Annotated in this window: 46 protein-coding genes (2 of these 46 cut by a window edge); 19 read left to right on the forward strand and 27 right to left on the reverse strand. The window is 72.1% G+C overall.

Going from position 1 to position 57,221, the window contains the following annotated elements; genetic code table 11:
* Together KKR01S_RS01030 and KKR01S_RS01035 are read right to left on the reverse strand one after the other, a co-directional pair.
* On the reverse strand, positions 1-3,430 hold the 5' portion of the coding sequence (locus KKR01S_RS01030) for an ATP-dependent helicase (RefSeq protein ID WP_061225049.1). 212 nt of this gene lie to the left of the window's left edge; only the first 3,430 of its 3,642 coding nucleotides appear in the window; the start codon lies at positions 3,428-3,430; its stop codon lies off the left edge, out of view.
* On the reverse strand, positions 3,427-6,897 hold the full coding sequence (locus KKR01S_RS01035; protein ID WP_061225050.1) for an ATP-dependent helicase: 3,471 nt from the start codon (positions 6,895-6,897) through the stop codon (positions 3,427-3,429). The genes KKR01S_RS01030 and KKR01S_RS01035 overlap by 4 nt, the downstream gene beginning before the upstream one ends.
* Positions 6,898-7,039: 142 nt before the next feature.
* On the opposite strand from KKR01S_RS01035, the gene KKR01S_RS01040 reads away from it, so the two are divergent.
* A complete protein-coding gene (locus KKR01S_RS01040) occupies positions 7,040-7,762 on the forward strand; it encodes a 3'-5' exonuclease (protein WP_061225051.1) in 723 nt (240 codons plus the stop codon).
* Positions 7,763-7,872: 110 nt separating this feature from the next.
* Here KKR01S_RS01040 and hemL read toward each other — a convergent pair whose 3' ends face one another.
* From hemL to hemE, 8 genes are all read right to left on the reverse strand, one after another.
* The gene (gene hemL / locus KKR01S_RS01045; RefSeq protein ID WP_061225052.1) at positions 7,873-9,213 is read right to left on the reverse strand and encodes a glutamate-1-semialdehyde 2,1-aminomutase; all 1,341 of its coding nucleotides are present in this window, start codon (positions 9,211-9,213) and stop codon (positions 7,873-7,875) included.
* A 73-nt stretch (positions 9,214-9,286) separates the two neighbouring features.
* A complete protein-coding gene (gene hemB, locus KKR01S_RS01050; RefSeq protein ID WP_174520360.1) occupies positions 9,287-10,327 on the reverse strand; it encodes a porphobilinogen synthase in 1,041 nt (346 codons plus the stop codon).
* A gap of 70 nt (positions 10,328-10,397) precedes the next feature.
* On the reverse strand, positions 10,398-11,282 hold the full coding sequence (locus KKR01S_RS01055) for a uroporphyrinogen-III synthase (protein WP_061225053.1): 885 nt from the start codon (positions 11,280-11,282) through the stop codon (positions 10,398-10,400).
* Positions 11,279-12,436: a hydroxymethylbilane synthase gene (gene hemC, locus KKR01S_RS01060; RefSeq protein WP_061225054.1), complete on the reverse strand. Its 1,158-nt coding sequence runs from the start codon at positions 12,434-12,436 to the stop codon at positions 11,279-11,281. The genes KKR01S_RS01055 and hemC overlap by 4 nt, the downstream gene beginning before the upstream one ends.
* Positions 12,433-13,764, reverse strand: a complete 1,332-nt coding sequence (locus KKR01S_RS01065; protein ID WP_061225055.1) for a ferrochelatase — start codon at positions 13,762-13,764, stop codon at positions 12,433-12,435. The genes hemC and KKR01S_RS01065 overlap by 4 nt, the downstream gene beginning before the upstream one ends.
* Positions 13,761-14,534, reverse strand: coding sequence for a hydrogen peroxide-dependent heme synthase (hemQ, locus tag KKR01S_RS01070; protein ID WP_061225056.1), 774 nt, complete (start codon positions 14,532-14,534; stop codon positions 13,761-13,763). Before hemQ ends, KKR01S_RS01065 begins: the two co-directional genes overlap by 4 nt.
* A gap of 96 nt (positions 14,535-14,630) precedes the next feature.
* On the reverse strand, positions 14,631-16,082 hold the full coding sequence (locus tag KKR01S_RS01075) for a protoporphyrinogen/coproporphyrinogen oxidase (RefSeq protein WP_061225057.1): 1,452 nt from the start codon (positions 16,080-16,082) through the stop codon (positions 14,631-14,633).
* Complete coding sequence (gene hemE, locus KKR01S_RS01080; protein WP_244884069.1) at positions 16,069-17,241, reverse strand: uroporphyrinogen decarboxylase; 1,173 nt, start codon at positions 17,239-17,241, stop codon at positions 16,069-16,071. The genes KKR01S_RS01075 and hemE overlap by 14 nt, the downstream gene beginning before the upstream one ends.
* A 151-nt stretch (positions 17,242-17,392) precedes the next feature.
* On the opposite strand from hemE, the gene KKR01S_RS01085 reads away from it, so the two are divergent.
* The 4 genes from KKR01S_RS01085 (at position 17,393) to KKR01S_RS01100 (ending at position 21,804) form a co-directional block, all read left to right on the forward strand.
* Entirely contained in the window at positions 17,393-18,700 is a 1,308-nt protein-coding gene (locus KKR01S_RS01085) for a glutamyl-tRNA reductase (protein ID WP_061225059.1), read from the forward strand.
* A 171-nt stretch (positions 18,701-18,871) separates the two neighbouring features.
* Positions 18,872-19,105 carry a DUF3107 domain-containing protein gene (locus KKR01S_RS01090; RefSeq protein WP_055684453.1) on the forward strand — a complete coding sequence of 78 codons (234 nt, stop codon included), beginning with the start codon at positions 18,872-18,874 and terminating at the stop codon, positions 19,103-19,105.
* A gap of 177 nt (positions 19,106-19,282) precedes the next feature.
* Positions 19,283-20,914 carry a DEAD/DEAH box helicase gene (locus tag KKR01S_RS01095; protein WP_061225060.1) on the forward strand — a complete coding sequence of 544 codons (1,632 nt, stop codon included), beginning with the start codon at positions 19,283-19,285 and terminating at the stop codon, positions 20,912-20,914.
* Positions 20,915-20,973: 59 nt separating this feature from the next.
* Positions 20,974-21,804 carry a DNA-methyltransferase gene (locus tag KKR01S_RS01100; RefSeq protein ID WP_055684639.1) on the forward strand — a complete coding sequence of 277 codons (831 nt, stop codon included), beginning with the start codon at positions 20,974-20,976 and terminating at the stop codon, positions 21,802-21,804.
* Between the two features lie 7 nt (positions 21,805-21,811).
* On the opposite strand, the gene KKR01S_RS01105 is transcribed toward KKR01S_RS01100, so the two are convergent.
* On the reverse strand, positions 21,812-22,666 hold the full coding sequence (locus KKR01S_RS01105) for a PHP domain-containing protein (protein WP_061225061.1): 855 nt from the start codon (positions 22,664-22,666) through the stop codon (positions 21,812-21,814).
* Positions 22,667-22,728: 62 nt separating this feature from the next.
* Here KKR01S_RS01105 and KKR01S_RS01110 point away from each other — a divergent pair, with 62 nt between their 5' ends.
* Positions 22,729-24,291 (forward strand): aminopeptidase P family protein, encoded by a 1,563-nt coding sequence (locus KKR01S_RS01110; protein ID WP_081101437.1) that lies wholly within the window; start codon positions 22,729-22,731, stop codon positions 24,289-24,291.
* Between the two features lie 76 nt (positions 24,292-24,367).
* Here the strand turns inward: KKR01S_RS01110 and KKR01S_RS01115 are convergent, their stop codons facing one another.
* Positions 24,368-25,255: a YflT domain-containing protein gene (locus KKR01S_RS01115; RefSeq protein WP_131800564.1), complete on the reverse strand. Its 888-nt coding sequence runs from the start codon at positions 25,253-25,255 to the stop codon at positions 24,368-24,370.
* Between the two features lie 125 nt (positions 25,256-25,380).
* Here KKR01S_RS01115 and KKR01S_RS01120 point away from each other — a divergent pair, with 125 nt between their 5' ends.
* Genes KKR01S_RS01120 through KKR01S_RS01130 form a run of 3 tightly spaced genes read left to right on the forward strand, consistent with a single transcriptional unit; the run spans position 25,381 to position 28,503 of the window.
* Positions 25,381-26,673: a magnesium transporter MgtE N-terminal domain-containing protein gene (locus tag KKR01S_RS01120; RefSeq protein ID WP_055684457.1), complete on the forward strand. Its 1,293-nt coding sequence runs from the start codon at positions 25,381-25,383 to the stop codon at positions 26,671-26,673.
* On the forward strand, positions 26,666-27,349 hold the full coding sequence (locus KKR01S_RS01125; RefSeq protein ID WP_224799738.1) for a DUF1003 domain-containing protein: 684 nt from the start codon (positions 26,666-26,668) through the stop codon (positions 27,347-27,349). Before KKR01S_RS01120 ends, KKR01S_RS01125 begins: the two co-directional genes overlap by 8 nt.
* The gene (locus KKR01S_RS01130; protein WP_061225063.1) at positions 27,346-28,503 is read left to right on the forward strand and encodes an Mrp/NBP35 family ATP-binding protein; all 1,158 of its coding nucleotides are present in this window, start codon (positions 27,346-27,348) and stop codon (positions 28,501-28,503) included. Before KKR01S_RS01125 ends, KKR01S_RS01130 begins: the two co-directional genes overlap by 4 nt.
* 46 nt (positions 28,504-28,549) lie before the next feature.
* Here the strand turns inward: KKR01S_RS01130 and KKR01S_RS01135 are convergent, their stop codons facing one another.
* From KKR01S_RS01135 to KKR01S_RS10865, 4 genes are all read right to left on the reverse strand, one after another.
* The gene (locus KKR01S_RS01135; protein WP_055684459.1) at positions 28,550-28,909 is read right to left on the reverse strand and encodes a twin-arginine translocase TatA/TatE family subunit; all 360 of its coding nucleotides are present in this window, start codon (positions 28,907-28,909) and stop codon (positions 28,550-28,552) included.
* Positions 28,910-29,005: 96 nt separating this feature from the next.
* Positions 29,006-29,173 (reverse strand): DUF3117 domain-containing protein, encoded by a 168-nt coding sequence (locus tag KKR01S_RS10445; RefSeq protein ID WP_064724935.1) that lies wholly within the window; start codon positions 29,171-29,173, stop codon positions 29,006-29,008.
* 119 nt (positions 29,174-29,292) lie between these two features.
* Positions 29,293-30,651, reverse strand: a complete 1,359-nt coding sequence (locus KKR01S_RS01140; RefSeq protein WP_061225064.1) for a putative hexosyltransferase — start codon at positions 30,649-30,651, stop codon at positions 29,293-29,295.
* Entirely contained in the window at positions 30,648-30,803 is a 156-nt protein-coding gene (locus KKR01S_RS10865; protein ID WP_165596151.1) for a hypothetical protein, read from the reverse strand. Before KKR01S_RS10865 ends, KKR01S_RS01140 begins: the two co-directional genes overlap by 4 nt.
* Positions 30,804-30,916: 113 nt before the next feature.
* Here KKR01S_RS10865 and KKR01S_RS01145 point away from each other — a divergent pair, with 113 nt between their 5' ends.
* Genes KKR01S_RS01145 through KKR01S_RS01160 form a run of 4 tightly spaced genes read left to right on the forward strand, consistent with a single transcriptional unit; the run spans position 30,917 to position 34,115 of the window.
* Positions 30,917-31,699: an amino acid ABC transporter ATP-binding protein gene (locus tag KKR01S_RS01145; RefSeq protein ID WP_061225065.1), complete on the forward strand. Its 783-nt coding sequence runs from the start codon at positions 30,917-30,919 to the stop codon at positions 31,697-31,699.
* Between the two features lie 34 nt (positions 31,700-31,733).
* Positions 31,734-32,570 (forward strand): glutamate ABC transporter substrate-binding protein, encoded by an 837-nt coding sequence (locus tag KKR01S_RS01150; RefSeq protein WP_061225066.1) that lies wholly within the window; start codon positions 31,734-31,736, stop codon positions 32,568-32,570.
* A 13-nt stretch (positions 32,571-32,583) separates the two neighbouring features.
* Positions 32,584-33,258, forward strand: coding sequence for an amino acid ABC transporter permease (locus KKR01S_RS01155; protein ID WP_055684463.1), 675 nt, complete (start codon positions 32,584-32,586; stop codon positions 33,256-33,258).
* Positions 33,255-34,115, forward strand: coding sequence for an amino acid ABC transporter permease (locus KKR01S_RS01160; protein WP_055684464.1), 861 nt, complete (start codon positions 33,255-33,257; stop codon positions 34,113-34,115). Before KKR01S_RS01155 ends, KKR01S_RS01160 begins: the two co-directional genes overlap by 4 nt.
* 69 nt (positions 34,116-34,184) lie before the next feature.
* Here KKR01S_RS01160 and dapE read toward each other — a convergent pair whose 3' ends face one another.
* A complete protein-coding gene (gene dapE, locus KKR01S_RS01165; protein WP_061225067.1) occupies positions 34,185-35,300 on the reverse strand; it encodes a succinyl-diaminopimelate desuccinylase in 1,116 nt (371 codons plus the stop codon).
* A gap of 79 nt (positions 35,301-35,379) precedes the next feature.
* Between dapE and dapD the strand changes: the two genes are divergently transcribed.
* Together dapD and galE are read left to right on the forward strand one after the other, a co-directional pair.
* On the forward strand, positions 35,380-36,351 hold the full coding sequence (gene dapD, locus KKR01S_RS01170) for a 2,3,4,5-tetrahydropyridine-2,6-dicarboxylate N-succinyltransferase (RefSeq protein WP_061225068.1): 972 nt from the start codon (positions 35,380-35,382) through the stop codon (positions 36,349-36,351).
* A 45-nt stretch (positions 36,352-36,396) separates the two neighbouring features.
* Positions 36,397-37,416 carry a UDP-glucose 4-epimerase GalE gene (galE, locus tag KKR01S_RS01175; protein WP_061225069.1) on the forward strand — a complete coding sequence of 340 codons (1,020 nt, stop codon included), beginning with the start codon at positions 36,397-36,399 and terminating at the stop codon, positions 37,414-37,416.
* A 151-nt stretch (positions 37,417-37,567) separates the two neighbouring features.
* Here galE and KKR01S_RS01180 read toward each other — a convergent pair whose 3' ends face one another.
* The 5 genes from KKR01S_RS01180 to typA form a co-directional block, all read right to left on the reverse strand.
* Positions 37,568-38,848 carry a citrate synthase gene (locus tag KKR01S_RS01180; RefSeq protein ID WP_058731120.1) on the reverse strand — a complete coding sequence of 427 codons (1,281 nt, stop codon included), beginning with the start codon at positions 38,846-38,848 and terminating at the stop codon, positions 37,568-37,570.
* Positions 38,849-39,137: 289 nt separating this feature from the next.
* Complete coding sequence (dapC, locus tag KKR01S_RS01185) at positions 39,138-40,265, reverse strand: succinyldiaminopimelate transaminase (RefSeq protein WP_055684469.1); 1,128 nt, start codon at positions 40,263-40,265, stop codon at positions 39,138-39,140.
* 8 nt (positions 40,266-40,273) lie between these two features.
* On the reverse strand, positions 40,274-40,597 hold the full coding sequence (fdxA, locus tag KKR01S_RS01190) for a ferredoxin (RefSeq protein ID WP_055684470.1): 324 nt from the start codon (positions 40,595-40,597) through the stop codon (positions 40,274-40,276).
* A 208-nt stretch (positions 40,598-40,805) separates the two neighbouring features.
* Positions 40,806-42,158: a PIG-L family deacetylase gene (locus KKR01S_RS10665; protein WP_061225070.1), complete on the reverse strand. Its 1,353-nt coding sequence runs from the start codon at positions 42,156-42,158 to the stop codon at positions 40,806-40,808.
* Between the two features lie 21 nt (positions 42,159-42,179).
* Positions 42,180-44,096 (reverse strand): translational GTPase TypA, encoded by a 1,917-nt coding sequence (gene typA / locus KKR01S_RS01200; protein ID WP_055684472.1) that lies wholly within the window; start codon positions 44,094-44,096, stop codon positions 42,180-42,182.
* A gap of 288 nt (positions 44,097-44,384) precedes the next feature.
* Between typA and KKR01S_RS01205 the strand changes: the two genes are divergently transcribed.
* On the forward strand, positions 44,385-45,404 hold the full coding sequence (locus tag KKR01S_RS01205; RefSeq protein ID WP_131800565.1) for a hypothetical protein: 1,020 nt from the start codon (positions 44,385-44,387) through the stop codon (positions 45,402-45,404).
* Positions 45,405-45,437: 33 nt separating this feature from the next.
* Here KKR01S_RS01205 and KKR01S_RS01210 read toward each other — a convergent pair whose 3' ends face one another.
* Entirely contained in the window at positions 45,438-47,345 is a 1,908-nt protein-coding gene (locus KKR01S_RS01210; protein WP_081101438.1) for an ABC transporter ATP-binding protein, read from the reverse strand.
* Positions 47,346-47,420: 75 nt separating this feature from the next.
* On the opposite strand from KKR01S_RS01210, the gene KKR01S_RS01215 reads away from it, so the two are divergent.
* A complete protein-coding gene (locus KKR01S_RS01215) occupies positions 47,421-48,044 on the forward strand; it encodes a PH domain-containing protein (RefSeq protein WP_129357409.1) in 624 nt (207 codons plus the stop codon).
* Between the two features lie 22 nt (positions 48,045-48,066).
* On the opposite strand, the gene KKR01S_RS01220 is transcribed toward KKR01S_RS01215, so the two are convergent.
* From KKR01S_RS01220 to KKR01S_RS01235, 4 genes are all read right to left on the reverse strand, one after another.
* Positions 48,067-49,197 carry an ABC transporter permease gene (locus KKR01S_RS01220; protein ID WP_408015181.1) on the reverse strand — a complete coding sequence of 377 codons (1,131 nt, stop codon included), beginning with the start codon at positions 49,195-49,197 and terminating at the stop codon, positions 48,067-48,069.
* Entirely contained in the window at positions 49,194-50,747 is a 1,554-nt protein-coding gene (locus KKR01S_RS01225; protein ID WP_061225073.1) for an ABC transporter permease, read from the reverse strand. The genes KKR01S_RS01220 and KKR01S_RS01225 overlap by 4 nt, the downstream gene beginning before the upstream one ends.
* Positions 50,748-50,910: 163 nt before the next feature.
* Positions 50,911-52,644 carry an ABC transporter family substrate-binding protein gene (locus KKR01S_RS01230; protein ID WP_061225074.1) on the reverse strand — a complete coding sequence of 578 codons (1,734 nt, stop codon included), beginning with the start codon at positions 52,642-52,644 and terminating at the stop codon, positions 50,911-50,913.
* 291 nt (positions 52,645-52,935) lie between these two features.
* Positions 52,936-54,762 carry a BCCT family transporter gene (locus KKR01S_RS01235; protein ID WP_061225075.1) on the reverse strand — a complete coding sequence of 609 codons (1,827 nt, stop codon included), beginning with the start codon at positions 54,760-54,762 and terminating at the stop codon, positions 52,936-52,938.
* 302 nt (positions 54,763-55,064) lie between these two features.
* Here KKR01S_RS01235 and pgi point away from each other — a divergent pair, with 302 nt between their 5' ends.
* Positions 55,065-56,741, forward strand: coding sequence for a glucose-6-phosphate isomerase (pgi, locus tag KKR01S_RS01240; protein ID WP_061225076.1), 1,677 nt, complete (start codon positions 55,065-55,067; stop codon positions 56,739-56,741).
* Positions 56,742-56,860: 119 nt separating this feature from the next.
* A protein-coding gene (locus KKR01S_RS01245; RefSeq protein WP_058743725.1) for a DUF805 domain-containing protein crosses the window boundary here: on the forward strand, positions 56,861-57,221 show its 5' portion. It continues 254 nt past the right edge of the window; the window shows 361 of its 615 coding nt (coding positions 1-361); it begins with the start codon at positions 56,861-56,863; the stop codon falls past the right edge of the window.

Genomic DNA, 57,221 nt, shown 5'->3' on the forward strand with positions numbered 1-57,221 from the left:
CGGTCTTCCAGTCCACCAGCTCCCATTCCGGTTCCCCCGGGGCCGGGTCCGGGGTGCGGAACACGGCGTCGATCCGCCCGCGCACCGTGATCCCGCCGAGGCTGGTCTCCAGGGGCAGCTCCACGGCCCACGGCTGACGATCCGCCCACCGGGAGGCCAGGAACTTCTCCTGCAGGGTGCTCAGCTCCTGCGGGGTCTCCTCCTCCGGGTCCGCCAGCCGCTCGCCCAGATCCAGCATGGCCGGGGCCCCGTAGCGGTGCTCGAGCCACTCGTGGAAGCGGGTCCCGGCCCGCGCCTGGGCCGAGGGCCGCCGCGGCATGGGGCGACGGACGGCGCGCAGCACCGCCTCCGGGTCCTCGGCCAGGCCCACCACCAGGGAGGCGCTGACGTGGCGGGGGATCTCGGTGCGCTGGGCGGCGCGGGCCCGGGTCCGACGCAGGGCCAGCAGCAGCTCGGTCTCCTCCTCCCAGGCCAGGGTCTCGGGAGTGCTCTCCCCCGGCGCCTCACCCGCTCGGGCTGCGGCGTCGGCGGCAGGCCCGCCGGTGCGCTGAGCGATCCGCTGGCGCACCAGGGCGGCCGCCCGCTCCACCTCGGCCCGGCGGCTGCGCACCGGACCGGGGTCCAGCGCGGCGTCGGCCTGCGCGGTCCCGGTGAGCCCGTCCAGGGTCTCGAGATCCTCCCATCGGGTCTCCGCCGGCTGGGTCAGGGGATCAAAGGGCCACAGGGCCACCAGGACGCTGCTGCGCTGGGGGTTCTGTTCCCCGGCCTCCAGCGGCGCGGCCTCGTGCACGATCCGCACCGACTCCTCGGGCAGGTCCGCCAGGAACCGGGAGGGCACCCGGGGCTTGGCGCGGGTGCCGGTCCAACGGCTGGATCCGATGCCCACCAGCTCCCGGGCGCGGGTGATGGCCACGTAAGCCAGGCGCCGCTCCTCGGCGACCACCCGCTCGTCGTTGTCCTCCAGGAAGGCCGTCCAGCTCTCCTGCAGCCCCGTGGTGCCGGTCTGGTCCGTGTCCCACTGGGGCAGGTGCCCGCGGTCCCCGCGCAACGGCCAGGGCAGGGCGCCGAGGCTGTTGAGCCAGTGCTCGCGCTGATCCGTGGGGAAGACCCCCTCGGCCATGCCGAACAGGTGCACCTCATCCCATTCCAGCCCCTTGGACCCGTGCACGGTCAGCAGCTGCACGGCCCCCGGGACGGCGGGTCCGGCGGGCAGCGGCAGGCCGCTCTCCTCCCGGGCGGCGGTCTCCAGCCAGGCGAGGAAGGCGGTGACCCCGGCGGCGGAGGACGTCACGGTGTAGCGGTGCTCCTGCGGGGTGGCCTGTTCCGCCGCGTCCGAGTCGGCGCCCGCCGGGGCGAACAGCTCCGAGTGGGTCCCGGCCTCCAGGGTCGCCGCCATGCGCGGGGCGGTGGCGCAGTACTGGGCGGCGGCCTGGTGGAAGGCGTCCAGGTGCATCCGCGCCTCGTGCGCGGAGCGCCCCGGGTGGGAGGCCAGCTCGATGTCCAGCAGGCTCAGCCGCTCGATGTGGTGCAGCAGCGTGGTGAGGTCCTCGCCGAGGTAGCCGCGCAGCTCCTCCAGCTCCCGCGCGCACCGTTCCAGCCGCTGCCGGGCCTCCGGACTCAGGGCGCGCCCGGTCGCGGAGGTCCAGGCCGGTCCGGGCAGGGTCTCGATGCCCTCGATGAGGCTGGCCCCGTCCGTCTCGTCCCCGCCGCCGGTGCGCAGCAGCTCCTGCACGGCTTCCCGGGCCTGGGCCTCGGCCTGCTCCGGATCCGGGGCCTCGCCCCGCCCGGCGCGCAGCCCCTCCTCTCCGGGAACGTGACCTTCGGGGGTGGTGAGGTCCTCGGCGATCCCGCGCTCCACCGCCCGGCGGCGGCGTCGGGCGAGGAAGCGAGCCCAGTCGTTCAGGGCCATCAGGTCTCGGGCGCCGAGCCGCCAGCGGGCCCCGGCCAGCAGCCGCATCAGGGCATCGGCGCGGGACGGGTCGGAGAGCACGCGCAGGGTCGCGACCATGTCCACGACCTCCGGGGTCTGCAGCAGCCCGCCCAGACCCAGGACCTCGGCGGGCACCCCCTGCCGCTCGCATTCGGCCCGCACGGTCTCCAGCTGGGCCCGGGCCCGGCACAGCACCGCGGCAGTGGCCGGCTCCCGGCCCTCGGCCCGCGCCTGCTCGGCCCGCTCCCGGATGCCGCGCACCAGGTCTGCGGCTTCCTCCTCCTCACTGATCCAGGTGCCGGTGAGCACCTGGCCCGGGGTGGGCTCGGGACGGGGCACGAGGTCCGGGACGGGGAAGCGCCGCTCCCCCGGCGCCCAGGGTGCCGGCCGTCCCAGGGGGGCGGCGACGGCGTTGGCGGCGTCGAGGATGCGGGTGCCGTTGCGCCAGGCCGCGGTCAGGTAGGACGGTGCGGCGTCCTCGGCCGGGAAGTAGGCGGGGAAGTCGAACAGCTGACCCTCGGAGGCGCCGCGGAAGCCGTAGATGGACTGCTTGGGATCCCCCACCGCCATGACGCTGTGGCCGTCCCCGAACAGCGTGGAGAACAGCACCATCTGGGCGTGGGAGGTGTCTTGGAACTCGTCCAGCAGCACCACCTTGTACAGCTCCCGCTGCTCCCGGGCGACGGCGGGCACCTCGCGGGCCAGGCGGGCGGCGTCGAGCAGGAGGTCCCCGAAGTCCATGACCTGCATGGTCTGCTTCAGCCGCTGGTAGCGCACCGCCAGGCGGGCGACCAGCAGCTTCTGCTCCAGCTTGGTCACGGCGGCGTTGCGGGCGGCTTCGGCCTTCTTCAGCTGTTTGGGGTGGTCGTTGGGCAGGACCCGCAGGCGCGCCAGCTCGGTCTCGCAGGTCGCCGCGACATCGGCGGGGTCCACGAGGTGCTCGGCGCACTCCCCGCTGAGCTGCAGCACGGCGGTGACCAGGGTGGAGGCGGCCGGCACCTGCTCGGGCAGGGGCCCCTCCCAGTGGGCGACGAGCTGGGCGGCCAGCTGGTGGCTCTGGGCGGCACCCAGCTGGGCGGCGTCGCGCTCGACGCCGATGCGCAGCCCGTACTCGCTGACCAGGGCCTTGGCGTAGGAGTGGTAGGTGGACACGGTCGGGTCCAGCTCCGGGGCCTGCGGATCCTCTCCCGGGGGGCGCAGGCCGTGTTCGGCCAGGGTCGCCAGCCGGGAGACCATGCGCTGGCGCAGCTCCGCGGCGGCCTTGGTGGTGAAGGTGACGCCGAGGATCTCCTCGGGCCGGGCGAAGCCGTTGACGACGAGCCACACGACCCGGTCCACCATGGTCGCGGTCTTCCCGGATCCGGCCCCGGCCACGACCAGGCGCGGGGCGAGGTCGGCGCTGATGATGCGCGACTGCTCCGCGGTGGGGGCGGGGTGCCCGAGGATGCGGGCGATCTCCTCGGGGGTGTGGCGGGCCTGGGCGGCGAGGGGGGTGCTCATGGCTGGGTGACCTGCCTTCCGGTGGCGCACAGGGGACAGATCTCGGGCAGGGCGCAGCCGAGTCCGTGGGCGCCGGTGTTCTGCTCGGTGTGCCGGGCTTGGAAGCGCTCGTGGGCGATCAGCTCGGCGCAGCGCTGCACGAGGTCCACCGCCCACTGATCCTCCGGGCCCAGGGCCTCCTGGTGCTGGTTCCCGTAGGAGGCGGTGCCGGTGCCCAGCTGCACGAGGGCCGCACCGCCGGAGAGCTCGGTCAGGCGGGCTCCGCGCAGCTCGAGGACCTCGGGCTCGCCGTCTCGCCGCCCGGAGGCCTGCTGCGAGGCGGCGGCATCGGGCGAGTCCCCCGGGTCGGCGGCGTCCGGCGGTCCGGCATCCGCCCCGTCTCGGGCTTCCGCCCCGTCCCGCGCAGCCTGGGCGGCCATCGCCTGGCCGGCCCCGGCGGCCAAGGCCACCTGGTACCCGGCCAGCTGGGGGTGGTGGGCCATCTGCGCTTTGGTGGGCGCGTGGCGCCCGGTCTTCAGGTCGATCACCACGTACCGGCCGAGCTGGTCCACCTCGAGGCGATCCACGCGCCCGGTGAGCAGGGCGTCGCGGGCGGGCCCGGGCACGAGCACCTGGAAGGAGCCTTCGATGCCGGCCAGCCGGCGGCCCTCCTTCAAACGGGAGTCCACGGCGTACTGGGCGAATTTGCGGATCATGGTCTCGGCGCGCTGCCAGGTCTGCTCGGTCTCCCAGGTTTCAGGCAGGCGCAGGGCCTCGAAGCGGCGGCGCAGCTCGGCGACGAGCTCGTGCCCGGGGGCTTCGGGCAGGTCCTGGGCCACCTCGTGGATGAGGGTGCCGAGGGAGCGGGACAGGTCCGTGCCGGCCTGCCCGCCGGAGACGGCGACGAACCAGTCCAGCGGGGAGCGCACGATCCCCTCCATCCGCGAGGGGGTCACCGGCACGGGCTTCTCGGCCGGCAGGGCGGGCTCGGTGCTGGACAGCGGGGCCAGACCCCACCAGTCCTGCGGGTGCGCCCCGGGCACCGGCGGCAGCGGGGCCCGCGGCGCACCATCCTCCGCGGCGGCCCGCGCGGCGTCGTCGGCCGGACCGCCCTCACCCGGGGCGTCAGCATCCGGGGCGCCGTCATCCAGGGCGAGGCGGGCCAGGCAGTCCGCGGCGCGCAGGGCCCGATCCGGGTCCTGAGGGTCCTGGGCGGCCCTGCGCAGCTCGGCGACCAGCCCGCGTAGGGTCATCGGCCGGCGCACCGGGGTCAGGGCGGGCTGCTGCATCTGGTCCGGGGCGAGCATGGCCAGCAGCTCGCTGGGCTCGGTCTCGGCGTCGGCGACGGCGGTGACCACCAGGCGCCGCGAGGCCCGGGAGATGGCCGCGGCGAACATGCGCAGCTCATCCACCCGGGTCTCGCGCACCCGCATCCCGTGGGTGACGCGGGCGGCCTGCTCGGGACCGAGGAACACGGCGTCGGCCAGCTGCGGGGCGGCCAGCAGTCCGCCGCGCACGGTGAGGTTGGGCCAGACCCCGTCCTGCACGCCGGAAACGATCACCACGGGCCATTCGCGCCCGGCCGCGGAGGCCGGGGTCAGCAGGCTCACGGCCGCACTGGGGCCGCCGACCGGCGCGAGGGTGTCCATGGGCAGGTCCTGGCTGTCCAGGTAGTCCAGGAACTGCTCGACGCCGGCGCCGGTCTGCTGCTCGGCGAAGCGCTCGGCGGATTTGAACAGCTCGACCATCGCGTCCAGGTCCCGGTGGGCCCGCTGGGCGGCCGGGCCGCTGCCCCGGGAGGTCTCCTCCCAGGTCTTCGCCAGGCCGCTGGCCTCCCACAGGGCCCACAGCAGGTTCTCCGCCGAAACGTCCGGCTCGGCCATCGCGGCCCGGCCCGCGGCCAGCACCGCGCCGACCCGACGCAGCCCGGCGGTGCCGGGGCCGCTGCCGGCCAGATCGGGGCCCTGCTCCCCCTCGACGGAGGCCTCGGTCCCGTCGATCTGGCGCAGGGCGGCCAGCAGCAGCTCGTCCCCGGAGCGCCGTCCCCCGGCCCGCAGCTCGCGGGCGCGCAGGGTCTGGCGCAGCCGACGCAGCCCGGAGGGGCTGGTGCCGCCCAGCCGGGAGGTGAGCAGGTCCAGGGCGCGCGCCCCGGCCTCCTCCTCCCGGTCGGTGAGGATCCACAGGGCGTCCAGAAAGGGCCGCACGGCCGGCTCCTCGCGCAGCGGGGTCTCCGCCACCGGCACGGTCGCGGCGATGCCGTCGGCGTCCAGGTGCCGCTGGATCCGCGCCAGGGAGGAGCCGTTGCGCACGATCACGGCCATCTCCTCCAGCCCCCGGCCGCCCAGCACGTGCTCCTCCAGGATCAGCTGGGACAGCAGCCGCAGCTCCTCCTGCTCGGAGCCCACGAGCAGCACCTCGGGGGCGCCGTCGCCCTGTCCCTCCACTCGCCTCCGCTGGTGCACGGCTCTTTCCGGAGCCACGTCATCGGGCTGCCCCTCGGTGGATTCGGCAGGCTGGGCGGGGGTGCGCTGGGTCAGGGCCCCGGCGACTACGGGGATCCGGTGGGCGATCCGCTCGAAGGCCGGGACCAGGCCCGCGGGCATCCGGTGGCTGGTGGAAAGGCTGACGCTGCGCAGGCCGTCCAGGGCGGGCAGGCGGCGCTCCAGGCCGGTGAGCAGCTCGGGTCGGGCGCCGCGGAAGCCCTGGACCACGGTGTCCGGGCAGGCGGTGAGCACCAGCTCGGCCGGGTCCGCCAGCCCCGCGGGATACAGGGCGCCGAGCAGCCGCACGACGGCGGGGCTGGCCTCCTGCAGGTCATCGGCGAGGATCAGGCGCAGGCGGGTGTGCTCCTGCTTCACGAACTCCGGGTGGGTCTCCAGGAAGGCGGCGGCTTCGTGGATCAGGGCGGAGGGGTCGTAGGCGTGGGGCATGCTCAGCCGGCGCAGCTGCTCGTACTCCACCCGGAAGTCCGCGGCGGCCACCCACTCGGGGTGCGCCATGGACCGTCCGAGCTCGCGCACCTGATCGGGGCTGAGGTCGAACTCCGCGCAGCGGTCCAGGAACTCGCGGATCTCCCGGCGGAAGCCGCGGGTGCGCAGGGCCTCCCCCAGATCCGTCGGCCAGGCGGGCGGCCGGCCGATGCCGCGCCGGTGGGTCTCGATCATCTGGCCGATGAGCACGTCCTGCTCCGGGCCGGAGAGCAGCCGCGGCTCGAAGGCCACCCCCGGCAGCTGCCCGGCGGCGTGGGCCCGACGCAGCACGTCGAAGGCGTAGGAGTGCCAGGCGCGGGCCGGCGGGGAGGAGACGGTGGCCCCGATGCGCTCGGAGAACTCCTGGCGCAGCCGGTCCGCGGCCAGGCGGCCGGGAGCCAGCAGGAGCACCGAGGCGGCGTCGTTCCCGGCGCGCACGAAGTCCAGGGCGCGGCGGATCAGGGCGGTGGAGCGCCCCGTCCCGGGGGCTCCCAGCAGCAGGGTTCCGGTGCCCGCCATGTGCTCCTCCTCGTCTCGCCTCTCACACCCGGCGCCGCAGCCGGGGTGTCTGTCCGCTCTCCATGAGACCACGGGCGACTGACAGATCGAAGCACCCCCGCGACGTCGGGCCCGGCGGGCCGGACCGGGTACGGTGATTCCCATGAGCACCGACGGCGCGACCGAGCAGCGGCCCTGGACCGAGCTTCCCCGGGCCACCTTCGACCTGGAGACCACCGGCCCCAACCCCATGACCGCGCGGATCGTGACCGCCTCGCTGATCCTGGTGGCCCCGGACGGCGAGGTGCTGCGCCACGGGGAGTGGCTGGCGGATCCGGGAGTGCCGATCCCGGAGGAGGCCGCGGCGGTGCACGGCATCACCACGGAGCACGCCCGGGAGCACGGCGCCCCGGTGCGGCAGGTGACCTACGAGCTGGCCTCGGCCCTGGGCGGGCTGTTCGCCGACGGGGTGCCGGTGTTCGCCTTCAACGCCTCCTATGACTTCACGGTGCTGGACCGGGAGCTGCAGCGCCACGAGCTGCCGCCGCTGGAGCCGTTCCCGGTGGTGGATCCGCTGGTGCTGAACAAGCAGGCGGATAAGTACCACAAGGGCAAGCGGACCCTGGGCGTGCTCACCGAGGAGTACGGCGTGGAGCTGAAGAACGCGCACACCTCGGCCGCGGACTGCCTGGCCACCGAGCGGCTGGGAGCGGCGATGGCCCGGAAGTTCCCCCAGCTGGCGATGCCGGCCGGGCGGCTGCACGAGCAGCAGGTGCAGTGGGCGAAGGAGCAGGCCGCGGATCTGCAGGCCTACTTCCAGCGGATCGGCAAGCAGGCCACCGTGAACGGGGACTGGCCGGTGCGCCCGGGTCGCTCGGAGCGGTAGCCGACGACGCCGCCGGGCCCCTTGACGTTTCCCATGACAGAAACATGTGTTTCTGTTGATGACGACGTCGGCGTCACCGCTCGGGGCGGACGTTCGGCTCTGTGCCCCCCCTATTCCCCCGGCCGTTGCGCCTCGGCCGCCGCGCGGACGGCGTCGGGCAGGGCGGAGAGGATGCGGTCCATCGCGGCGTCGTCGTGCGCGGCGGAGAGGAACCACGCCTCGAAGGGCGAGGGCGCCAGGTACACCCCGGCGTCGAGCATCGCGTGGAAGAAGGCCGGGTAGCGCCAGGACTCCGAGGCCTTGATGTCCGCGTAGTTGCGCACCCCGTGCTCCCCGGTGCCGAAGGCCAGGGAGAAGATGTTCCCCGCGGTCTGGATGGAGTGGTCCACTCCGGCGGCCGTCAGCGCCTCGGTCAGGGCCTGGCGCAGCTGCTGCGAGCGGGCGTCCACCGTCCGGTACACCTGCGCGTCCGCGTGGTCCAGGGTCGCGATCCCGGCGGCCACGGACAGCGGGTTCCCGGACAGGGTGCCGGCCTGGTAGACCGGGCCGGTCGGGGCCAGCTGCTCCATGACCTCGCGACGTCCGGCCAGAGCGGCGATGGGCATCCCCCCGCCGATCACCTTGCCGAAGGTGAAGATGTCCGGGGCCCAGCCGCCCTGCTCGGGGCTGGTCAGCCCCCAGAACCCGGCCGAGGAGGCGCGGAACCCGGTGAGCACCTCGTCGAAGATCATCAGGGCGCCGTTCTCCCGGGTGATCTCCCGCAGCCCCTCGTTGAACCCGGGCCCCGGAGTCACCACGCCCATGTTGCAGGGGGCGGCCTCGGTGATCACCGCGGCGATCTGCCCCGCGTGCTCAGCGAAGGCCTTCCGCACCGCGTCCAGGTCGTTGTACGGCAGCACGATGGTCTCCGCGGCGGTGGCCGCCGTGACCCCGGCCGAGCCCGGCATCGCCAGGGTCGCCACCCCGGAGCCGGCCTCGGACAGCAGCGCGTCCACGTGCCCGTGGTAGCAGCCGGCGAACTTGATGATCAGGTCCCGCCCGGTGATCCCGCGGGCCAAGCGGATCGCCGTCATCGTGGCCTCGGTGCCGGTGGAGACCAGCCGGACCTGCTCGATCGCGGGCTCACCGGCGGCCGCGGCGTTGATCCGCTCCACCACGGTCTCCGCCAGCTCCGTCTCCCCGGCCGTGGAGGCGCCGAAGGACAGCCCGTTCTCCGCCGCCGCGTGCACCGCGTCGATCACGGCCGGGTGGCGGTGGCCCAGCAGCGCCGGACCCCAGGAGCCCACCAGGTCCACGTACTCGAAGCCGTCCGCGTCCGTGACGTACGGGCCCTGCGCCTCCACGATGAACGGCGGCACCCCGCCCACGGAGTTGAAGGCCCGCACGGGCGAGTTGACCCCGCCGGGGATGACGCGGCGGGACCGGGTGAACAGATCCTCGGAGATGCTCATGACGACTCCTTCGAGACGATGACGATGGTGCGGACGCGCCGGGACCTCCCCGGCGCGCGGAAACGACGGGAGATCAGCGGCGGCCGGCGCGCAGCCAGCCGGCGACCTCCGTGGCGTAGTATGTGAAGATCAGGTCCGCCCCGGCCCGGCGGATCCCGGTCAGGGCCTCCAGGACGATCCGCTCGCGGTCCACCCACCCGTTGGCGGCCGCGGCCTCGATCATCGCGTACTCCCCGGAGACCTGGTAGGCCGCCACCGGCACGGACGAGAAGTCCGCGACCTCCCGCAGCACGTCCAGGTAGGCCATGGCCGGCTTGACCATCACCATATCGGCTCCCTCCTCCAGATCCAGCTGGGTCTCCAGGAGGGACTCGCGGCGGTTGGCCGGATCCTGCTGGTAGGTCTTGCGGTCCCCCTGCAGGGAGGAGCCGACGGCGTCGCGGAACGGGCCGAAGAAGGCCGAGGCGTACTTCGCGGAGTACGCCATGATCGAGACCTCCTCGAAGCCCTCCTCGTCCAGGGCCTGCCGGATCGCGGCGATCTGCCCGTCCATCATGCCCGACGGGCTGACCACGTGCGCCCCGGCCCGGGCCTGGGAGACGGCCATCCGGCAGTAGGCGGCCACGCTGGCGTCGTTGTCCACGACGGTGGTGCCGAAGCGGTTCTGCGTCAGCGGCCCGCAGTGCCCGTGGGAGGTGAACTCGTCCAGGCAGGTGTCGGCCATGATCACGACGTCGTCGCCGAACTCGTCGTGCACGGCGCGGATGCCGCGGTTCAGGATGCCGTCCTCGGCCCAGGCGGCCGAGCCCTCGGCGTCCTTGTCCGCGTCGAGGGGCACCCCGAACAGGTCGATGCAGCGCACGCCCGCGGTCACGGCCTCGCCGACGGCGCGCACCAGGGATTCCACGGTGTGCTGGTGCTGACCGGGCATCGAGGGGATCTCCTGCGGGGCGTCGATGCCGTCGCGCACGAACAGCACCTGGATCATGTCCTCCGGGTGCAGGCGGGTCTCGGCGACGATGTCGCGCATCGCGGGGTTGGTGCGCAGGCGCCGGGGCCTGCGGATCAGGTCCAGGCGGGTGCGGGCGGGGGTCTGGGGGTTCTGCTCGGTCATGGGGTGGGTCTCCTCCCGGGTAGTTCGGATGGGTTCGGATGCATTCGGAAGCGTTCGGGGTGGCGGCGACTCAGCCGGAGCGGGCGCGCAGCGCGGCTTCGGCCAGGTTCTCCGGGGCGGGGCTCACGGCGGTCACGGCGGCCAGGCCGAGCTCCCGGGCCCGGGCGGCGGTGGTGGACCCGAGGCAGACCACGGGCTCGGGCAGCGGGCCCAGAAAGTGCAGGGCCTCCAGCTGCCGGGGGGAGGTGACCAGCACGACGTCGGCGGCACGCTCGTGCAGGACCTCGGCGGTGGCCTGCCGATCCAGCGCCGGGGCGGCGGACTCGGCGGGACGCTCCTCCCCCGCGCCGCCCGGGGCCTGCCCGCCCAGGGGTTCCGGGGCCGGCCAGTCGGCCATGGCGTAGGCGACGGCCTCGGTGACCTCCGCCCCGAGCTCGCGCAGACCGTCGGCCAGCTCCGGCCGGTGCGGCCGACCGTGCACGCACAGCACGCTGCCCGGCGCCCCGGCGCGGCCCAGCCGGGTCAGCAGCCCGCGAGCGCTCTGCTCCTCCTCGCCGGCCGCGGTCTCGGCGGCAGGCGTCAGCCCCTGGGCGCGGGCCTCCTCGGCGGTGGCCCGGCCCACGCAGTGCACTTGCGTGCCGGCCAGCAGCGCGGCGGGCTCGGCGTGGACTGACCGGCCCGCTGCGTGCAGCCGGGCGAGCCCGGCGCGCAGCCCGCGCAGCCCGTTGACGCTGGTGAAGGTCGCGGCCTCCCAGGGACCGCCGCCCAGGGCCGAGTCCAGCGCGTCCAGCTCGGGCTCGGTCAGAGCACGCGGGGCCCGCAGCGGGCTGAGGATCAGGCGCAGCCGGCGCTTGCGCAGGGCCTCGGCCAGGGCGCGCGCCCGGTCCGGGGTGCGGGTGGCCAGCACGACGCCGTCCCGACCCGCGCTCGTGCGCCCCGCGTCGGTGCGGTTCACGCCCGGCCCGCCTCCGCCCCCGTGTACCGGTCGGCGCCGCGGCCCAGCAGGGTCTCGGCCAGCTCCGTGCCCAGCCGGGCGGCGGCCCGCTCGGCCTGCTCCAGCGGCTCCGGCCCGGGAACCCGACCGGAGACCTCCCCGGACCTCGCGCCGGGGGTCTCGGTCGCGGCGTCGACCCCGGGGAAGCCCGCCGGCAGCGGGGTGCGGGCGGTCTCCCTCAGGATCTCGGGACCCTGCTTCCCGGAGCTGTGCCCCTCGGAGCTCTGCAACCCAGATTCCCGCGGATCCGCCACGACGGCCTCCAGGACGAGCACGGGCGCCCCGGCCTCGTCGGTCTCCAGCTGGGCGTAGGCTCCGACCGGTGCCGCGCAGCCGGCTTCCAGGCGCAGCAGCAGGGCCCGCTCGGCCCGCACGGCCACGCGGGTGGCCGAGTCCTCCAGGGCGCGCAGGGCGGTGAGCACCTCGGGGGCGGTGTCCTCGGTGCGGTACTCCACGGCCAGGCACCCCTGGCCCGCGGCCGGCAGCACCCGGTGCGGGTCCAGGAAGTCCGTGACCACGGCGGATAAGCCCAGGCGGGCCAGCCCGGAGGCGGCCAGCACGACGGCGTCCAGGTCTCCGCGGGTCTCCCGCCCGACGCCGATGTCCGTGACCCCGTGGTGCTCCAGCCCCCGGACCCGGGACAGCCGGGTGCCCACGTTGCCGCGCACGTCCGCGATCGCGCACTCCGGGCGCAGCGCCCGGATCTGGGCGGCCCGGCGCGGGGATCCGGTGCCGATCACCGCCCCGGCCGGCAGCTGCTCCAGGGTGAGCCCGTCCCGGGCCACCAGCGCGTCCCGCGGATCCTCCCGCGGGGGGTGGGCCAGGGCCAGGGCGCCGTCGAAGGCGTCCTGGGTGGGCAGGTCCTTCAGGGAGTGCACCGCCAGATCCACCCCGCCGGTCAGCAGCTCCTGGCGCAGGGCCGCGGCGAACACCCCGGTGCCGCCCATCTGGGCCAGCGGCCCGGAGGTCACGTCCCCGGTGGTGGTGACGATGGACAGCTGCGCCGGGACCCCGTGGGCCGCCAGGAGGTCGGCGACCTGCTGGGACTGGGTGGTGGCCAGCTTCGAGCCGCGAGTGCCCACCCGCAGCGGCGTTCCCGCACCCTCGGGGCTCATACGTCCTCCGCGGGGGCGATCCGCTCGGCGTCGTCCCCGGTGTACTCGGCGATCACGGGCTTGACCCGCGCGGCCCGGGCCGGCTTGCAGCACTCCGGGTTGCAGGCGTCGAACCAGCCCTTGCCGCCGCAGGCGCTGACCCGGGCGGCCTGCACCCCGTCGGCGTCCTCGGCGGGGGCGGTCTGGGCCACCCGCTCGGCGATCAGGTCCCGCAGGCTGGCCACGTAGGCCGGGTGGGTGCCGGGGGTGGGGGTGCGCACCGCCTGGATGCCCAGCTTCTGGCAGGTCTCCATCGCCTCGGTGTCCAGGTCCCATTTGACCTCCATGTGGTCTGAGACGAAGCCCAGCGGCACCATCACGACGCCGTCCACGCGCCCTTCGAGCTTCTCCAGGGCGTCGTTGACGTCCGGCTCCAGCCACGGGGTGGACGGGGAGCCGGAGCGGGACTGGTAGACCAGCTCCCAGTCGCACTCGGCCAGCTCCGCCGGGTCCAGGGAGCCCAGCACGGCCCGGGCGGCCTGCAGGTGCTTCTCCACGTAGGCGGAGCCGCCCTCGTAGTCCGCGGCCCGCGGCCCGGCCTCGTCGGCCGCGGTGGTGGGCACCGAGTGGGTGCAGAACACGATGCGGATGCGCCCGTTGCCGGCGGCGGGATGCTCGGCGGCGGCGATCTTCTCGCGCACCTCGCGCAGGCCCGCGGACAGGCCCTCCGCGAAGGAGGCGATGAATCCGGGGGCGTCGTAGTGCTGGCGCAGCTTGTCGATGCGCAGCTTCCCCTCCAGGCCCAGCTCCTCCAGGGCCATCCCGTAGTCCTCGCGGTACTGGCGGCAGGAGGAGTACCCGGGGTAGGCGCTGGTGGCCAGCACCAGCAGCCGCCGGTGCCCGGCGTCGTAGGCCTGCTGCACGACGTCGTTGACGTACGGCTCCCAGTTGCGGTTGGCCCAGTACACGGGCAGGTCGGGTCCGCGCTCGGCCAGCTCCCGACGCAGGGCGGCCAGCAGCTCCCGGTTCTGCTGGTTGATGGGGCTGATCCCGCCGTTGGCGCGGTAGTGGGTGGCGACCTCCTCCAGGCGCTCATCCGGGATGCCGCGCCCGCGGGTCACGTTGCGCAGGAACGGGATGACGTCCTCCTGGCCCTCGGGTCCGCCGAAGGAGGAGAGGATCACGGCGTCGTAGGCCGCCGGCGCCTCGGCGCGGGGCCGGATCAGGCGCTGCTCGGAGACGAACTGCTCGCCCGCGCGCAGCTCGGCGGGGCCGTGGCTGGCGGTGTTGTCCGGATCGGTGCGGTTGGGGATCGGGTCGGCGGGGATGTCGGCGGCGGTCAGGGTCATCGCAGCACCTCCACGGCTTCGACGGCATCGATCCGCCGGCCGGCGTAGAACGGGGTCTCCTTGCGCACGTACAGGCGGGCCTCGGTGTTGCGGAAGTGGCGCATCATGTCCACCAGGTCCACCAGCTCCGGGGCCTCCAGGGCCAGCACCCACTCGTAGTCGTTCAGCCCGAAGGTCGCGATGGTGTTGGGCAGCACCTGCGGGAAGTCCCGGCCCTTCAGCCCGTGGTTCTTCATCATGTCCGCCCGGTGCCCGGGGTTGCGGTAGTACCAGTCCCAGCTGCGCACGAACGGGTAGACGGTCACCCACTGCTCCGGGGGGATCCCCTTGGCGAAGCTGGGGGCGTGGCGGCGGGTGAACTCGGCGTCGCGGTGCACGCCCATCGTGGACCACACGATCTTCGTCCCGGCGAAGGCGGCGGTGCGCCGGTAGCGGCGGATCGCGGCCTGCAGGGCCTCGGGGGCCTCGCCGTGGATCCAGACCATCACGTCCGCGTCATCGCGCATCGCGGAGACGTCGTAGAGTCCGCGCACGGTGACCCCGTCCGCGGCCAGCTCGGCCTCCAACGCTTCCAGCTCCTCGGCGGCCTCGTCCCCGGGGGCCGGGGCACCCAGGTGCGGGTCGCGGGCGAAGACGGTGTACAGGGCGTAGTACAGGCGGTCATCGCCCTCCGCGGCGCCGTGGGCAGTGTGGGCCTGCGGGGCGTGCCCGGAGGCGTGCTGTTCGGAGCCGTTCTGCTCGGTGCTGTGGTGTTCGGTGTGCTCGGTCATGGCGGGTGCTCGACCTTCCTTTCCTTACGTTCCGTGCGGGCGCGCCGGTGATGCGGGCGGCGCGCCGGCGATCTTCGCGGCGGGGTGCGCTGGGCCTCATCCCCCGCGGGGTGCGGGCAGATCCAGGGCGGCGACGGCGCGGCGGGCGTCCGGGACCACCGAGGCCAGGCCGGTGCCGGCCAGCCACGCGCCGACGGCGCCGGCCCCGTCGACCTCGGCCAGGGCGCTGCGGAACCGCTCGGCCCGCGCCCGGTGTCCCGCCGGGACGCTGGGCATGGCCCCGTCCCAGCGGACGACGTCCGCGCCGAGGACGTCCTCCCGGCTCAGGGGCACCCCCAGGATCCGGGCGGCGTCGTGCAGGGCGAGGGCGGCCAGCTTCCCGTCGGGCAGCCGCACCTCCTCCCCCGCGGCTCCTCCGGCCCGCCCGTAGGACAGGCGCAGCACGTGCTGGTACTCCCCGAGGCGCTCGTCGATCCAGGCCCATTTGGCGTTGGCGTGGGTCAGCGCCTTGGCGCGCACGTCCCGGGCGGCCTCGGAGACCAGGACGCCGGTGCCGCGGGGCGCGTCGTCCAGAGCGGGGGCGCGCACCACGAGGGTGGCCAGCGCCAGCCGCGGCCCCGGCGCCATCCCCGGCACGGCCTCCGGCGGCAGGTGGGGCCCCAGCAGCCGCACCGCGGTGGGGCCGTCGGCGGCCACCACGACGACGTCGGCGCGCAGGGCCGAGCGGTCCCCGGCCCCGCGCTGGCGGCGGATGGCCATCCAGGGCCCGTGTCCGGCGTCCCGGTCCAGGGCCAGCACCTCGCAGGCATCCACCAGGCGCACCCCGCGCCGGGTCAGATCGGCCACCAGGGCCTCGGAAAGCTGGTTCATCCCGCCCTCGATCCCGGCGACCTGGCTGCCGGCCGGGGAGGCTGCGCGCAGGGCGGCGGCGGAGGCGGCGAGGCTGCCGTGCTCGCGGATCCCGGCGCGCAGACCGGGGGCCACGGTGTCCGCGTCCAGCTCATCCGGATCGGTGGAGTGGATGCCGGTGGTCACCGGGGCGACGAGGTTCTCGGCCACGGCCCGGCCCATCCGGGCGCGCACCAGTCCGCCGAGGGTGCGCTCCTGGGCGCCGACGCGGGCGGGCAGGAGGCGATCCAGACCCGCCCGGTACTGCCCGGACCGGCCGAGGGCGGGGGTCAGGGCGGGGTCCAGCGGGTTGCCGGGGATCCCGAGGATCCCGGAGGCGGGCATCGGCACGGAGCCTGCGGGCAGGTGCAGCCAGGATCCGGTGGGGCGGGGGCGCACGATGCGCTCGGCCAGGCCCAGCTCGCCCAGCAGGGCGGGCACGGCGTCGTTGCGGGTGGCGAAGGACTCCGCGCCGGAGTCCAGCACCAGTCCGGCCAGCTCGTGGGCGGCCACCACGCCGCCGAAGTGCTCGCGCCGCTCCAGCACGGTGGTGCGCAACCCGCGCGCGGCCAGCTCCCGGGCCGCCACCAGCCCGGCGATGCCGCCGCCGATGACGAGGGCGGTGCGGGGACGGCGGGCGCGGGACTCAGCGGCGGGCATCCGCGTCTCCCTCGGGCCGGTCCTGCTCGGGGCCGTGGGCCGGCTGGGCGTGGATGAGCCGGACCAGGCGGGTGAGCACCTCCGGCTCGGTCTCCGGGGGCACGCCGTGGCCGAGGTTGACCACGTGGGTGCGGGCGGCGCGTCCGCGGCGCAGCACGTCCAGGGTGTGCTCGCGCAGCGGCTCCCACCCGGCGCCCAGCAGCGCGGGGTCGATGTTGCCCTGCAGCACCGGGTCCCCGCCCAGCCGGGCCGCGGCCTCGTCCAGGTCCAGGCGGTGGTCCACCCCGACGACGTCGGCCCTGGCCTCGCGCATGGCCCCCAGCAGCTCGGAGGTCCCGGTGCCGAAGTGCACGCGCGGCACCCCGTAGGCCTCGACCGCCGCCAGCGCCGCGGCCGAGTGCTCCTGGACGTGCTCGCGGTACTCGCGCAGCGGCAGGGAGCCGGCCCAGGAGTCGAACAGCTGCACCGCGGAGGCCCCGGCTTCCACCTGGGCGCGCAGGAACCGCCCGGACAGCTCGGCGGTCCAGGCGGCCAGCTCCCGCCAGGCGGCGGGGTCCGCGTGCATCATGGTGCGCGGGGCCAGGTGGTCTCGGGAGGCCGCCCCCTCGACCATGTAGGCGGCCACGGTGAAGGGGGCGCCGGCGAAGCCGATCAGCGGGGTGTCCCCCAGCTGCTCGACGGTGCGGGTCACGGCCTCGCGCACGGGGTCGAAGGCGGAGTCGGGCACCTCGGGCAGGGTCCGGATCGCGGCGGCGTCCCGGTACGGGGTGCCCATCACGGGCCCGCGACCGGGCACGATGTCCACGTCCAGCCCGGCCACCTTCAGCGGCACGACGATGTCGGAGAAGAAGATCGCGGCGTCCACCCCGTGTCGGCGCACCGGCTGCAGGGTGATCTCCGCGGCCAGCTCGGGGGTCAGGCAGGCCTCGAGCATCGAGGTGCCCTCGCGGGCCCGGCGGTACTCGGGCAGGGAGCGTCCGGCCTGGCGCATGAACCACACGGGCGGGTGCCCGGGGCGCCGTCCGGTCATGGCCCGGATCATGGGGGATTCCGCGGCGCCGCGGCTGCGCAGGGGGTGCTCGGCGGGCAGCAGCGCCAGCTGCTCCTCGCCGAGCAGGGTCCGGCCCGCCGTCGGGCGCGGTGAAGAGGTCTCAGGCATGGTGCGTCCCATTGTGCCAACCAGCGCCCCCGCTTTTGTCGACAGGGTGTCATCCCCGGGCGGGTTCGCGGGTGGGATCCGACACCCCGGCGTGTCGTCGGTCTCCGCGCACCCTCCGACCGCGGAGCGGCGTGGTTATTATGAGCGAGTCGTGGTTACCTTCTCTCTCGTCGCATCGCACAGGACCGTGGACCTGAACACCGTCGCCCGCCTCTCGGCCGGCGTCGGCGCGCTGCCCCCTGCCCTGGTGCAGGGCGGCGGCCTGCAGGGCATGGTCGCCCTGTCCACCTGCAACCGCCTCGAGCTGTACGCCGAGGCCTCCGGCTCCGAGCAGGAGCTGGAGGAGTCCCTGGCCCACATCACCCGCAGCATCGCCGCCACCTCGGGGCTGGACCCGGAGTTCGTGGCCGATTCCTTCCACCTGCACACCGGCCAGGAGGTCCCCGAGCACCTGTTCACCGTGGTCTCCGGGCTGGAGTCCGCCGTGGTCGGGGAGCGGGAGATCGCCGGGCAGGTCCGCCGCGCCCTGGGTACGGCCCGGGAGCAGCACACCGCCTCCGGCGAGCTGATCCGGCTCTTCGAGGCCGCCGCGCGCACCGCCCGCGCGGTGGGCACACAGACCTCCCTCGGCGAGCGGGGCCGCTCGATCGTCTCGGTGGCCCTGGACCTGGCCGAGGACGTGGCCACCGAGGACTGGGCGGACACCCGCGCGCTGGTCTTCGGCACCGGCGCCTACGCCGGGGCCGCGATGGCGGCCCTGACGGCTCGCGGATGCCGGGAGATCCGGGTCTACTCCGCCTCCGGGCGCGCCGCGGAGTTCACCGCCAAGCGCGGGGGCACGCCCATCACCCGCGAGCAGCTGCCCGAGGCGATGGCCGCGGCGGATCTGGTCGTCGGCTGCAGCGGCGGCTCCGCCCCGCTGTCCGCGGCCGTCATGCCGGAGGGCCCGCGCGTGGTCGTGGACTTGGCGCTGACCCGGGACTTCGACCCATCCGTCGCGGATGTGCCGGGGGTCGAGCTGATCACCCTGGAGTCGGTGCGCCTGGCCGCCCCGGAGGAGACCGTGGAATCCGTGCAGGCGGCCCGCCGGATCGTCGAGGATTCCGTGCGGGAGTTCGCCGAGCAGCGCAGCGAGCGCTCCGTGGACGGCGCGATCGTCGCGCTGCGCCAGCACACCATGGCCGTGCTGGAGCAGGAGATGGCCAAGGTCCGCCACCAGTACGGCTGCGGGGCGCAGGCCGACCAGCTGGAGTTCGCGATGCGCCGGATGATGCGCTCCCTGCTGCACCAGCCCATGGTCAACGCCCGCCGCCTGGCCGCGCAGGGCCGGGCCGGGGAGTTCGTGGCCGCCGTCGAGGCGATGTACGACCTCGAGGTCCCGGCCGCCCCGGCGTCGCAGGACGACGCCGAGGCGTCCTGCCCGGTCACCGGCCGGCTGCCGGAGTCCAAGGCCTCCTGAGGCGGCCCGCCGCTGAACGCACTGGGACAGCGCGCCCCTGACGCGCACAGCGAAATCCCGCGGGACCCCGGCCGGGCGACGGTGCGGGCCTCGGTATCCTGGGCCGGGAGAGCAGTCACGGGCGGTTGCCCTGCGGTGCCAGCCGCCCGCCATCGAGCTACTGGAGGAGACATGGAGATCAAGATCGGCATCAAGGATGTGGCCCGCGAGGTCGTCCTGGAGAGCTCCGAGAACGCCGGGGAGATCTCCCGGCAGGTGGCCGAGGCCATCGAGAACAAGACCCTGCTGAAGCTGACCGACGCCAAGGGCAACGTGACCCTGGTGCCCGGGGAGGCCCTGGGCTACGTGGAGATCGGCGCGGACACCAAGCGCCACATCGGCTTCGGCCCGTTCTCCGAGGCCTGAGCAACCCGCAGCCGAAACCACCCGCACGGGGACCCGCGCACTGACGGTGCGGGTCCCCGTGCGCGCATCCACGCCCCCGCCACCGACGCCGCCCGCCCCTTCCCGAAGGCAAAGGCCCGCGCGCGGCGCGCGGTACAGTGGAGGCGATCACGAGACCCTGGGAGACCCCTTTCATCCATGAGCCAGAACACCGCTGAGCACCCTAGCCCCGAGGGCTCCGCCGCCGAGGCCGCGCCGAGCACGGACGCGAGCATCGAGCAGGCCCTGACCGACACCACCCCCGCCCCGGAGCCGGAGAAGACCTTCGCGGACTTCGGCGTGCGCCAGGACATCTCCGAGGCCCTCGCCGCCGAGGGCATCACCCACCCCTTCCCCATCCAGTCCCTGACCCTGCCGGTGGCCCTGTCCGGGCAGGACATCATCGGGCAGGCCAAGACCGGCACCGGCAAGACCCTCGGCTTCGGCCTGCCCGTGCTGCAGCGGGTCGTCGGCCGGGACGACGCCGGCTGGGACAAGCTCACCTCCCCCGGCGCCCCGCAGGCCCTGATCGTGGTGCCCACCCGGGAGCTGGCCGTGCAGGTCGGGTCGGACCTGACCGCCGCGGCCCGCACCCGCAACGCCCGCGTGGCCACGATCTACGGCGGGCGGGCCTACGAGCCGCAGATCGAGGAGCTCGAGCGCGGCGTCGAGGTGGTCGTGGGCACCCCCGGGCGCCTGATCGACCTGCACCGGCAGAAGATCCTCAACCTCTCCCAGGTGCACGCCGTCGTGCTGGATGAGGCCGACGAGATGCTGGATCTGGGATTCCTGCCGGATGTGGAGCGGATCCTCTCCGCCGTGCCGGACAAGCGTCAGACCATGCTGTTCTCCGCGACGATGCCGGGCCCGGTGATCGGCATGGCCCGGCGGTACATGTCCCATCCGATGCACATCCGCGCCTCCTCCCCGGATGATGAGGGGGCGACGAAGAAGGACATCACCCAGGTGATCTACCGGGCGCACCCGATGGACAAGGACGAGCTGATCGCCCGGGCCCTGCAGGCCGAGGGCCGGGGCCGCACCATCATCTTCACCCGCACCAAGCGGGCCGCGGACCGGCTGGCCCGGGAGCTGGTGGACCGCGGATTCGCGGCCGGGGCCATCCACGGGGACCTGTCCCAGGGTGCCCGGGAGCAGGCCCTGCGCGCCTTCCGCAACGACAAGGTGGACATCCTGGTGGCCACCGACGTGGCCGCCCGCGGCATCGACGTCACGGACGTGACCCACGTGGTCAACTTCCAGGCCCCGGAGGATGAGAAGACCTACCTGCACCGGATCGGGCGCACCGGCCGGGCCGGCAAGCGGGGCACCGCGATCACCCTGGTGGACTGGGAGGATGTGCCGCGCTGGTCCCTGATCGACAAGGCCCTGGACCTGGGGGTCCCGGAGCCGGTGGAGACCTACTCCTCCTCCCCGCACCTGTACGCGGATCTGGGCATCCCGAAGGGCACCAAGGGGCGCCTGCCGAAGGACAAGCGCACCCACGCCGGGCTCGAGGCGGAGCGCCTGGAGGACCTGGGCGGACCCGAGTCCCGCTCCGGGAAGGGCGGGTCCTTCCGGGGACGCCGCTCCAGCGGTTCCCGGTCCGACGGCGGGCGCTCCCACGGCCCCCGCTCGGGTGGTTCCGGCCGGTCCCGGCGCTCCGAGGATCGCCCCGGCCGTCAGTCGCGCGAGCAGCGCGGCGGCGACAACACGGCGGGCTCGGGCGAGTCCGGTGAGGGCCGCCCGCGGCGGCGCACCGGGGGCTCCGGGTCCGCGCAGGGCGCCTGATCCGATCGCGCGTGCTCCTCGAGGCTGACGGCCCGGACCTGGTGGTCCGGGCCGAGAACATGGATGTGCTGCCGCAGCTGCCGCGCGGCGCCTTCTCGATGATCTACGTGGATCCGCCGTTCAACACGGGGCGGGCGCAGGTGCGGCGCACCCTGACGACGGCCCCGGCCCGAGACGGGCAGGCCGCGGACCGCACGGGGTTCAAGGGACGCGGCTACGCCTCGGTGCTGCAGCGGCTAACCCGCTACGACGACGCCTTCGAGGACTATTGGGGGTTCCTGCTGCCCCGGCTGGAGCAGGCCTGGGAGCTGCTGGCCCCGGACGGCACCCTGTACCTGCACCTGGATTACCGGGAGGTGCACTACGCGAAGGTCATGTGCGACATGGTCTTCGGCCGGGAGTGCTTCCTGAACGAGATCATCTGGGCCTACGACTACGGGGCGAAGGCCCGACGCCGCTGGCCCACCAAGCACGACAACATCCTGGTGTACGTCAAGGACCCGAAGGCGTACCACTTCGACGCCGCGGAGGTGGATCGGGAGCCGTACATGGCCCCGGGGCTGGTGACCCCGGAGAAGGCGCGGCGCGGCAAGATGCCCACCGACGTGTGGTGGCACACCATCGTCTCCCCCACGGGGAAGGAGAAGACGGGGTATCCCACACAGAAGCCGGTAGGGCTGGTGCGCCGCATGGTCGCGGCCTCCTCCCGTCCCGGGGACTGGGTGCTGGACTTCTTCGCCGGCTCCGGCACGCTCGGGGCGGCGGCCGCGTCGCTGGGGCGCCGCTACGTGTGCATCGACAGCAGCGAGGAGGCCGTGCGCGTCATGACCGAGCGCCTGCCCGCCGCGCGGGTCCTCGACCAGCCCGATTCCGCCCGACTCGGCCCGTGACCACGGCTCAGCCTCCTGACGGGTTCAGCGGTTTCCGTCCCGCCATCTCCCGGATGGCCGCCAGCACCTCCGGATCCGTGGTGTTCTCCCCCAGCCGGTTGGGTTTGCCCTCCCCGTGGTAATCGGAGGAGCCGGTGACCAGCAGGTCGTGACGGGCCGCTAAGTCCAGCAGCCAGCGCCGTCCCGCCTCCGGGTTGTCCCGGTGGTGCACCTCCACCCCGGCCAGCCCCTCCTCGACCATCGTCTCGAAGGTCTCCTCCCCCACCACGCGGCCGCGGGCGCTGGCCACCGGGTGGGCGAAGACCGGCACCCCGCCGGCCGCGCGCACCAGCCGCACCGCGCGCACCGCGTCGATGGCCCGGTGCGGCACGTAGTACGGGGAACCGCCGCCTAAGATCGTGGCGAACACGGCCGAGCGGTTCGGGGCGACACCTGCGGCCACCAGGGCGTCGGCGATGTGCGGGCGGCCCACCGTGGCGTCCCGGCCCGCCTGGGCCAGCACGTCATCCCAGGTGATCGGGTAGTCCTCGGCCAGCAGCTCCACCATGCGCCGGGCCCGGACCCGGCGGGCCCGGCGGGTCCGCTCGATCTCCCCCAGCAGCGCCTCATCCCGGGGGTCCTGGAGGTAGCTGAGCAGGTGCACGGAGATCCCGCGCGGATCCTGGCAGGTCACCTCCATGCCCGGAACCAGCTCGATGCCGCAGCACTCGGCCTGCTCTGTGGCCTCGGCCCAGCCGGCGGTGGAGTCGTGGTCGGTCAGGGCGACGGCGTCCAGGCCGGCGGCCGCCGCGGCGCGCACCAGCTCGGCCGGGCTCTCGGTGCCGTCCGAGACGGTGGAGTGGGTATGCAGATCGATGCGCACAGCCACAGGCTACCGCCGACCCGCCGCTGACCGGCGCGTGCGCCCCGCGTTATCGTGGGCACATGACTTCCCAGAACCAGACCCCCGCAGAGACCCCCCTGCCCGAGGGGGAGAACCAGCCGCTGGGCGAGCGGGTCACCAACCGCTCCCAGCCCCCGCGCTCGGCCGCCTTCAAGGAGTTCATCGGCTCCCAGTGGGCCCCCCGCTCCGAGCAGCTGCCGGCCCGCGCCGAGGTGGCCGAGGCCGCCGCGCGCCGTCGAGCCGCGATCTCGGCGAAATTCCCCGGCGAGCGCCTGGTCATCCCGGCCGGCCCGCTGAAGGTTCGCTCCAACGACGTCGACTACCGCTTCCGCCCGCACTCCGCCTTCGCGCATCTGACCGGGTTGGGCGTGGACCACGAGCCGGACGCGGTGCTGGTCATGGAGCCGCTGGCCGAACCCGCCGCGGACGGCTCCGGGCACGAGGCCACCCTGTACTTCCGGCCCCTGGCCGGGCGGGACACGGACCAGTTCTACTCCGACCCCCGCTACGGGGAGTTCTGGGTCGGCCCTCAGCCCACGCTGGAGGAGATCCACGCGGAGTACGGCATCGCCACAGCGGACCTGTCCGAGCTGGAGGTCGCGGTGACCAAGAACGCCGGGAACCGGGCCCTGGGCGGGGTGCAGGTGCGCCTGGTGCGCGAGGTGGATCTGAACGTGGACGCCCTGGTGGACACCTCCCGGTACAACACGGGGGTGGACCTGGAGCAGGCGGACACCCAGGACGCGGCCCTGACCGAGGCCCTGTCCGAGCTGCGCCTGATGAAGGACGAGGTGGAGGTCGCGAACCTGCGCCGGGCGATCGCCGCGACCGTCACCGGCTTCGAGAACATCATCCGCGCCCTGCCCGCCGCGAAGGCCCACCGGCGCGGGGAGCGGGTCGTGGAGACGGCGTTCTTCTCCGCCGCGCGCACCGAGGGCAACGACGTCGGCTACGAGACCATCGCCGCGTGCGGGAACAACGCGACCGTGCTGCACTGGATCCGCAACGACGGCACGGTGCGCGACGGCGAGCTGATGCTCGTGGACGCCGGCGTCGAGGATGACACCCTGTACACCGCGGACATCACCCGCACCTTCCCCGTGGACGGCACCTACACCCCGGTGCAGAAGCGCATCTACGACGCCGTGCTCACGGCCTCGGAGGCGGCCTTCGCCGCCGCGAAGCCCGGCAACCGCTTCCGGGACGTGCACGCCGCGGCCATGCGCTCCCTGGCCGAGTCTCTGGATTCCTGGGGGCTGCTGCCGGTCTCCGTGGAGGAGGCCGTCTCCGATGAGGGCGGGCAGCACCGCCGCTGGATGCCGCACGGCACCAGCCACCACCTGGGTCTGGATGTGCACGACTGCGCGCAGGCGAAGCGGGAGCTGTACATCGACGGGATCATCGAGGAGGGCATGGTCTTCACCATCGAGCCCGGCCTGTACTTCAAGGAGGATGACCTCGCGGTGCCCGAGGAGTACCGGGGCATCGGGGTGCGCCTGGAGGATGACGTGCTGATCACCGCGGACGGGGCGCAGAACCTCACCGCGGCCCTGCCGCGCACCACCGAGGAGATCGAGGCCTGGATGGCCGAGCTGGCCGGCTAGTCGCCCTCTGCGCTCCCGAGGGAGGTGAGATGAGGGTTCCGTGTTGAGATGCGAGGATCCGGCATCTCAGCGGGGCCTAGCGGTGGTCCTCGTCGCGGATGCCGTAGCGGGGACGCCCGTCGGGCAGGTCCTGGTAGTCCGCGGCCTGGGTGCGCCGGGGGTTCTGCCCGCCGGTCTGCCCCGCCTGCTCCTGGCCGGTCTGGTGCTCCTGGCCGGGCTGGGAGCTCGACTCCGCGGCGTCGGCTTCAGGGGTCCCCGGCTGGGCGGCCGGTCCGGCCTGTCCGGGTCCGGCCTGCGGCGCCTGCCCCCACCCAGGCTGCCCCCCGGACGGCTGTCCCCCACCGGAGCGGGGATCGCCCTGCGGGCCGGGGGCCCCGTATCCGCCCTGGCCGTAGCCCGGTCCCTGCTGGGGAGCACCCGGGCCGTACCCGCCGGGGGCACCCGGCTGCTGGCCCGGGGCCGGGCGGAAGGGGCTGGGCGCGGCGCCGCCGCCGAGCAGACGCCGGGCCTCCTGCGCCTCCTGCGGGGAGCAGACCAGCTCGTAGCTGCCGGCCACGATCTGCCCGACCGCCGTGTAGTTGCGGGCCCCGCCGTTGCGGGAGTAGCTGATCACCGCCAGGATCATCCAGAAGAAGATGCCCAGCGGCACCGCGGTGGTGAACGCGACGGCGGGGCTGTCCTGGGCGAAGGCGATCATCAGGAAGGCCATGACCACCCCGAAGAACGCCCCCTGCAGGGCCCCGGAGAGGGCGACCTTGGCGTAGGAGAGGGTGCCCACCACGTGCTCCACCTGGCGCAGGTCGGTGCCCACGATGCTCAGATGCTGCACTGGGAACTCCCGTTCGGCCAGCAGATCCACCGCCGCCTGGGCGTCCTCGTGCCGCGAGTACCGCCCCACCGGCACGGTGGAGGACAGCTGCAGCGAGCGCTGGTCGGCGAGCCTGTTCTTCCCGGAAGTAGCCATGTCCACCATTGTCCACAACCCCGCCCCCGCGCGCGGGAGGGCCCGCGGATGATCGCCACCGGTGAACCGCGCGCGGACCTGCGAGGGCCCGGGATCCCGCCCCGGGCGCCGGGTAGGCTGGATGGGTGAGCAACCAACCGAGCAGAATCTTCATCGCCAGACTCCTGGGCCTGGACGTCTTCGACCCGCTCGGCGACCGGCTGGGACGCCTGCGCGACGTCGTCGTCCTGAACCGGGACAATCTGCCCAAGCACCCCCGCCCCCTGGTCGTGGGCATCGTCGTGGAGGTGCTGGGCAAGAAGCGCGTCTTCGTGCCGATGACGCGGGTGACCAGCATCGACTCCACCCAGCTGATCGTCACCGGCCTGGTGAACCTGCGCCGCTTCGAGCAGCGCGGCGCCGAGGAGCTGGTGATCGGGCAGATCTTCGACCGTCGGGTGGAGTTCGTGGACGGCTCCGGGACCGCGACCATCGAGGACTGCGCGATGGAGCAGTCCAAGAACGGGGACTGGTCCATCTCGGAGCTGTTCGTGCGCCGGGTGGGCGCCGGAGGCGGGCTGATGCGCCGCAACCGCAACCAGGCCCTGGTGGTGGACTGGGACGAGGTCACCTCCGGGCGCAGCGCGGACCCGCAGGGGGCCGAGCACTTCCTGGCCACCCACGAGGACTCCCAGCCGGCGGACCTGGCCGACGCCCTGCAGGATCTCAACGAGAAGCGGATGCTGGAGGTCGCCGAGGAGCTGCAGGATGAGCTGCTGGCGGACGTGCTGCAGGAGCTGCCGGAGGATGACCAGGTGCAGATCCTGTCCAACCTGGACCTGCAGCGCGCCGCGGAGATCCTCGAGGAGATGGAGCCGGACGATGCCGCGGACCTGCTCGGGCTGTTCACCGACGCCCAACGGGAGACCCTGCTGGAGCGGATGGAGCCGGATGAGGCCGACGACGTCCGGCGTCTGCTGGAGTACGAGGAGGGCACCGCGGGCTCGCTGATGACCCCCGTGCCGATCATCCTGCCGCCGGAGGCCACCGTGGCCGAGGCGCTGGCGCAGATCCGGCAGGAGGAGATCAGCCCGGCGGTGGCCGCAGCGGTGCTGGTGTGCCGCCCGCCGCTGGAGACCCCCACGGGCCGGTACATCGGGATGGTGCACATGCAGCAGCTGCTGCGCTTCCCGCCGCCGGAGCCGGTGGGCAACATCATCGACCGCAGCATCGAGCCGGTCCGGGACATGGCCTCCCTGGAGGAGGTCTCCCGGGTGCTGGCCACCTACGATCTGACGATCATCCCGGTGGTCAACGGCCACGACCGGCTGGTCGGGGCCATCACCATCGACGACGTCCTGGACGCGCTGCTGCCGGATGACTGGCGGACCAACGACGACGGCACCCCGGTGCGGAAGGCAGGTCGGAAGTTTGAGTGAGGCATCGAAGTCCCGGCGCGCCCGCGAGGTGCGCCCGGCCGGTCTGGATACGCCCCTGGAGTCCAAGCCGCGCTGGTACCGCCGCTACCGGCCCAACCCGGAGGCCTTCGGCGTGGTCTCCGAGGGGATCGCCCGGTGGATGGGCACCCCGCAGTTCCTGGTGTGGATGACGGTGTTCGTGGCCGTGTGGCTGGGCTGGAACACGTTCATGCCGGAGAACCTGCAGTTCGATCCCCGGGCCCTGAACTACACCCTGCTGACCCTGATGCTGTCCCTGCAGGCCTCCTACGCCGCTCCCCTGCTGCTGCTGGCCGACAACCGCCAGGCGGACCGGGACCGGGTCCAGGCCGAGCAGGACCGGCAGCGGGCCGAGCAGAACCTGGCCGACACCGAGTACCTCACCCGGGAGATCGCCTCGCTGCGGATCGTGCTACGGGAGGTCGCGACCCGAGACTTCGTGCGCTCGGAGCTGCGGGATCTGCTGGAGGAGCTGACCGAGGACGAGGACGACGCCGAGGAGTCCGGCGGCGAGCGGCCCGGGCGGCGCAAGCGGGTCAAGTCCAATCCGGAGACCAAGACCTCGATCCTGGATCTGGCCCAGGCCGATGAGACGGGGCCCGGCACCTCGCTCGGGGCCGCGGGCGAGCCCGGGAGGTCCCGCGGGGCCGGCTCGTGAGCCCCGCGGTCGAGGATCTCGACGCCGCCCTGGGCCATGCCCTGGCCCGGGTGATCGACCCCGAGCTGCGTCGGCCCATCACGGAGCTGGGCATGGTGGACTCCGCCGTCGTGCGGGAGGGCCGCGCGGAGGTCTCCGTGCTGCTGACCGTGCAGGGCTGCCCCCTGCGCGGCACCATCGAGCAGGACGTGCGGGAGGCGGCCCTGACGGTCGCGGGGATCGACGACGTCGCGGTGAGCGTGGGCTACATGAGCCCCGAGCAGCGGCAGCGGCTGCGCGAGCGCCTGGGCCACACCCGGACCAATCCCTTCGCCCAGCCGGATTCCCTGACCCAGGTCTACGCGGTGGCCTCCGGCAAGGGCGGGGTCGGCAAGTCCACGGTCACGGTCAATCTGGCCGCGGCCCTGGCCTCCCAGGGCCGCTCCGTGGGCATCGTGGACGCGGATGTGCACGGCTTCTCCGTGCCGGGGCTGCTGGGGATCACCCAGGCCCCGACCAAGCTGGAGGACATGATCCTGCCGCCCGTGGTGGAGGTGCCCCACCGGACCCGGGAGGATCCCAGCGCGGGATCCGTGCGGGTGATCTCCATCGGGATGTTCGTGGACGGCAACCGGCCCATCGCCTGGCGCGGCCCGATGCTGCACCGGGCGCTGGAGCAGTTCCTCACGGACGTGCACTTCGGGGACCTGGACGTGCTGCTGCTGGATCTGCCCCCGGGCACCGGGGACATCGCGATCTCGATGGCGCAGCTGCTGCCCACCGCGCGCCTGCTGCTGGTCTCCACCCCGCAGCAGGCGGCCGTGGAGGTGGCCGAGCGGGCCGGGACGCTGTCCCTGCAGACCGGCCAGGAGGTGATCGGCGTCGTGGAGAACATGGCGGCCATGCTCCTGCCGGACGGGTCCACGATGGAGCTGTTCGGGGCCGGCGGCGGGCAGCGGCTGGCGGGGCGGCTCACCGAGGATCTCGGCTACGACGTCCCGCTGCTGGGCTCGGTGCCCCTGGATCTGGCCCTGCGCGAGGGCGGGGACGCAGGCACCCCGGTGGTGTGGTCGGCTCCCGAGTCCCCGGCCGGCTGCGCGCTGCGGCGGATCGGACAGGCCCTGGGCTCCCGGGGCCGGGATCTGCCCGGGCGGTCCCTGCCGCTGAATCTCTGAAGCGGTGGGTCGGGGGTCACCGCCGCGCTGATCGGGTGAGCCGGGCTCAGGTGGCCTCGGTGTCGAAGGGGGCCAGCTCCCCCGGCGCCAGGCGCACCAGGTTCTCCTGCGGCGGCCGGTTGGCCCAGGCCCGCTCGCGGCGCTGCTCTTCCTCGTCCTCGCGCAGCGCGTCGCGCACGATGCGGCGCGGATCATACTGGCGGGGGTCGTAGGCTCGCCAGTTGAAGCCCTCCAGGTCCGGCCCCAAGGTCTCCTTGACCCCGTCCTTCGCCTCCATCGCGGTGCGCCGCAGGGACTTCACGAGATCCCGCAGCTGCGCCGCGTACTCGGGCATGCGCTCGGGCCCGATGACGAAGAAGACGATGACCGCGAGCACGAGGAACTCGCCGCCGTTGATACCAAACACAGTTGGCAGAGTATCAGTCGAGACCCGCGCGATCCCCGCCCGCGGCGGGTGATGCTCCCGACGTCGGGGCCGGGGCGGCGGGGAGCGCGCGACGGATCAGTCGGTGATGGGCTCCAGGCACTCCTTGAGCGTCTGGGCCTCCTCCTTGGTGATCTCCAGGACCATGCGCCCGCCGCCTTCCAGCGGGATGCGCATGATGAGGGATCGCCCCTCCTTGACCACCTGCATGGGGCCTTCGCCGGTCCGGGGCTTCATCGCGGCCATCGTCGCTCCTTCACAGATCTCTGGACGGTTCCTGATGGACGGTCCCCCGAATGGTCCGGGCCGCACACCTTCTCCCATGATAGCCCGGTCACGTCCGGATGCGTCAGCCCGGGAGACGATCACGGCGGGAAGTCCCCGCCGCTGGGCAGCTTCTTCCAGTGCCACAGCCACCCGACCCACAGCAGCTGGCCCAGCCCCGCCCCCACCAGCAGCAGCACGCGGTAGGCGCGGGACCGGGAGACCTCCACCAGAGGTGCGGCCAACGGGAAGGCCGGCAGCAGCAGCCGGAAGGTCGAGGACTGCGGGAAGAGGAACACCAGCAGATAGACCGCGTAGCAGCCCAGCCACATCCGCACCGCGCCGGGCAGGCTCCCCCGCACGGCCCGGGAGCCCAGCAGGGCCCAAGCGCCCAGCAGCAGCAGGGCCAGCGCGAGCCACCCGGCGTCACCGAAGAAGACCCGGGCCTGCTGGAACCACGGCTGCACGGGCAGCAGGTGCTCCCCGCGCCAGGCGGTCTCCGTGGCGGTGTAGGCGTCGGGCCGCCCGGTCACGGCCCAGGCGATGCCGGGCCAGATCAGGGCGCAGGCGCAGGCGAACAGGGCCAGGGCCAGCTCGGCGCGGGTGCGTCGAAGCGCCAGCAGCGTCGCCCGCCCCGCCGAGGCGGAGGCGGCCCCGGACTCGGACCGCACCTGACGCACGGTGCGCAGCCAGCCCACCAGCCACCACAGGCCCAGGGCGGCACCCAGGGGCACCCCGACGGGCCGGGACAGGCAGGTGGGCACCAGGAGCACCGCGCAGATCCCCCACCGCCGGGCCGTCAGAGCCCAGAGCACCGCGACCAGGAACATCAGGTTCATGGACTCCGCGTACGGCACCTGCAGGATCGGGGCGATGGGGTTGAGCAGGACCAGGGCCGTGGCCAGGGCCGGGCCGGCGTCGATCGTGCGGGCCGGCGAGGTGAGCCCGGCGGAGCGTCCGTCGCGGCGGCAGGCCCGGAAGAAGCCGTAGAGCAACACCGCGGTGACCGCCCCGCAGGCCAGGGAGATCGCCGCGCCCGCCGGCACGAAACCCAGGCCGGTGATCCGCATCAGGGCGCGGGTGGCCAGCGGGAACAGCGGGTAGAAGGCCCACGGGTTCTGCCGCACGTGCCCGTCGAGATCGGTGGGCAGCTGCTGCGGGTAGCCGGTCGCGGCGATCTGCCGGTACCAGTCCGCATCCCAGATTCCGATGAACCTGCCGTAGTCCATCGGCCCGTCCACCCAGGGGTTGGTCCCCTGCTGGCGGGCGACGAGGCTGAAGACGATCCAGCCCCAGACCCGGGTCAGCAGGTAGATGCCCAGGAGCACGACCCACACGGGCAGGCGCCCGAGCGTCGGGGCGACGGTGCGCGCGAGGCGGCGGCTGAGCCGGCCGGCGGGCCCGGCGCCCGGTGCGGGCCCGGGGCCCGGCGCGGCGGTCGCGGCGTCGGACTGGGTCACCGCTCGAGGGGGCCGCGGGCCGGGCCGGGGGTGTCCAGGCCGTCCTCGGACAGGCGCTCGGCGGCGCTGATGCGATCGGTGCCCAGCACAGCACAGGAGATGATGACCACGGCCATGACGATCAGCGTCAGGCCCACGAGCACGTAGTTCATGCTCCTCATCCTCCCATCCCGTCGGGGACCGCGACGCCGTCGCGTAACGTGCGTGACATCACCTGTTCCTATAATCTGATTCACATCATGTCCGCACCACCGAACGGGGTCCCATGCCCAGCACCGCTCCGCTGACCGAGACCGCCCTGATCTCCCAGGCCGGCGCCGAAGTGCGCCTGTCCGGGGTGCAGAAGCACTTCGGGGACCTGCACGTGCTCAAGGACATCGAGCTGACCGTCGCCCCCGGCGAGGTCGTCGTGCTCATCGGCCCCTCCGGCTCGGGCAAGTCCACGCTGTGCCGCACGATCAACCGCCTGGAGACCATCGACGGCGGGGAGATCACCGTGGACGGCCAACCGCTGCCGGCCGAGGGCCATCAGCTGGCCCGGCTGCGCTCCGACGTCGGCATGGTCTTCCAGACTTTCAACCTCTTCGCCCACAAATCTGTGCTGGACAACGTGACCCTGGGACCCATCAAGGTCCGCGGCAAGTCCCGCAAGGAGGCCGAAGCCACGGCCCGAGCGCTGCTGGAGAAGGTCGGAGTGGCCGATCAGGCCCACAAGCTGCCCGCGCAGCTGTCCGGCGGTCAGCAGCAGCGCGTGGCCATCGCCCGCGCGCTGGCGATGAAGCCGCGGGTCATGCTCTTCGACGAGCCCACCTCCGCCCTGGACCCGGAGATGATCACCGAGGTCCTGGAGACCATGGAGTCCCTGGCCCGGGAGGGCATGACGATGATCGTGGTCACCCACGAGATGGGCTTCGCCCGCAAGGCCGCGGACCGGGTGGTCTTCCTGGCCGACGGGCGCATCCTCGAGCAGAACACCCCCGAGGAGTTCTTCACCCACCCGCAGACCGAGCGGGCCCGGGACTTCCTCGGCAAGATCCTCAACCACTGACGCCCTCGCAGCACCGCACCCGAAGGAGCACACCATGACCCGCCGCACCCTCCTCCGCCGCCTGAGCACCGCCGCCGCCCTCGGCGCCGTCGCGTCCCTCGCCCTGACCGGGTGCGGGGACTCCGGCTCCGACGGCGACACCGTGCGCATCGGCATCAAGTTCGACCAGCCCGGCCTGGGCTACCAGGACGGCGACACCTACACGGGCTTCGACGTCGACGTCGCGAAGTACGTCGCCAAGGAGCTCGGCTACGACGAGGACCAGATCGAATGGGTCGAGGCGCCCTCGGCCAACCGGGAGAACATGCTGGCCAACGACCAGGTGGACATGATCTTCGCGACCTACTCCATCACCGACACCCGCAAGAAGACCGTGGACTTCGCGGGCCCCTACTTCGTGGCCGGCCAGGACCTGCTCGTGAAGGCGGACAACACCTCCATCACGGGCCCGGATGACCTCAACGGCAAGAACCTCTGCTCCGTCAAGGGCTCCACCTCCGCCCAGAAGATCAAGGACTCCTACGCCCAGGGCACCAACCTGGTGGAGCAGTCCGGCTACGCCGACTGCCTCGGGGCCCTGGAGGCCGGGACGGTAGATGCCGTGACCACGGACGACATCATCCTGGCGGGTCTGGCCTCCACGGACGCCAACAAGGGCAAGTTCAAGGTGGTCGGCAACACCTTCACGGAGGAGAAGTACGGCGTCGGGCTGCCCAAGGGCTCGGACAAGTGCCAGAAGATCAACGAGGCCATCACCAAGATGGAGGACGACGGCACCTGGAAGAAGGACCTGGACGAGGCCACCAAGGGCGCGAACTTCCACTACAACGAGAAGCTCAACCCGCCCAAGCCGGATTCCTCCTGCGCCTAGGGGCCCGCCCGCCGTGGATCAGTTCCTCTCCCTCTTCCGCCAGTACGACGTCCTCGGGGCGTTCTGGGCGAACCTGCAGCTGACCTTCTGGGGCGCGATCGGCGCCTTCATCCTGGGGACGCTGCTGGCCCTGATGCGCATCTCTCCGGTGCCCTCCCTGCGCTGGCTCGGCACCGGCTACGTGCACCTGCTGCGCAACACGCCGCTGACCATCCTCATGGCCGTGGCCGTGCTGGGCTTCTGGACCCAGCTGAAGATCACCCTCTCGGATGACTTCAATCGGAACTTCTTCGCCTGGGCCGTGGTCATGCTGGTGGTCTACCACGCGGCGTTCGTGTGCGAGGCGATCCGCTCCGGGGTCAACACGGTGCCCCTGGGGCAGGCGGAAGCGGCCCGCGCCATCGGCCTGGGGTTCCTGCCGGCTGCGCGGATCGTGATCCTGCCGCAGGCGCTGCGCGGGGCCATCACCCCGCTGGGCAACACGCTGATCGCGCTGACCAAGAACACCACGGTGGCCTCGGTGGCCTCGGTCGCGGAGGCCTCCGGGCTGATGAAGACCATGATCGAATTCGACTCCGACGTGATCCTGGCGATCTTCTTCACCTTCGCCATGGGCTTCGTGATGATCGTGATCCCGATGGGCCTGATCACCACGTGGGCGTCCCGGAAGTGGGCGGTGAGACGATGAGCGCGCAGCGCAGCGTCCTGTTCGACGCGCAGGGGCCCCGGGCCCAGCGGATCACCCTGGGGTTCAACGTGCTGGGTCTGGTCCTGGTCGCCGGCATCTGCTGGTGGATCCTGGCCGGGCTCGCCGCCAAGGGTCAGCTCGACGCCGAGCACTGGGACTTCCTGTTCACCTCCCGGGCCTGGCGCAACTTCTTCCTGCCCGGCCTGGAATCCACGCTGAAGGCCGCGGGCCTGGCGATCGTCACCTCGGTGGTCTTCGGCCTGGTCTTCGGCATGGGCCGGCTCTCCGGGCTGGCCCCGGTGCGGTGGGTGTGCACCGTGATCGTCGAGTTCTTCCGCGCCGTGCCGGTGCTGCTGATGATGATCTTCTTCTATCTGTGGCTGGGCGGGCTGGGGGTGGTCAGCCCCCGGCAGCTGCCGCTGTACGCGGTGGTGCTGGGCCTGACCCTGTACAACGGCTCGGTGATCGCGGAGCTGGTGCGCTCCGGGGTGCAGCAGCTGCCGCGCGGGCAGGGCGAGGCCGGTCTGGCCCTGGGTCTTTCCCGGGCGCAGGTGATGCGGATCGTGCAGCTGCCGCAGGCGCTGGTGGCGATGCTGCCGTCCCTGCTCAGCCAGTTCGTGGTGATCCTCAAGGACACCGCGCTGGGCTACATCATCACCTACCCCGAGCTGCTGGCCGCGGCCCGGCGGCTGGGCTCGGCGCACTCGATGCTGCAGGCCCTGCTGATGGCGGCGGCGCTGTTCATCGTCATCAACGTCCTGCTCACGGCCCTGGCCGGGTGGGTCTCCCGGTGGCTGAGCAGCCGCACCTCCGGGCGCACCCGCCCGGATGCGACCGCCGCGGTGGACCCGGTCTGACCCGCCCGCCCAGGTTCGAGCCCGGTCCGATCCGCGCCGCGGTGTTCCCCGCGGCGCCGTCCGGGTCAGTCAGTCAGTGAGCCAGCCATGCAGGGCCGAGAAGCAGTCCCGCACCGCCTGGGCGCTGACGTGCTCGTCGTCGGTGTGGGCCAGCAGGGCGTCCCCGGGACCGAAGTTCACGGCGGGGATCCCCGCGGCGGAGAAGCGGGCGACGTCGGTCCACCCGTACTTGGGCTTCGGCTCCCGGCCCACCGCGGCGACCAGCTCCCGGGCCAGCGGGGCATCCAGCCCGGGCCGGGCCGCGGCGGAGAGGTCCGCGAACTCCAGGGCGTACCCGGCGAACAGCTCCCGCACGTGCTCCTGAGCCTGCTCCAGGGTCTTGTCCGGGGCGAAGCGGTAGTTGACGTGCATCCGGGCGGCATCCGGGATGACGTTGCCGGCCACCCCGCCCTCGATCTGCACGGCGTTGAGACCCTCGCGGTAGTCCAGGTCCTCCACGGTCACGGTGGCCGGGCGGTACTCCTCCAGGATCCGCAGGGCCGGGCCCAGCCGGTGGATCGCGTTCACGCCCTTCCAGGCGCGCCCGGAGTGGGCGGCCACGCCCTCGGTGCTCAGCCAGAACCGCAGGGTCCCGTTGCACCCGCCCTCGATGGTCCCGTCGGTGGGCTCCAGCAGCACCGCGAAGTCCGCGTCATCCACCAGCCCGGGCTCCTCCCGCAGCAGCCGGCCCAGGCCGGAGGCCTCCGCGGCCACCTCCTCGTGGTCGTAGAACACGTAGGTGACGTCCCGGCGCGGCGCGGTCAGGGCGGCAGCCAGGGCCAGCTGCACCGCGACCCCGCCCTTCATGTCCGTGGCCCCGCGCCCGTACAGGATCCGCTGCCCGTCGGCCTGCTCCCACCGGGAGGGCACGGTGCCGCGGGCCCCGGGGGTCGTGGGCAGCGGGACGGTGTCCAGGTGCCCGGCCAGCACCACCCGCTCGGCCCGGCCCAGCTCGGTGCGGGCCACGATCGCATCATCGTTGCGATGCACCCGCAGGTGGCCCAGCGGCGTGAGGGCCGCGTGGACCGCGTCGGCGATCGACGTCTCCTGCCCGGAGACGGAGGGGATGTCCAGCAGGGCGCGGGTCAGTTCGGCGACGTCGCCGGTCAGGTCCAGGGCGGGGGGTGCGCAGGGGGAATCGTGCATGGTTCCACCCTAGGCGGCACAGCCGGCGGACAGGGGCGGCTGACGGGACTGACATGCCCGCATCCGTAGACTGGTGCCCATGACTGAGACCACCCCTGAGAACACCTCCGCCGAGCGCCGGGTCGCCGCCCTGGGTCTGGCCACGACGGTCGCCGCGGGCGAGCGCGCCGGCACCGTCCTGGACGTCTGGTACCCTTCCCCCCGCCTGGGCGGGAACCCCGAGGAGTCCGTGCGCGCGGGCCTGGAGGAGGCCGCGGCCGATGACCCGGCCCGCAACGTGATCCAGCGGGTCGTGGAGACGGTCGCGGATCTGGACGCCGCCCCGGCCGACGCCGCCGACGCCTGGCTGCGCCTGCACGCCCTGTCCCACCGACTGGTCCGCCCCAACGGGCTGAACCTGGACGGGATCTTCGGGCACCTGGCCAACGTGGCCTGGACCAGCGCCGGACCGGTGCTGGCCGCCGAGCTGGAGGGTCTGCGCCTGGGCCTGCGCGCCCGCGGGCCCCTGACCGTGTACGCCGTGGACAAGTTCCCCCGTATGGTGGACTACGTCGTGCCCTCCGGGGTGCGCATCGGGGACGCGGATCGGGTGCGCCTAGGCGCGCACCTGGCCGAGGGCTCCACCGTGATGCACGAGGGCTTCGTGAACTTCAACGCCGGGACCCTGGGGGCCGCGATGGTCGAGGGCCGGATCAGCCAGGGCGTGGTCATCGGGGACCACACCGACGTCGGCGGCGGCGCCTCGATCATGGGCACCCTCTCCGGCGGCGGGACCCAGCGGATCACCCTGGGCGAGCGGGTGCTGCTGGGCGCCAACGCGGGGGTCGGGATCTCCCTGGGCGATGACTGCGTGGTGGAGGCCGGACTGTACGTGACCGCCGGGACCCGGGTCACGGTGCGCACCGAGGCCGGGGCCGACGTCGTCAAGGCGGTGGACCTCTCCGGCACCCCGGGGCTGCTGTTCCGCCGCAACTCCCAGACCGGCACCGTGGAGGCCATCGCCCGCTCCGGCGGTCAGGTGGAGCTGAACACCGCGCTGCACCAGAACTGAGCGGCGCCGCCCGCGCCGCACCACCATCAGAAAGGGACCCCTCAGATGAAGATCATGGTCACCGGCGGAGCCGGGTACATCGGCTCCCACACCGTCCTGGCCCTCCTGGAGGCCGGGCACGACGTCGCCGTGCTGGACAACCTGGCCAACTCCTCCCGCGTCTCCCTGGACCGGGTCTCGGAGCTGGCCGGGGGACGGCGGATCGCCTTCCACGAGACCGACATCCTGGATGCCCGCGCGACCACCGAGGTCTTCCAGCGCGAGCGCCCGGACGCCGTCATCCACTTCGCCGGTCTCAAGGCCGTCGGCGAGTCGGCCGAGAAGCCGCTGTGGTACTACCGCACCAACGTCACCGGCACCCTGAACCTGCTGGCCGCGATGGAGGCCAGCGGCTGCCGGTCCCTGGTCTTCTCCTCCTCCGCGACCGTCTACGGGGCGCCTGAGGAGATGCCGCTGACGGAGAAGCTGCCGCTGGACGCCCAGTCCTGCTACGGGCGGACCAAGGAGCACGTGGAGGACATGCTCGTGGATCTGGCGGCCGCAGACTCGTCCTGGAACATCGCCCTGCTGCGCTACTTCAACCCGGTGGGCGCGCACCCGTCGGGTCGCATCGGCGAGGACCCCACCGGGGTGCCGAACAACCTGCTGCCCTTCATCGCGCAGGTCGCGGTGGGCCGGCGGGAGAAGCTCAAGGTCTTCGGCGATGACTACCCCACCCCGGACGGCACCGGCGTGCGGGACTACATCCACGTGATGGACCTGGCCGACGGCCACGTCAAGGCGCTGGCCGCGATCGCCGAGCGGGGCGGGCTGCACACCTGGAACCTGGGCACCGGCAACGGCTACTCGGTGCTGGAGGTGCGCCGGGCCTTCGAGGAGGCCTCCGGACGGGAGATCCCCTACGAGATCGTGGACCGGCGTCCGGGCGACGTCGCCGTGTCCTACGCGGATCCTTCGGCGGCCCTGGCCGATCTGGGCTGGTCCGCCGAGCGGGACCTGGCGCAGATGTGCGCGGACCACTGGAACTGGCAGAGGACCAACCCGGAGGGCTACCCCGCCGCCTGAGCAGGGGGCGGGGCCGCGATCCGGCGGCCCCGCCCCCCCCATCTCCGCCTCCCGTCTCCGGGCAGACGACGACGCCGCGGCCCGCTCCCCTCTCGTTGAGAGAGGGGAGTGGGCCGCGGCGTCGTCGTGCGGGCGGGGCGGAGGAACCGGGCTACTTGGCCGGGTACTCGCGGTGGGTGGGCCCGGTGTAGACCTGGCGCGGGCGGCCGATCTTGGTGGCCGGATCCTCGACCATCTCCCGCCACTGCGCGATCCAGCCGGGCAGGCGCCCGATCGCGAACAGCACGGTGAACATCTGCTCCGGGAAGCCCATCGCCTTGTAGATCAGGCCGGTGTAGAAATCCACGTTGGGGTAGAGCTTGCGCTCGACGAAGTAGTCATCGGCCAGCGCCTTCTCCTCCAGGCGCATCGCGATGTCCAGCAGCTCGTCGTCCCCGCCGATCTTGTGCAGGATCTTGTCCGCGGTGGACTTCACGATCCGGGCCCGGGGGTCGTAGTTCTTGTAGACGCGGTGCCCGAAGCCCATCAGGCGCACCCCGTCCTCCTTGTTCTTGACCTTCTCCATGTAGTCCTCGGGCTTGATGCCCTCGGACTGGATGCGGCGCAGCATGTTCAGCACGGCCTCGTTGGCCCCGCCGTGCTTGGGCCCGTACAGGGCGTTGATGCCGGCGGAGACGGAGGCGAACATGTTGGCGTCCGCGGAGCCGACCAGACGCACCGTGGAGGTGGAGCAGTTCTGCTCGTGGTCGGCGTGCAGGATGAACAGCTGGTCCAGGGCCTTGGCGATCTCCGGGTCGATCTCGTAGTCCTCGGCCGGCACCCCGAAGCACATCCGCAGGAAGTTCTCCGCGTAGTTCAGGTCGTTCTGCGGGTAGAGCATCGGCTCCCCGCGCTGCTTCTTGAACGCGTAGGCGGCCAGGGTCGGGACCTTGGAGAGCAGGCGGATGGTGGAGACCTCCACCTCGTGCTCGTCGTGGATGTCCAGGGAGTCCGGGTAGAAGGTGGACAGCGCGGAGACCGCGGAGGCCAGCACCGGCATGGGGTGGGCGGTGCGGGGGAAGCCGGAGAAGAAGATCTTCAGGTCCTCGTGGACCATGGTGTGGCGGCGGACGAGGGTGTCGAAGTCCTCGAGCTGCTCGGCGGTGGGCAGCTCCCCGTAGATCAGCAGGTAGGCGACCTCCACGAAGCTGGACTTCTCGGCGAGGTCCTCGATGGAGTAGCCGCGGTAGCGCAGGATGCCCTCATCGCCGTCGATGTAGGTGATCGCGGACTGGGTGTTGGCGGTGTTCATGAACCCGGGGTCGTAGGTCACGTGTCCCCCGGTGGCGCTGCGCAGCTTCGCGATGTCGAAGGCGGAGTTGCCTTCGGAGGGCTCCACCGCGGGGAACTCGACGCTGGAGTCCCCGATGGTGAGCGTGGCGTTGTCGGACATGATTCCTCCCGTGTGGTGGCGTGGCGTCCTCGCGGGCGTCATCGGCCCGGAATCCACCGGGGACGACGTCGATGCGGCGGCGGGCCCGCGCCGTCCTCGGCGTCGTACCCATCCCGGCACCCGCCCGCAGGCGTGCGCGAGGACACACTTCAACTCTCCCCCAGCCTACTCGGTCCGAGGTTCGGCTCACGAATCGGGGAGGGGCCCGCCACAGGCGCGGCCGACGTCGCGTCGGCGCCATCGGCGGCGCCTGCGGAGCGTCGGCGGGTCGAGGTCGGGTCTGGGCGCCTCAGCCGCGCAGGCGACGGGCCGCGGCGGCCACCCGCTCATCCGTGGCCGTCAGGGCGATGCGCACGTAGCCGCTCCCGGCCTCGCCGTAGAAGGTCCCGGAGCCGGGCACGATGCCCAGATCCGCCAGGCGCCCGATGGTCTCCCAGGTGTCCTCCCCCGCGGTGCACCACAGGTACAGCCCGGCCGCGGAGTCCTCCACGCGCAGCCCGAAGGCCTCCACCGCGGGCTTGAGCAGCTCGCGGCGGGCCCGGTAGCGGTCCTTCTGCTCGGCCACGTGCGCGTCATCGGTCAGCGCGGCGATCATGGCCGCCTGGATCGGGGCGGGCACGATCATCCCGGCGTGCTTGCGGGTGTTGATCAGGTTGGCCACCAGCTCCCGGTCCCCGGCGACGAAGGCCGCCCGGTATCCGGCGAGATTCGACTGCTTGGACAGGGAGTAGACGGACAGCAGCCCGGTATGATCCCCGTCGGTGACCTGCGGGTCAAGCACCGAGGGCACGCGGGCCCCGCCCCGGGCCTCGTCCCAGGCCCCCCAGCCCAGCTCCGCGTAGCACTCGTCCGAGGCGACGACGGCGCCGATCCGCCGGGCCTGCTCGACGATGCGGCGCAGGGAGGCGGCGTCGCGCACCGCACCGGTGGGGTTGCCCGGGGAGTTGACCCACACCAGGCGCACACGGTCCCGCACCTGCGGATCCAGCTCCTCGAGGTCCTCCGCGGCCACGGCGCGCGCCCCGGCCAGGCGGGCCCCGATGTCGTAGGTCGGGTAGGCGACGCGGGGCCGCACGACGACGTCCTCGGGACCCAGGCCCAGCAGGGTTGGCAGCCAGGCCACCAGCTCCTTGGACCCCACGGTGGGCATCACCGCGGCCGGGTCCAGGCAGGTCACCCCGCGGCGTCGGGCGTACCAGGCGGCCACGGCCTCGCGCAGGGCCTGCGTACCCTGGGTCGTGGGGTAGCCGGGGGCGTCCGCGGCGGCGGCCAGGGCCTCACGCACCAGCTGCGGTGTGGGATCCACCGGGGTGCCGATGGAGAGGTCCACCGTGCCGTCCGGGTGTTGCGCGGCGCGCTCCCGGTACGGGGCCATCTGGTTCCAGGGGTAGTCCGGCAGCTGCAGTCCGAGGCTCATGGGTGCGGCTACTCCTCGCCCTGCGGGGGCAGGGACTGGATGAACGGGTGGTCCGCCTCGATCTTGCCCATGCGCGCGGCCCCGCCCGGGGAGCCGATCTCATCGAAGAACTCGGCGTTGGCGGTGAGGTACTCCTCCCACTCCTCGGGCAGGTCATCCTCGTAGTAGATGGCCTCCACGGGGCACACGGGCTCGCAGGCGCCGCAGTCCACGCACTCGTCGGGGTGGATGTAGAGGGTGCGCTCCCCCTCGTAGATGCAGTCGACCGGGCACTCCTCCACGCAGGCCCGGTCCTTGACGTCGACACACGGCTGGGCGATCACATACGTCATGGGGACCCTTTCACTGTGCCCGCCGGGGTGATGCCTCCGACGGCGCGGCGGCGGCGCGCGATTTCCGCCTCAGGGGCGGAAAAGGCCCCGCCTTCTTCCTGGCTGATCAGTCTAGCCCGGCCAGTCTGGCACACCCAGGGCCGGGCCGGGGACTGTCGGCGGGATCACTGCGGCCGATGACGCCCGGTGACGGCAGGCGTCAGCGTCGTCAGCGCCGTCGGCGGCGCCCTCGCCCGGAGCGCCCGATGCCGCGCAGCACGGTGCGGTCCGCGACCACCACGCCCACGGCGGTGGCCAGCACCGTGCCCAGGGTCCAGATGATCCCGGCCACCCCGATCGGGGCCTCCAGGGTCGGGATGACCAGCCGAGAGTCGGAGCGGGCGAGGGTGAAGAAGCCGACGACGGCGAAGGCCGCGAGCCCGGGCACCAGGGTCATCCCCCGGCGTCGGGTGTATCCGGCGGTCCACACGGTCCCGGTGAACACGCCGAGCACGGCGAGGATCGCGCCCCACGGCAGATACCAGCCGTCGAAGTAGGCCACCGAGGCGTGCAGCATCGTGCCGAGGAAGCCCAGCAGCAGCCCCACCACGACCGCGGTGATCGCGGAGGAGATCGGACCCGCGGGCTCCTGCTCGGGATCCACGGCGTCGGGACTGAGGGCATCCTCGCCACGGTCGCTGGTGCTGAGCGCGCCGGCGGGTCGGGCATCCGCCCGGGCGGCCAGCAGCCGGTAGGTCTCCACCGGGCTGATCGGCTGCACGACGTCGTTGGAGTAGCGGAAGGTGTGCCCGGGGTCCACCCGGATCTGGGTGGCGTGGGCGGCCATGGCCCGCTCCTTGGCGGGCAGGTCCCCGTGGATCACGGCCTGGCGGCGGGTGTCTCCCGCGTCGGCCTCGCCCTCCTCGCCCCAGACCAGGCGCGGCAGGGCGCCGTCGGGCAGCAGGGGCAGGGCCGCCATCACGGCCTCGTGGGTGCGCCGGTGGTCCGGGTGCCCGTAGCCGCCGTCGGCGTCGTAGGTCACCACGACCTCCGGGCGCAGCCGACGGATCTCGGCGGCCACCGCCTCGGCGGCCTGGGACAGCTCCGCGCGCATCAGGCAGTCGGGGGCCGCGTTCGGATCCGGGGCGGCGGTGCCGTCGGCGGCCCAGGACATCCCGGAGTCGCGGAAGGCCCCGCCCTTCGGGCGCTCAGCGAAGCGGTGCCCGGTGACCCCCAGGGCGTTCAGGGCGGCACTCAGCTCGGTCTCGCGCAGGGCCCCGAGGGCGTCCCCGGGATCCTGCGGGTCCCGGGTGCGCACATCCAGCTCGGCGTGCTCGGGGCCGATGACCTCGCCCATCTCCCCGCGGGACATGGTCAGCAGGTGCACGGCCGCGCCCTCCCGGGCCAGCCGGGCCATGGTGGCCCCGGTCGAGGAGGATTCGTCATCCGGGTGGGCGTGGACGAACAGCACCGTGGCCGCCGACGCCGCGAGGCCCTCCGGCAGGAGGGTCGTCACGGCGTCGGCGTCCCGGTGGGCGCCCTGCTGCGGATAGCGCGGGCGGGCGGCGTCGGCCTCGGTCATCGGCGTGGCGAGCCCGGGGCGCTAGTTCGCGCGGGTGCGGGCGCGGAACGCGCGCACGCGGTCGTGGGAGTCGAGGATGACCTTGCGGATGCGGATGGCCTCCGGGGTGATCTCCACGCACTCGTCCTCGCGGGCGAACTCCAGGGACTCCTCCAGGGTCAGCTTCTTGGGCGGGGTGAGGTTCTCGAAGGTGTCCGCCGTGGAGGAGCGCATGTTGGTCAGCTTCTTCTCCTTGGTGATGTTCACCTCCATGTCATCGGCCCGGGAGTTCTCCCCGACGATCATGCCCTCGTAGACCTCGGAGGTCGGCTCCACGAAGAACGTGCCGCGCTCCTGCAGGTTGATCATCGCGTAGGGGGTGACCACCCCGGCGCGGTCGGCGATCAGGGAGCCGTTGGTGCGGTACTCGATGTCCCCGGCCCACGGCTCGTAGCCGTCGGCGTAGGAGGAGGAGATCCCGGCCCCGCGGGTCTCGGTGAGGAACTGGGTGCGGAAGCCGATCAGGCCGCGGGCCGGCACCCGGAACTCCATGCGCACCCAGCCGGTGCCGTTGTTGGTCATGGTCTCCATGCGGCCCTTGCGGGCGGCCATCAGCTGGGTCACCGCGCCCATGAACTCGTCCGGGACGTCGATGATCATGTACTCGATCGGCTCGTGGACCTTGCCGTCGATGGTCTTGGTGACCACCTGCGGCTTCCCCGCGGTCAGCTCGAAGCCCTCGCGGCGCATCTGCTCCACGAGGATCGCCAGGGCCAGCTCGCCGCGGCCCTGGACCTCCCAGGCGTCGGGGCGCTGGGTCGGCAGGACCTTGATCGAGACGTTGCCGATCAGCTCCTTGTCCAGCCGGTCCTTGACCTGCCGGGCGGTGACCTTGGCGCCCTTGACGCGCCCGGCCAGCGGGGAGGTGTTGATGCCGATGGTCATGGAGATCGCCGGATCGTCCACGGTGATCAGCGGCAGGGGCTTCGGGTTCTCCGGGTCGGTGAGGGTCTCGCCGATGGTGATGTCCTCGATCCCGGCCACCGCGACGATGTCGCCCGGCCCGGCCTCGTCGGCCGGCACCCGGTCCAGGGCCTGGGTCTTCAGCAGCTCGGAGATCCGCACATTCTTGATCTGCCCGTCCTGCCGGGCCCAGGCGACGGTCTGGCCCTTCCTCAGGGTGCCGTGGAAGATGCGCAGCAATGCGAGGCGGCCGAGAAACGGCGAGGAGTCCAGGTTGGTCACGTGGGCCTGCAGCACGCCGTCGGGGTCGTAGGTCGGGGCCGGGACGTGCTCCAGGATGGCCTGGAACAGCGGCTCGAGGTCCTCGTTCTCGGGCAGGGCGCCGTCGGCCGGCTGCTCCATCGAGGCGCGTCCGGCCTTGCCGGAGGCGTAGACGACGGGCACATCCAGCACCGCGTCCAGATCCAGGTCCGGGACCTCGTCGGCCAGGTCCGAGGCCAGGCCCAGCAGCAGGTCCATGGACTCGGAGACGACCTCGTCGATGCGGGCGTCGGGCCGGTCCACCTTGTTGACCACCAGGATCACGGGCAGCTTGGCCGCCAGGGCCTTGCGCAGCACGAAGCGGGTCTGCGGCAGCGGACCCTCGGAGGCGTCCACCAGCAGCACGACGCCGTCGACCATGGACAGGCCGCGCTCGACCTCGCCGCCGAAGTCGGCGTGGCCGGGAGTGTCGATGACGTTGATGGTCACCTTCTCGCCGTGGGAGGCCGGACCCGCGTAGGTCACGGTGGTGTTCTTGGCGAGGATGGTGATGCCCTTCTCCCGCTCCAGGTCACCGGAGTCCATGACGCGGTCCTCGACGTCGGCGTGGTCGGAGAAGGCGTGGGTCTGCTTGAGCATGGCGTCGACGATGGTCGTCTTGCCGTGGTCCACGTGGGCGACGATGGCGACGTTGCGCAGATCGGAGCGCGTGGCGGTGCTGGAGGTTTCTGACATACGGGGAGTGAGCCTTCGATCGAGGATGCGTGCGGGGCGGGCCCGCGCACGCGGACTGCCGTCCCATCATACGCCCGCGCGCAACCCCTCCCCTCCCGCCGCCGCATCCCCTCAACCTCACCTCCCCCTCCCACTCATTCCCCTTCCCCAGCGCCGAGTCATCGATCTCGACCGAAAATCGCCGAATTTCCGGTCGGAAGTGATGACTCGGCGCGCGGGGTGCGGGGGCTGTCCACAGGTGGAGGCTCGGGGGTGGCGGCCCGGCAGGGGGTCGGGGACAGTGTGGGCATGGCAGCGATCCCCTCCCCCGAGCCACCCCGGGCCGACGTCGACGCCCTGACTCGCGCCGAAGCCCGCCTGCGCGGCGTCCCGGAGGCGCTGCTGCGTCGGCGCTCGACGGTGCGCCGGGATCCGGGGATCTACGCCCCGCCCGGCCACGAGATCACCGCGTGGGACGTGGTCGCCGCTTTGGCCCGGGCCATCCCGGGATCCGCGATCAACGGGCTCAGCGCGGCCCGGCATCACGGCTTCCGATTGCCGCGGCACCTGCAGGAGGATGAGACCCCGCACCTGAACACCCCGCCGCTGCGCTCCCCCGTCCGACGCCGCGGCCTGCGCAGCACCCAGTACGCCTACGCCGCCTCGGATCTCACCCGCACCCCGGAGGGCCTGGCCGTCACGACGCCGGAGCGCACCCTCAACGAGATGAGCCTGCGCCTGGGCCATGAGGATCTGGTGGCCGCCGGGGACGGGATCCTGAACACCCACGCGGACGGGTACGACGCCGGCCGCCCGCCGCTGTGCACCCCGGAGGATCTGCGTCGGTACCTGCGGGCCCACCGGGGCGCGCGGGGCATCCGCGCCTTCGACCGGGCCGTGGCGAGGATGCGCCCGGGACCGGATTCCCGCCCGGAGACCTTCCTGCGCCTGGCCTGCGAGGATCACGGCATCGACGGACTGGTCCCGGGATTCGCCGTGCGCAACACCCGGGGGATGCTGCTCTTCCAGGCCGATCTCGCCCTGCCGAGGCTGCGGCTGAGCATCCAGTACGAAGGCGCCCACCACGACCGGCCCGAGCAGGTGCGCCGCGACGTCGAGCGGGCCCGGCGCACGGCCGAGGCCGGATGGGTCGAGGTGCGCATCACCGCCGCCGACCTGCGCGAGGCGGTGTGGTGCGCGGGATCGCGGATGCCGCGCGCCGTCGCCATCATCCTCCGCGCGATCCGCGACCACGACGCCGCAGCCACCCCCAACGACGCCGAGTCATCGATCTCGACCGAAAATCGACGAATTTCCGGTCGGAAGTGACGACTCGGCGCGGGGAGCGGGGTGATGCGGGGGTCAGCTGACCTCGGCCAGCAGCTTGGCGCGCAGCTCGCGGCGCTCGCGCTGCTGATCCGGGTCCGGCAGGGGCACCGCGGCCAGCAGGCGCTGGGTGTACGCCTCGCGGGGGTGGCGCAGGATCTGATCCCGCGGCCCCTGCTCCACGATCTTCCCGTGCTGCATCACGCAGATGTGGTCCGCCAGGGCGTCGATCACTGCGAGGTCGTGGGTCACGAACAGGCAGGCGAAGCCCATCTGCTCCTGCAGCTCCTTGAACAGCTCCAGCACGCGCGCCTGCACGGAGACGTCCAGGGCCGAGGTCGGCTCGTCGGCCACCAGCAGCTTGGGCTTAAGGGACAGCGCGCGCGCGATGCCCACGCGCTGCTTCTGCCCGCCGGAGAGCTCGTGCGGGTACCGGTTGCGGTAGGAGCGGGGCAGCTCCACCTGATCCAGCAGGGTCTCGATGCGGTGCTGCAGCTCAGCACCCTTGGCGACCCCGGCCAGGTACATCGGCTCGCCGATGGACTCGCCGATCGGCAGGCGCGGGTTCAGGGAGGAGGAGGGATCCTGGAAGACCATGCCGACGTCCTTGCGGACCTGGTTGATGACCCGGCGCCCGGCGCCCTTCAGCTCCTGGCCGGCCACCACCAGCGACCCCTCGGCCACATCCAGCAGCCCCACGGAGGCCCGCCCGATCGTGGACTTTCCGGAGCCGGACTCCCCCACCAGACCCACGACCTCCCCGGCGTGGATGCGCAGATTCGCGCCCTCCACCGCCCGGAAGGCCGGGACCCGGCCCTGCTTGGGGTACTCCAGGGCCACGTCCTTCAGCTCCAGGACGGTCTCGCCCTCGCGGGGCGGGGCCACCTGCTGCAGCTCCACGGTGGCCGGGCGGGTGCCCTCCGCCGCGTCGTCCAGGGCTGCGTTGACGTCGACCTCCTCGCCCTCGCCTTCGCCCAGGTGCAGCACGGCCGCCAGCAGGGCCTTGGTGTACTCGTGCTGGGGGTTGCCGAAGACCTCGTGGATCTCCCCGGTCTCCACGATCCGCCCGCGGCGCATCACCGCGACGCGATCGGCCAGGTCCGCGACGACGCCCATATCGTGGGTGATCAGGATGATCGCGGAACCCAGCTTCTTCTGCAGGTTGCGCATCAGGTCCAGGATCTCCGCCTGCACGGTCACATCCAGCGCGGTGGTCGGCTCATCGGCGATCAGCAGCTTGGGGTCGGTGGACAGGGACTGCGCGATCATCGCGCGCTGGCGCTGACCGCCGGAGAGCTGGTGCGGGAAGGAGTCGAAGGCCTTGACCGGATCCGGCAGCTCGACGAGCTGGAGCATCTCCAGGGCGCGCTTCTTGGCCTGGGCCGGGGAGATCTCCCGGTGCAGGCGCAGGGTCTCCACGATCTGGTCCCCCACCGTGTACACGGGGTTCAGCGCGGTCATCGGCTCCTGGAAGATCACGGCGACGTCGTCACCGCGCACCTTCAGCAGCTCGCTGTTGGACTGCCCGATCAGCTCCTCGCCGTTGAGCTTGACGGAGCCGGTGACCTTCGCGTTGGAGGGCAGCAGCCCGATCATGCCCATCGAGGAGACGGATTTGCCGGAGCCGGATTCCCCGACGATGGCGAGCACCTCGCCGGCGTCGACGTGGTAGCTGATGTCCGTGGCGGCCGGCACCCACTGGCGGTCCACGCCGAAGGCCACGGACAGGTCCTTCACCTCCAGGACGCGCCCGGTGGGGTTGCCGACGACGGGCTGGGACCCGGTCTTGGTGCGGCGCCACGGGATGGCTCCGGTGCGGGGCCCGGAGCGGCGGGCGGCCCGTTCGGCGGCGCGCCGCTCGGTGCGGGTGGCGGGCCGCTGGGCGGCGGCGTCCTGGGCGGAGTCCTCGGCGGGGGTTCCGCTGGGGGTGTTCTCGGTGGTCATGGGAGCTCTCTCCTACGGGTGGAGCCGACCGGCGCGGCGGTGGCCGGGGCGGGTCGGGTCTGGGACGATGTGGGCATGGCGACGAGATATCTGCGGGAGGAGGGGGCGACCCTGCGCTCCCGTCCCATGCTGGTCCTGGTGGTGCTGGTGGAGCTGGTGCTGGCGGGGCTGCTGATCAGCGTGACGGTGCACGACGGCGCCGCGGCCGGGCTGCGGGCCTTCGGGCCGTGCGCGTTCCTGGGCTACCTGATCTGGTGGTTCCTGGCCTGGCCGTGCGTGCGGCTGAGCCAGGAGGAGATCACCGTGGTCAACCCGGTGCGCACGCACCGACTGGGCTACTCGGACCTGATCGACGTGCAGACCCGGTACGGGCTGCACCTGGTGACCCGGCACCGGCGCATCCAGGCAGTAGGCGCACCCGCCGGCGGGGCGGCCACCGCGGTGTGGGGGCAGCGCACCGCCCACATGCCGGATGATCCGCACCTGGGCTTCCGCGGCGAGGGCGCGAGCCTCATGCCCAGCGACCTGCGCTCCACCGCCTCCGGCCGGGCCGCGGAGGTCATCCGCGGCCACTGGCAGGAGCAGGTGGAGGCGGGGACCCTGCGGGAGGAGGCGGAGCCGGTCAGCACCGCCAACACCACCCAGCTGGTGATCCTGGCGGTGCTCGCCGCGGCGGCCGCGGCGGGCCTGCTGCTGTGAACGCATCGACGCTCTCCGGTTCCTAGGCGTTCTTGCCCGGTCCGACGTCGCGCACCGGCTGCTCGCTCTGCAGATCCACGTCCACGCGCCCGTCCGGGTCCAGCCCGTTCTCCGCGGAGTGGGCGGTCACGGTCTTGGCGCGGCGCGGGTTGAACTTCTTCTGCCGCGGATCGAAGGCGTCGCGCAGGCCGTCGCCGATGAAGTTGATGCACAGGCAGATCACGACGATGAACAGGCCCGGGTACCAGAACAGCCAGGAGCGGGTCGAGAACGCGGACTCGTTGGCGCTGATCAGGGAGCCCAGGGACACGTCCGGGGACTGCACGCCGTAGCCGATGTAGGACAGCGAGGTCTCGATGAGGATCGCCGAGGCCATCAGCAGGGTCACGTTCACGATGATCACCCCAACCGCGTTGGGCAGGATGTGCTTGAAGATGATCCGCGGGGCGGAGGCCCCGGCCAGGCGGGCGGCGTCGACGAACTCCCGCTCGCGCAGGGTCAGGAACTCTCCGCGCACCAGGCGGGCCAGGCCCGTCCAGGCCGCCAGGCCGATCAGCAGCGCCAGCGCGGTGATGCGCTGCGGGCCCTGCGGCAGGTGGCTGATGACCATCTGCCCGAGGACCGCGGTGAGCACCAGCAGCGGGATGATGATGACGATGTCGGTCAGACGCATCAGCACGGCCTCGACCCAGCCGCGGAAGTACCCGGAGACGCCGCCGATGACGACGCCGATCACCCCGGCGACCAGGCCGACGATGACCATCACGAACAGCGAGGTCTGCGTTCCGCGCATGACCATGGCGAACAGGTCGCGCCCGGTGGTGTCCTGCCCGAAGGGGTGCTCACCGAGATGGAAGAGCCCGATGGTGGGCTTGCCGCCGTTGGTGACGGGCATCATCTCGGAGTAGTCGTACTTCCACCAGCCGGGGATCGGGCCGAAGCCGATCGAGGAGTACGCCAGGACGATGATCAGGAACAGGATCACCAGGGAGGCGATGGCCCCGCTGTTGCCCATGAAGCGCTTGCGGACGATCTGGCCCTGGCTGAGCCCCTTGGTCTCCGCGTCGGGCTGGACCTTCTCCAGGCGCATCTCGCGGGTCTCGGTGGTCGGCTCCTTCGGCTCCGGAGCCTGCGATGCATTCGTGGCGCTCATGCTTTCACCCTCACGCGCGGGTCGAGGACCGAGTAGAGCAGGTCCGCGACGAGATTGAAGACCATGGCGGTGATGCCGGTGATCAGGAAGAAGCCCATGATCGGGTAGATGTCCAGCTGGCCCAGGGAGTCGTTGAACAGGTTCCCCATGCCCGAGAAGCCGAACACCTTCTCCGTGATGACCGCGCCGCCGATGATGCCGCCGATGTCGAAGGCCACGAGGGTGGCCAGCGGGATCAGCGCGTTGCGGAAGGCGTGCTTGACCACCACGGAGCGCTCCGAGACGCCCTTAGCCCGGGCGGTGCGGATGTAGTCCTGGGACATGATCTCCAGCATCGAGGCTCGGGAGTACCGGGAGTAGGAGGCCAGGGCCAGCAGGGTCAGGGCGATGGTCGGCAAGATGAGGTGGGTGTAGCTGTCGATCCCGGTGATCCAGAAGTCCCCGGACATGCCGGGAGTCGCGGAGTTGGCGGTGGCGATGGGCCGTCCGGAGATCCGGCCGTCGCGCATGTACGCGGGCCAGGACTGCATGAACCGGTCCAGCACGACCAGGCCCGCGACGATGAAGGCGGTCCACATGGCCACCTTGACGGACTGGCCGAGGTCGTAGGTCTTGCGCAGGCGTCCGACGACCCAGCCGATGCCCGCCCCGATGAGCAGGGTGAGGATGCCCAGCAGGAGCATCATCAGCCAGGGCGCGCGGTTCAGCAGCGGCTGGATCGGGAAGTAGAGGGCCAGACCGACGATCACCGAGGCCAGCCCGGCGTAAAGAGCTGTGCGGTTGCGCAGCCCGGCTAGGAGGAAGGTGAAGGCGACCGCGGTGAGCACCCCGAGGATCGCGATTAGCGGCAGCCCCAGGGAGGGCCGGGCGAACCAGCGGGTCACGCTGAGGAAGATCAGGATTCCGAAGGTCAGCGCGAAGCCGAAGATCCCCAGCAGGATCCTGGTGCGCATCCTGCCGTAGGAGGCGAGGAACCAGATGATCCCGGCGACGAGCCCCACGGCCGCCGCGCTGGCCACTCCGATGGTGGGATTGCGCAGGAAGTTGTTGAAGCCGATGGCCCCGTACTGCTTGAGCAGCACCGCGATCCAGAAGGAGGGCAGGGAGTAGCAGACGAAGGCGAGGAAGGTGATGCCGTAGTCCAGGGTGGAGTACTGCCGCAGCGCGGCGACCACACCGAGGGCCACGCCGATGATGATCGCCAGGATCGTGGCGGCGGTGATCAGGGTCAGGGTCTGCGCGATCGCGCCCTTGAGGGCATCGGTCACGGCCTGACCCTGGAAGGTGGTGCCCAGGTCGCAGGTGGTGCCCAGCGGGTTGAGGCAACCCAGGGCCCCGCCGAGCCACATGAAGTAGCGCGGGATCAGGGGAACGTCCAGATGCAGGGCCTTCTCACGGGCGAGCATCTGGGACTGAGCGGTGGGCGAGGGGTTCTCGCGGAACTCCTGGAGGGGGTCACCGGCGTAGGTGACCAGAACGTAGACGAGGAACGTGGCGGCGAACAGGATCAGTACCGCGGCCACGAGCCTTCGGACGGTGTACATCAGCATGGCGGCATCCGTGGGGTGGGAGGGAAGCGGGCATCGCAAGCGCGATGGCGGGCGTCAGCGGCGGCTTCTCGCCGGTGACGCCCGCCCGGTGCGGCCGGGCTCCCTGGGGTGCCGGCCGGTTCGTCACGTGCTCGCGACGGTGCGAGGTGGGTTCAGGACGGGATCAGTTCTTGATGTCCCACTTCTCGACGTTCCACCACACCTGGGTGCTTCCGGGGTTGAAGGTCACGTTCTCCACGTTGTCCTTCACTCCCACGACGCCGGCCTGCTGGAACAGGGGGAGGCCGTAGGAATCATCGAACAGATCCTTGTCGATGCCGATGGCGAGGTCCTTGACCTTGGCATCGTCCCCGACGGTGGTGCGGATCTCGTCGGCCTTCTTGTTGACGTCCTCGTTGTCGTAGCCGTTGTAGTTGCCGCCACCGCCGGCCGCGAAGATCTGCCCGTAGGAGGAGTGGCCCACACCCGGGGAGGTCCAGCCGAACAGGGAGGCGTCGTAGTCACCGCCCGGCAGCTTCTTCGACCAGTCCGCAGCACCCAGGTCCTCCACGTTGAACCCGGCCTTCTTGGCGGACTCCTGGATCATCTGGAAGATGTCCGCGCGAGCCTTGTTGCCGGAGTTGTACAGCAGGCGCACGGTCGGGGTCTTGCCGCCGAGCAGCTCCTTGGCCTGGCTGATGTTGGCGTCCATGTCCGAGGAGGGGAACTCGCTGGAGTCGTTCTTCTCCACCGCGTCCTTATACTCGTCCTGGGAGCTCACGTAGACCTGGGAGTCCAGGACCTCGGCGTCGGAGTTCATCGGCTTCATCAGCTTGTCCACGATGGACTGGCGCGGGATGGTCAGCAGGAAGGCCTTGCGGGTGTTCTCATCCTTGAACACGTCGGAGTTGAAGTTCAGGTCCACGTGGTCGTAGAGCAGCTGATCCCCGGTGAGGGTCTTGACGCCGTCGGCGTCCTTGAGCTGCTGGATCGTGTCCACGTTCGCCTGCGGGGAGATGACCTGCACCTCGCCGTTATTCAGGGCCTGGAGCTGGCCGTTGGCGTCGCCGATCGAGCGCATGGTGATCTCGTCGATCTTGGGCGCATCCCCGGTGTACTTGTCGTTCTTCTCCAGGGTCACGGACTGGTTCTCGACGATGTCCTTGATCTTGTAGGGGCCGCTGGCGACCAGCAGGTCCTTGTCATCGGGCATCTTGGTGGTGTCGAAGCCGGTGTTCCAGGCATCCGCGATCTTGGACAGCTGCTCGTTCTTCTCGCCCGGCTTGGCGGAGGTCAGGGTGTTCACGAGGTCGTCCTCGCTCATCCCGGCCTTCTTGGCCACCACGTGGGCGGGCAGGCGGACGTCGAAGGCGGTCTCCCAGTCGATGTACGGCTTGGAGTAGGTCAGGGTCATGGTGCGCCCGTCATCGCTGAACTCCGGCATGCCGGTCAGGCCCAGGCCCTCGCTGTCCCCGGCGTAGTCGAAGAACTGCTCGCCGTCCTCGCCCTCGCCGTTGAAGTGCCCGGACTGGGAGGCCCAGGCCAGCAGCAGGTCGCCCTTGTCGATCTTGTTGCCGTCGGACCACTGCTGGTCCTCGTTGACCGTGTACTTGACCTTCAGGGGGTTGTCGGAGATCTTCTCGAAGCTGCCGAAGTCGTCGTTGTGCTTGACCTCGAGCTGGTCCGTGATCGAGTAGAAGCCGTTGTGGGTGGCCGTGGCGATCTTGCTGTTGATGTCCGTGTTGCCGGACGAGGAGTCGGTGTTCAGGGACGAGAAGGTGTTCAGCTCGGCCACCGAGATGGACTTGGTGGAGCCGCTGTCCCCGTCGCCGCCGTTGTCGGTCGATGCGCAGGCGGAGAGGGCGAGGGCGGAGACCGCCGCGACGCCGAGGGCCTTGGAAATGCGGGAGAAGCGCATTTCGCCTCCTAGAGGGGTCGTACGAAGTGACTCGTGGTGGGTGTGCCGCATCCGCCGTCGGCGGTCCATCCCGTGGCTCGGCGGTGGCCGATGCCATATGAAGGGCAACACATGTGTGAGTATCGTAAACCAACTTCGTTGCCGGCGTGTAACCGGCGACGTTCGCATGTCGCCTCGGCGTCATCCGACGTCCCCGGCGACGCCGAAGGGCCCGCCGGCGCCCTCCCCCGCTGGGGTGGGCGACGGCGGACCCTTCGGACTCACCGGCGGATCAGGCGCGTCGGGGTCGGATCAGGAGTCCGATCCCTGCTCACACTGCTGACGGCGACGCCGGGTCCGCTCCCCCGGGCACGCCACCTGGGTGCGCCGGGCGAAGGTGGAGGTCCAGTCGTGATCCACGGAGGGATCGTCGGGGCTGGCCGCCACCGTCGCGTTGCGCTCGCCCAGCTGCTCCTCCAGCTGCGCGAGGTTCTCCACCATGCGCCCGTTCACGGTCTCCGAGATCTCCTCGGTGAGCTCCTGGCGCACCTGACGCCGCTGGGCGCGCACGTACAGGTTGTGCTCCTCGCTCAGCGACTTGAACAGGGAGATGCACATCAGGCAGATCACCACGGAGAACGGCAGGGCCGTGAGGATGGAGACCGTCTGGATGGCGTTCAGCGAATCCGTGCCGCCCGCCCACAGCAGGGCGGTGGCGGTGCCGCCGGCCACGAACACCCAGAACACCCGCACCCAGGTCTTGGGGTTGGGTGAACCGGAGGAGGAGATCATGCCCAGCACCAGCGCACCGGAGTCCGCCGAGGTCACGAAGAACACGATGATCAGGATCACGCAGCCGATGATCAGGGCGGTGGAGGCCGGCAGGTCCTGGAGCATGGTGAACAGCACCGAGTCGCTGGACAGGTCGGCCAGGCCGCCCTCGCCGAACAGCTCCTGGTGCAGGGCGGTCCCGCCCATCACGGCGAACCAGAAGAAGGACATCGCGGCCGGCACCAGCAGCACCGCGAAGACGAACTCGCGCACGGTGCGCCCGCGGGAGACGCGGGCGATGAACATGCCCACGAAGGCGGACCAGGAGATCCACCAGCCCCAGTAGAACGTGGTCCAGGCGCCGACGAAGTCCTCGCCCGCCTGCCCGTCCAGGGCGAAGGTGGAGAAGGTCATCTGGATGACGTTCTGCAGGTACGCGCCGATGGACTGGACGAACTCGCGCAGCAGGAAGATGGTGGGGCCCATGATCAGCACGAACAGCACGATCACGGCGGCCAGGATGAGGTTGCCGTTGGACAGCCACTTCATGCCCTTCTCCAGGCCGGTGACCACGGAGAACAGGGTCACGGCGGAGAGCACCACGATGATGAGGGTGTAGCCCCAGTTGCTGGTCAGGTCCACGTGCAGGAAGCCCATGCCGGAGGCGATCTGCATGACGCCCAGGCCCATGGAGGTGGCCACGCCGAACAGCACGCCCACCAGGGCCACGACGTCGATGACGTCACCCCACACGCCGTTGATGCGCTTGCCCAGCAGCGGCTTCAGGGCGAAGCGGATGGACAGGGGCATCTTCTTCCGGTGCGCGGCGTAGGCGATGGCCATGCCGACGATCACGTAGATGGCCCACGGGTGCAGGCCCCAGTGCAGGAAGGAGTAGGACATGCCCGCCTGGGCCACCTGCTCCCGGGTGCCGGTGACCTCGGGGGCCGGGTCCAGGTAGTGCGCCAACGGCTCGGAGGCGCCGTAGAACACCAGGCCGATGCCCATGCCGGCGGCGAACAGGAAGGCCAGCCAGGTCATGAAGGAGTAGTCCGGGGTGGAATCATCCGGGCCGAGCTTGATGTCGCCCAGCCGGGAGAAGCCCAGGTACAGCGCGAAGATCACGAACACGGCGACGATGGCGGTGTAGTACCAGCCGAAGTAGCCGATGACGTCGGTCTGCAGGGCGGAGAAGACCTCGTTGGCCTGCTCGGGGAACGCCAGGGTGATGCCGATGAACAGGGCCATGAGCACGGCCGCCGGGATGAACACGCGCTTGTCGATGTTGCCGCGCTTCATCTTCTCGGCCAGCCGGTCGGGCACGTCGCCCACGCTCAGGTCGGGTTTGCGGGTGAGGAAATTAGCCATGGAGCACCTGTATTCGCACCTCGAGGTTCAGGATCGATGGAGGATGGACTGCCGCACCCGCCCCGCGGGGCGCGCGAGCGCCCCTCGCGGACGCAGACGGCGCGCCGATGCCCTGCGGGCACGGGCGACGACCGCCCGATACGCGGGTGGGTACCGAACTACGGTAGCCAACCATCAGCAGGCTTCCAAACGTCCGCCGGAAAGGGTGAGCAAACTCGCCCCGCTCCCGCGCCTCGCCCGAGACACGTCATATCCGGCACCGGATCCGTGCGTCGGGGCCTCCGCGGGAGGACAATGGCCCCATGAGCGATAACCTTCCCGACATCACCCAGTCCTCCGCCTGGCAGGCCCTGGCCGAGCACCACCGCGAGCTGACCCCGGACCTGCGGGGCTGGTTCGCCGAGGATCCCGAGCGCGCCGAGAAGCTCACCGTCACCGCCGGGGACCTCTACGCGGACCTGTCCAAGAACCTCATCACCGAGCGGACCCGGGACCTGCTGCTCCAGCTGGCCCGCACCGCCGACGTCGAGGGCCGGCGCGATGCCATGTTCTCCGGTGAGCACATCAACGTCACCGAGGACCGCGCGGTGCTGCACACCGCGCTGCGGCGCCCCGAGGGCGCCTCCCCCGCCCTGGAGGTGGACGGGCAGAACGTGGACGAGGACGTGCACGCGGTGCTCGCCCGCATCTATGACTTCGCGGACCGGGTGCGCTCCGGGGAGTGGACCGGGATCAGCGGCAAGCGCATCGAGACCGTGGTGAACATCGGCATCGGCGGCTCGGACCTGGGCCCGGTCATGGTCTACGAGGCCCTGAAGCCCCTGGCCCAGGATGGCCTGTCCGCCCGCTTCATCTCCAACATCGACCCGACCGACGCCGCGGAGACCGTGGCGGACCTGGACCCGGAGACCACGCTGTTCATCGTGGCCTCCAAGACCTTCGGCACCCTGGAGACCCTGACCAACGCCCGGGTGTGCCGCACCTGGCTGCTGGAGCGCCTGCGCGAGTCCGGCGCCCTTGACGGCCAGGACGACGCCGCGGCGGTCGCCAAGCACTTCGTGGCCGTGTCCACCGCCCTGGACAAGGTGGAGGCCTTCGGCATCGACCCCGCCAACGCCTTCGGCTTCTGGAGCTGGGTGGGCGGGCGCTACTCCGTGGACTCCGCGATCGGCACCATCCTGGCCGTGGTGCTGGGTCCGGACGTCTTCGAGGAGCTGCTGGCCGGCTTCCACACGATGGACGAGCACTTCCGCACCGCAGCACCCGAGGCCAACCTGCCGCTGCTGATGGGCCTGATCAACGTCTGGTACGTCAACTTCTGCGGCGCGGACTCCCACGCGGTGCTGCCCTATGACCAGCACCTGCACCGCTTCCCCGCCTACCTGCAGCAGCTGACCATGGAGTCCAACGGCAAGTCCGTGCGCTGGGACGGCTCCCCGGTGACCACCGAGACCGGGGAGATCTTCTGGGGCGAGCCCGGCACCAACGGCCAGCACGCCTTCTACCAGCTGATCCACCAGGGCACCCGCCTGATCCCCGCGGACTTCCTGGCCTTCGCCGAGCCCGCGCACCCCACCCGCGACGGCGACGCCGACGTGCACGAGGTGTTCCTGGCGAACTTCTTCGCTCAGACCAAGGCCCTGGCCTTCGGCAAGACCGCCGAGGAGGTGCGCGCCGAGGGCACCGAGGAGTCCGTGGTGTCGGCCCGGGTGTTCTCCGGCAACCGCCCGACCACCTCGATCATGGCCCCGAAGCTGACCCCGTCCGTGCTGGGCCAGCTGATCGCCCTGTACGAGCACATCACCTTCGTGGAGGGCACCATCTGGGGCATCGACTCCTTCGACCAGTGGGGCGTGGAGCTGGGCAAGCAGCTGGCTCAGCAGCTCACCCCGGCCGTGGCCGGAGACCGGGAGGTCCTGGCCGAACAGGACGCCTCCACCCGCGGGCTGATCGACTACTATCTGAACCACCGCAAGTAATCCCGGTCACCCCCGGTGGACGACGGCGGCCGGTCTCGCAGCAGCGCGGGACCGGCCGCCGGCGTCTGCCGGAGGAGGCGCAGAGAAGGCCCCGCGACCACGAGCACCGAGGACCCACCATGACCGAGAACCCCCAGCACGGCCGCCCCTCTCCTGATGCCCGGCAGCCGTCCGCACCCTCCGGCGCCCCCGCGCCATCCCCGCAGCAGGGGGCCTACCAGACGGCCCCCGCCGGATACGGCGGCCCCCAAGTCCAGGGCGCAGGTCCCCGCCCCGGGGTCGGCATGGGCCGGGCCCTAAAGAACTGGTGGGGCTACAAGTTCCAGGGGCACGGCCGGGCCTCGCGCTCCGAGTACTGGTGGGTGGCCCTGGCCCTCGCCCTCCTCAGCGCGGTGCTGCTGATCCTCATGATGGTCATCACCTCCGCGACCGCGGAGCAGATCACCAGCTACAGCCAGCACAGCCAGTACGGCTACTACT

The organism is Rothia kristinae NBRC 15354, assembly GCF_001570865.1.
GTDB classification, from domain to species: Bacteria; Actinomycetota; Actinomycetes; order Actinomycetales; family Micrococcaceae; genus Rothia; species Rothia kristinae.

Coding starts and splice junctions, on each gene's coding strand:
- KKR01S_RS01035 (WP_061225050.1), bottom strand. CDS start 6,897: ATGGCGGGCACCGGAACCCTGCTGCTGGGAGCCCCCGGGACGGGGCGC.
- KKR01S_RS01040 (WP_061225051.1), top strand. CDS start 7,040: ATGAGCACCGACGGCGCGACCGAGCAGCGGCCCTGGACCGAGCTTCCC.
- hemL (WP_061225052.1), bottom strand. CDS start 9,213: ATGAGCATCTCCGAGGATCTGTTCACCCGGTCCCGCCGCGTCATCCCC.
- hemB (WP_174520360.1), bottom strand. CDS start 10,327: ATGACCGAGCAGAACCCCCAGACCCCCGCCCGCACCCGCCTGGACCTG.
- hemC (WP_061225054.1), bottom strand. CDS start 12,436: ATGAGCCCCGAGGGTGCGGGAACGCCGCTGCGGGTGGGCACTCGCGGC.
- KKR01S_RS01065 (WP_061225055.1), bottom strand. CDS start 13,764: ATGACCCTGACCGCCGCCGACATCCCCGCCGACCCGATCCCCAACCGC.
- hemQ (WP_061225056.1), bottom strand. CDS start 14,534: ATGACCGAGCACACCGAACACCACAGCACCGAGCAGAACGGCTCCGAA.
- KKR01S_RS01075 (WP_061225057.1), bottom strand. CDS start 16,082: ATGCCCGCCGCTGAGTCCCGCGCCCGCCGTCCCCGCACCGCCCTCGTC.
- hemE (WP_244884069.1), bottom strand. CDS start 17,241: ATGCCTGAGACCTCTTCACCGCGCCCGACGGCGGGCCGGACCCTGCTC.
- KKR01S_RS01090 (WP_055684453.1), top strand. CDS start 18,872: ATGGAGATCAAGATCGGCATCAAGGATGTGGCCCGCGAGGTCGTCCTG.
- KKR01S_RS01095 (WP_061225060.1), top strand. CDS start 19,283: ATGAGCCAGAACACCGCTGAGCACCCTAGCCCCGAGGGCTCCGCCGCC.
- KKR01S_RS01100 (WP_055684639.1), top strand. CDS start 20,974: ATGGATGTGCTGCCGCAGCTGCCGCGCGGCGCCTTCTCGATGATCTAC.
- KKR01S_RS01110 (WP_081101437.1), top strand. CDS start 22,729: ATGACTTCCCAGAACCAGACCCCCGCAGAGACCCCCCTGCCCGAGGGG.
- KKR01S_RS01115 (WP_131800564.1), bottom strand. CDS start 25,255: ATGGCTACTTCCGGGAAGAACAGGCTCGCCGACCAGCGCTCGCTGCAG.
- KKR01S_RS10445 (WP_064724935.1), bottom strand. CDS start 29,173: ATGGCCGCGATGAAGCCCCGGACCGGCGAAGGCCCCATGCAGGTGGTC.
- KKR01S_RS10865 (WP_165596151.1), bottom strand. CDS start 30,803: ATGAACTACGTGCTCGTGGGCCTGACGCTGATCGTCATGGCCGTGGTC.
- KKR01S_RS01145 (WP_061225065.1), top strand. CDS start 30,917: ATGCCCAGCACCGCTCCGCTGACCGAGACCGCCCTGATCTCCCAGGCC.
- KKR01S_RS01150 (WP_061225066.1), top strand. CDS start 31,734: ATGACCCGCCGCACCCTCCTCCGCCGCCTGAGCACCGCCGCCGCCCTC.
- KKR01S_RS01160 (WP_055684464.1), top strand. CDS start 33,255: ATGAGCGCGCAGCGCAGCGTCCTGTTCGACGCGCAGGGGCCCCGGGCC.
- dapE (WP_061225067.1), bottom strand. CDS start 35,300: ATGCACGATTCCCCCTGCGCACCCCCCGCCCTGGACCTGACCGGCGAC.
- dapD (WP_061225068.1), top strand. CDS start 35,380: ATGACTGAGACCACCCCTGAGAACACCTCCGCCGAGCGCCGGGTCGCC.
- galE (WP_061225069.1), top strand. CDS start 36,397: ATGAAGATCATGGTCACCGGCGGAGCCGGGTACATCGGCTCCCACACC.
- KKR01S_RS01180 (WP_058731120.1), bottom strand. CDS start 38,848: ATGTCCGACAACGCCACGCTCACCATCGGGGACTCCAGCGTCGAGTTC.
- dapC (WP_055684469.1), bottom strand. CDS start 40,265: ATGAGCCTCGGACTGCAGCTGCCGGACTACCCCTGGAACCAGATGGCC.
- fdxA (WP_055684470.1), bottom strand. CDS start 40,597: ATGACGTATGTGATCGCCCAGCCGTGTGTCGACGTCAAGGACCGGGCC.
- KKR01S_RS10665 (WP_061225070.1), bottom strand. CDS start 42,158: ATGACCGAGGCCGACGCCGCCCGCCCGCGCTATCCGCAGCAGGGCGCC.
- typA (WP_055684472.1), bottom strand. CDS start 44,096: ATGTCAGAAACCTCCAGCACCGCCACGCGCTCCGATCTGCGCAACGTC.
- KKR01S_RS01205 (WP_131800565.1), top strand. CDS start 44,385: ATGGCAGCGATCCCCTCCCCCGAGCCACCCCGGGCCGACGTCGACGCC.
- KKR01S_RS01210 (WP_081101438.1), bottom strand. CDS start 47,345: ATGACCACCGAGAACACCCCCAGCGGAACCCCCGCCGAGGACTCCGCC.
- KKR01S_RS01215 (WP_129357409.1), top strand. CDS start 47,421: ATGGCGACGAGATATCTGCGGGAGGAGGGGGCGACCCTGCGCTCCCGT.
- KKR01S_RS01220 (WP_408015181.1), bottom strand. CDS start 49,197: ATGAGCGCCACGAATGCATCGCAGGCTCCGGAGCCGAAGGAGCCGACC.
- KKR01S_RS01225 (WP_061225073.1), bottom strand. CDS start 50,747: ATGCTGATGTACACCGTCCGAAGGCTCGTGGCCGCGGTACTGATCCTG.
- KKR01S_RS01230 (WP_061225074.1), bottom strand. CDS start 52,644: ATGCGCTTCTCCCGCATTTCCAAGGCCCTCGGCGTCGCGGCGGTCTCC.
- KKR01S_RS01235 (WP_061225075.1), bottom strand. CDS start 54,762: ATGGCTAATTTCCTCACCCGCAAACCCGACCTGAGCGTGGGCGACGTG.
- pgi (WP_061225076.1), top strand. CDS start 55,065: ATGAGCGATAACCTTCCCGACATCACCCAGTCCTCCGCCTGGCAGGCC.